The organism is Rhodococcus sp. DMF-1 (assembly GCF_021441945.1).
Classification (GTDB): Bacteria; Actinomycetota; Actinomycetes; order Mycobacteriales; family Mycobacteriaceae; genus Rhodococcus; species Rhodococcus ruber.
Genome location: NZ_CP090442.1, coordinates 2,685,030 through 2,742,700, shown reverse-complemented (window position 1 = coordinate 2,742,700; position 57,671 = coordinate 2,685,030). Strand labels below are relative to the sequence as shown.

Genomic DNA, 57,671 nt, shown 5'->3' with positions numbered 1-57,671 from the left:
CGGCGCCGAGGCCCTGTCCAGCTCCGGCAACCCGCTCGTCGAGGCCCTCGGCGACAGCGGCGCCGCGAAGGTGGTCAACTACATCGGCCTCGCCGGTCTGATCGCGAGCTTCTTCTCGATCATGTACGCGTACTCGCGGCAGACGTTCGCGCTCTCGCGCGCCGGTTACCTCCCGACGAGCCTGTCGCTGACCAACAAGCGCAAGGCGCCGGTGCTGGCGCTGATCGTCCCCGGTGTGATCGGGTTCGCGCTGTCGCTCACGGGGGAGGGCGCGATGCTGCTGAACATGGCCGTCTTCGGTGCCGCGGTGAGCTACGTGCTGATGATGGTCAGCCACATCATGCTGCGGCGGCGCGAGCCGAACATGCCGCGGCCCTACCGCACCCCCGGCGGTGTCGTCACCACCTCCTTCGCGCTGGTCGTCGCGGCCGCTGCCGTCGTGGCCACCTTCCTGGTCGACCCGATCGCCGCCCTGTGGACCCTCGGCGCCTTCGCCGCGTTCATGGCCTACTTCGGGCTCTACAGCCGGCACCGGCTGGTGGCGAACTCGCCCGACGAGGAGTTCGCCGCGCTCGCCGAGGCGGAGGCCGAGCTGAAGTGAGCGTCTACACCCAGCACCTCGCCGGCACCACCTACACCTTCGACGGCCTCGTGGACCTGCTCGCCAAGGCCACCCCGCGCCGCTCCGGCGACGAACTCGCCGGCTGCGCGGCCGAATCCGACGCCGAGCGCGCGGCCGCGCAGTGGGTGCTCGCCGACGTCCCGCTCGACGTGTTCCTCGCCGAGCCGGTGGTGCCCTACGAGACCGACGAGGTCACCCGGCTGATCCTCGACGACCACGACCGCGACGCCTACCGCGCCGTGCAGCACCTGACGGTCGGGGGACTGCGCGACCTGCTCCTCGACACCGTCACGAAGGCCGATGCGGCCGCGACGTTCGCCGCCCTGTCACCCGGCCTGACGCCCGAGATGGTCGCCGCCGTCAGCAAGCTCATGCGCAACCAGGACCTGATCGCGGTGGCCCGCGCGATCGAGGTCACGTCGGCGTTCCGCACCACCGTGGGACTTCCCGGCCGGCTCGGCACCCGGCTGCAGCCCAACCATCCCACCGACGACCCGCGCGGCATCGCCGCCGCGACCCTCGACGGGCTGCTGATGGGGTGCGGCGACGCCGTCATCGGCATCAACCCGGCGACGGATTCGCCCCGGGCCACCGCCGACCTGCTGCACCTGCTCGACGAGATGCGGCTGCGCTTCGACATCCCGGTGCAGTCCTGCGTGCTCTCCCACGTGACGACCACCCTCGGCCTCATCGAGGCCGGCGCCCCGGTGGACCTGGTGTTCCAGTCCATCGCCGGCACCGAGGGCGCCAACGCCGGCTTCGGGGTGAACCTCGCGCTGCTGCGCGAGGCGAACGAGGCCGGTCGCGCCCTGGGGCGCGGCACCGTCGGGGACAACATCATGTACCTCGAGACGGGACAGGGTTCGGCGCTGTCGGCCGGCGCGCATCTCGGCACGGGCGGACGTCCGGTGGATCAGCAGACCCTCGAGACCCGGGCGTACGCCGTCGCCCGCGCGCTCGACCCGCTGCTGATCAACACGGTGGTCGGTTTCATCGGCCCGGAGTACCTCTACGACGGCAAGCAGATCGTCCGGGCGGGCCTCGAGGACCACTTCTGCGGCAAGTTGCTGGGCCTGCCCATGGGTGTGGACGTGTGCTACACCAACCACGCCGAGGCCGACCAGGACGACATGGACACCCTCCTGACGCTGCTCGGGGTTGCCGGCGCCGCGTTCGTCATCGCCGTGCCCGGGGCCGACGACGTCATGCTCGGCTACCAGAGCCTGTCGTTCCACGACGCGCTGTACGTGCGGCGCGCGCTCGGCCTGCGTCCCGCTCCCGAGTTCGAGCGGTGGCTCGCCGGCCTCGGCATGGTCGACGGAGCCGGGCACATCCTGCCGGTGGACGCGGCCGCCTCCCCGCTGCGCGCCCTCGCGGGAGGTGCGGCATGAGCGAGTCCGTCGACCGTGACTTCTGGGCGCCGCTGCGGTCGTCGACGCAGGCCCGCATCGGGCTCGGCCGCGCCGGCGACGGCCTCCCGACCGCGCGGGTGCTCGAGTTCCGGGCCGCGCACGCCGCGGCCCGCGATGCGGTGCACCAGCCCCTCGACGTGCCGGCCCTGGCCGCCGACGTCGAACGTCTCGGACTCGGCGCGCCCGTCGTCGTCGAGAGCCGCGTGCGCGATCGGGGCGAGTACCTGCGCCGCCCGGATCTCGGCCGCGTGCCCGCGGACCTGTCCGCGGTCCCGGCCGTCGGCGCCGACGTCGGGGTGGTCCTCGCCGACGGGCTCTCGCCGCGGGCCCTGACCGAGCACGGCGTCGCCCTGCTCGAGGCGATCGTGGCGGCCCTGCCGCGGCACCTGTCCGTGGCGACGCCGGTGATCGCGACGTCGGCGCGGGTCGCGCTCGGCGACCACATCGGCGCCGCCCTGGGGGTGCGCACCCTGCTGGTCCTGATCGGGGAGCGGCCCGGGCTGTCGGTCGCCGACAGCCTCGGGGTGTACCTGACCCACGAGCCGCGGCCCGGTCGTGCCGACGCCGAACGGAACTGCGTGTCCAACATCCACCCACCCGAAGGGCTGGGGTATGCGGCGGCCGCGTGCGTCGTCGCGGGGCTGGTCGACGGGGCGCGCCGGCTCGGGCGGTCCGGGGTGGACCTGAAGGACACCACGCGGGGCGACCGGCTCGATTCCGCGACGGTGGGGGAGTTGTAGCGGCGAGAACGTGACGCATCCGCGTGGCCGGTTGACATTGCCGCCGCATCCGCCAAATCATGTACTCCGCCCGACCGGGTGACACGTACGGCCCGCGACCGGGCGACGAGGAGAGGACACGATGGCTTTCGCTGGCAATGTCGACGAGCTGGCTCTGCTGCAGACGGTGCGGCTGAAGCAGACCGTCACCGCGGAGGTGATCGCGGCGCATCTCGGGGTGTCCGTCGCGTCCGGCCGGGCGGCGTTCGACGCACTCGTCGCCCAGGGCAAGGCGAAGGAGAGCGGCGACGGCATCTCCCTGACCGACGCGGGTGCTGCGGAGCTGACCGATCAGCTCGACGCGGAGCGCGTCTCGATCGACGAGGATTCCCTCGCGGAGCTGTTCGAACAGTTCGGGCCGCTCGACGACGAGCTCACCGCGCTGCTCGCCGACCCGGAATCCGCCAACTTCCTCGACGAACTGATCGAGCTGGATCGCAAGGCGCAGAATCTCTTCGACGACGTGTCGGCCTTCGTTCCGCGCCTGTCGCGGTACCAGGACCTGTTCGCCGAGGCGCTCGGGAAGATCAAGTCCGGCGCGCTGGCATGGGCCACGGCACCGAACATCGACTCGTACGCGACCGTGTGGCGCGAGATGCGCGCCGAACTCGCCGGCGCCGCCGGTCGCTGACGCGCCGGTCACCGGAACGCGGCGACGAAGCGCCGTTGCCCGGGCGTGTCCACCGCTCGGCGCGAATAGTGCTCGCGCACATAGGCAACCGCGTCGGCGGGCGGCACGCCGTCGAGGATCGCCAGGCAGGCCGGCGCGGTGCCCGTGCGGCCGTGTCCCCCGCCGCAGGCGACTTCGACGCGTTCGGCCACACACCGCTCCCATGCCTCGTGCAGTATCCGGCGCGCGGCCCGGGGATCGGCTGGGAGCCGGAAGTCGGGCCAGCGGATCCATCGGGCCTGCCACGGGACCGTCGGCGGTTTCCGGCCCGAGCGGTAGATCCCGAGTGTGGGGTGCGGGCCGGTCGGCGCCGGCGGACGCCCCGGCCCCGGACGGTCCGGCCCGACGGGAGGGCCAGAACCCCCGGGTGCCCGGTTCCCAGGTCGTCGTCATGGACGGAGCGTAGGCGGCGCGGGCGCGGCCGGTCCGCCCCGGTGGCCGCGCCGGGATGCCCGACGCGCTCCGGTCATTCGTTCGCCGAACTACGTGATACGGCTCACAGCCACCCCCCTTTCGGGGGTAGTGGGGGAGTGAGGCGGATCACTACCTTTCCTTCCATCCCGCGGCGCAGGTCCGCCGCGGCTCGGACGGAAATACGGAGGACAGACGTGACCACAGTGTCGACACCGGGGGCCGAACCCCCCGTGGTACCGGCGGGGCACAAGCCCGCCGCGCCGACCGCTCCTGCCCCGGGCGGCCCCGGCATCCGACGCGTCGCCATCGCCAGCTGCATCGGCACCACCATCGAGTTCTACGACTTCTTCATCTACGGAACCGCCGCAGCCCTGGTCTTCCCGACGGTGTTCTTCCCGGCGCTCGGCGCCACCGCCGGCACGGTCGCCTCGTTCGCGACCTTCGCCGTCGCCTTCATCGCGCGCCCGGTCGGCGCCATGCTGTTCGGGCACTTCGGCGACCGCATCGGCCGCAAGAAGACCCTCGTCTCCACCCTGCTGCTGATGGGCATCTCGACCCTGCTCATCGGGTTGCTACCGGGCGCCGAGACGATCGGCGTCGCCGCCCCGATCATCCTCGTGCTGCTGCGCTTCGCCCAGGGCTTCGCCGTCGGCGGTGAATGGGCCGGCGCGACGCTGCTCACCGCCGAGTACGCGCCACCGGGCAAACGCGGCCTGTATGCGATGTTCCCCCAGCTGGGCCCGGCCATCGCCTTCGCCCTGTCGAGCGGCACCTTCCTGTTCACCGGCCTGGCCCTCGGCGACACCAACGAGGCCTTCCTCGACTACGGTTGGCGAATCCCGTTCCTGCTCAGCATCGTTCTCGTGGCCGTCGGTCTGTACATGCGCCTCGCCATCCAGGAGACCCCGGTGTTCCGGGCCGAGAGCGAAGCCCGCGCCGCCGCCCCGGCCGAGAAGCGCACCCTGCCGTTCCTCGACGCCCTGCGCTACCAGACCAAGGAGATCCTCCTCTCGGCCGGCGCCCTGGCGATCATGTTCGCCTTCTTCTACATGGGCACCGCGTACCTGACCAGCTACGCGACCAAGACCCTCGGCTTCTCCCGGCCGTTCGTCCTGACCGTCGGCATCGTCTCGTCGCTCGTGTTCGGCGCCGCGATCGTGCTCTCCGCGCTCTACTCCGACCGGGTCGGACGCCGTCGCGTCATCATGATCTCGTGCGGCTTCTCCGTCGTGTGGGCGCTGGCGCTGTTCCCGCTGCTCGACACCGGATCGCCGGTCGCGTTCGTCGTCGGCATGATGGTCACCCTGGCCATCTTCGGCATCGCCTACGGCCCGTGCGGCGCACTGCTGCCGGAGATGTTCCACACCCGGTACCGGTACACCGGCGCCGGACTCGGCTACAACCTCGCCGGCGTCCTCGGCGGTGCGATCCCGCCCATGCTGGCCGCGCCCCTGGCCGCGTCCTACGGCGGCATCGCCATCGGCGTCATGCTCTCCGTGCTCGGCGTCCTGAGCTTCGTGTGCACGAAGGCCCTCGTCGAGACCCGGGACCGAGCGCTCTGATCCCGCCGGCGCCCTCCCCGACACCCCGGGGAGGGCGCCTCGTGCTGTCACCACCCCCTCAACTGTCCAGAATCCGAACACCTGCGGCCCCGGATCGGCGAGCATGGTGGACGAGTCCTCGAGACCCCGTCGCTCGTCCCGGGCCGCGCACACTGCAGGAGCACCAATGACCGGTTTCACCACACCCGAACTGCCCAGCTACACCTCGGGGGCGTGGAACACCCCGCTGCTCGGGGACACGATCGGCGACAACTTCGACCGCACCGTCGCCCGGCACGGTGAGCGGGACGCGCTCGTCGACCGCGCCGCCGGCCGGCGCTGGACCTACACCGAGCTCGCCGGCGAGGTCGACGCTCTTGCGTTCGGGCTGCTGCGGGCCGGCATCGGCAAGGGCGACCGGGTGGGCATCTGGGCGCCCAACTGCGCCGAGTGGGTGTTCGTCCAGTACGCCACCGCGAAGATCGGCGCGATCCTGGTCAACATCAACCCGGCCTACCGCTCGCACGAACTGCAGTACGTGCTCACCCAGGCCGGAATCCGCATGCTGGTCGCGGCCCCGAGGTTCAAGACGTCCGACTACGCGGCGATGATCGACGAGGTGCGGGGCAACTGCCCGGATCTCGAACAGGTGGTGCTGCTCGGCTCTCCCGACTGGGACGAGCTCGGCGAGTCCGGCCGCGCCGCACTCGCCGACGACCGCACCCGGCTCGACGCCGCGCAGCGCGACCTGTCGGCCGACGATCCGATCAACATCCAGTACACGTCCGGCACGACCGGATTCCCCAAGGGCGCCACCCTCAGCCACCACAACATCCTCAACAACGGGTTCTTCGTGGGCGAGCTGTGCCACTACACCGAGCAGGACAAGGTGTGCATCCCGGTGCCCTTCTACCACTGCTTCGGCATGGTGATGGGCAATCTGGCCTGCACCAGCCACGGTGCGACGATGGTGATCCCGGGACCGGCCTTCGACCCGGCCCAGACGCTGGCCGCCGTCGCCGAGGAGCGCTGCACCTCCCTCTACGGTGTGCCGACGATGTTCATCGCCGAACTCGCCGACCCCGGCTTCGACGGCTTCGACCTGTCGAGCCTGCGCACCGGCATCATGGCGGGCTCGCCGTGCCCGGTCGAGGTGATGAAGCAGGTCATCGAACGGATGGGCATGGCCGAGGTCTCCATCTGCTACGGCATGACCGAGACCTCCCCGGTGTCGCTGCAGACCCGCAGCGACGACACCATCGACCAGCGGGTGTCCACCGTCGGCCGCGTCGGCCCGCACCTCGAGGTCAAGATCGTCGATCCGGCCACGGGCCTGACCGTCCCGCGCGGCGAGCCGGGCGAACTGTGCACCCGCGGCTACTCGGTGATGCTCGGCTACTGGAACCAGCCCGACAAGACCGCCGACGCCATCGACGCCGCCCGGTGGATGCACACCGGCGACATCGGCGTCATGGACGCCGACGGGTACGTCTCGGTCACCGGCCGCATCAAGGACATGGTCATCCGTGGCGGCGAGAACATCTACCCGCGGGAGATCGAGGAGTTCCTCTACACCCACCCGGACATCCTCGACGCCCAGGTCGTCGGGGTGCCCGACCAGAAGTACGGGGAGGAGCTCATGGTGTGGATCCGGATGCGAGAGGGTGCGGCACCGCTCGACGCGCAGTCGCTGCGCGAGTACTGCACGGGCAAGCTCGCGCACTACAAGATCCCCCGCTACGTGCACGTCGTCGACGAGTTCCCGATGACGGTCACCGGCAAGATCCGCAAGGTCGAGATGCGTGAGATCTCGACGGCCCTGCTCGGGGAGGCCGGACAGGGGTGAACGGTCTGCGGCCGGAGATCGCGCTGTCCTGGAAGCGCTCACAGCTGAGCGGGATAGACCCGGGACGGCTTCCCGAACCGACCCTGCTGGGCCCCTCGGACGCGGCCGGGCGGCTGCTCGACGCCGCCCGGCCGGTACTCGACGAGCTGCGCACCCAGCTCGCCGGCACGGGCTGCTGCATCCTCCTCGTGGACCGCGACTGCCGGATCGTGGCCCGGTTGTTCGACTCGGCACCCATGCAACGGGCCATGGAGGAGATCGGCGTGGTCCCCGGCGCCGCCCTGAGCGAGGACACCTACGGCACCAATGCACTCGGCACCCCGTTCGAGGTGCGGCAGAGCCTCGTGGTGCACGGCGAAGAGCACTACCTCGAGTCCCTCAAGGACTTCAGCTGCTACGGGCATCCCCTCGTGCATCCGGTCACCCGTCGCATCGAAGGCATCCTCGACATCACCGCCGCCGGCAAGACCGCCAATCCGCTGTTCGCGCCGTTCCTCGCCCGGGCGGCCCGCGACATCGAGGCACGGCTGCTCGAGGGCGCCCGCGAGTCCGACCGGCGGGTCGTCGACGCGTTCCAGCGGGCCGCGCAGCAGCGCGGCGTCGCGGTCGCGGCCATGGGCGAGGACATCATGCTCACCAACAAGGCCGCCGTCGAACTGCTCCTGCCCGCCGATCACGCTGCCCTGCGCGCGATCGCGGTCGATCTGCCGGCGGGGGAGTCCCGCACCATGGACTTCGCGCTGTCCGCCGGCGGCAGCACCCGATTGCGGATCGACCGCATCCCGGGCATCGGCAGCGGTGCGTTGTTCCTGCTCGACGCCTCCGGGGCACGCGAACCCGTGCCCCGGAGCGACGTCGCGCAGGATGCGACGACGCGGCTACGGCGGCGGCTCGGGCGGCTGCGCGACGGTGCCGGTGGCGTGGCGATCGTCGGCGAGCCCGGCAGTGGGCGAACCTGGGCGGCAAGGGAACTCGTCCGTGAGGCGGGCACGTTCCTGGATGCCGCCCGGATCGTCGGTGAGGGTGAACGCGAATGGTCGGCCCGGTTGCTCACGGTCGCGGCCGCCGCGACGGACCGCGGCTTCGTGGTCGTCGAACACGTGCACCTGGCGCCGGACCCGGTGCCGGCGCTGCTCTCGTCGATGCTCTCCGACCCGGCCGCACCGCGGCTCGTGCTCACGGCCGACCCCGTCGACGGCATCCGGCCGCCGGTGCGGGAGCTGTTGGCACGCTGCCCCGGTCAGGTCCGGGTCCCGGCCCTGCGGCAACGGATCCGGGAACTCGGTGACCTGGCCGCCGCGCTCGCGCAGGAACTCGGCCGACCGGATCTGCGCCTGGGCCCGAGTGCCCTGACGGCCTTGTCGGAACGTTCGTGGCCCGGCAACCTCGCCGAACTGCGGGCGGTGCTCGCCGCCGTCCCGGTGCGGGAGTCCCCGCTGCCGGTGCGACGGGAGGATCTGCCGGTCGACTACCGGGCGACGAGCCGGGTCTCCCGCCTGGGAGGGCGCGAGCGCGCCGAGCGGGAGGCCATCATCGAGGCGCTGCGTGAGAGCGGCGGCAACAAGGTGCACGCCGCGGCGCAGCTCGGTATCAGCCGCACCACGCTCTACAGCCGGATCCGCGCGCTCGGCATCGCGGGCTGACCGTACCCGCGCGGGTCTCGTCGCTCGTATGCGCATGTGCGCACTGTCCAATCCTTGAACAGTTCCCACAGCCCTGCCCGAAGCAGTATGACCCGTGTCACACTACTTCAGGAGGTTGGGCATGACAGCTGTTGCCGAGCACATCGTCGCTCCGCGGATCCGAGAGTTCCTCTCCGGGACCAGACAGCTCTACATCGGCGGCGAATGGCTCGACGCCGCCTCGGGCCGCGTCTTCGCGACCTACGATCCCGCGACCGGGGACAAGCTCACCGACGTCGCCCACGGCGGCGCCGAGGACGTCGACCGGGCCGTGCGGGCCGCCCGCAAGGCATTCGACGAGGGCCCGTGGCCGACGATGAAGGCCGCCGAGCGGGAGCGCATGATCTGGCGGGTCGGTGATCTGCTCACCGAGCGCGCCGAGGAGTTCGGCCAGCTCGAGGCGCTCGACAACGGCAAGTCCGCCGTGATCGCCGCGGCCGTGGACACGGCGTGGTCGGCGGACATCTTCCGCTATTACGCCGGGTGGGCCACCAAGATCGAGGGCAGCACGGTGAACGTCACGATGCCGTTCGTGCCCGGCGGCGAGTTCCACGCCTACACGCTGCGCGAACCGGTGGGCGTGTGCGGGCTCATCGTGCCCTGGAACTTCCCGCTGCTGATGGCCGCGTTCAAGCTCGCGCCCGCCCTCGCCGCCGGCAATACCGTCATTCTCAAGCCCGCGGAGCAGACGCCGCTCACCGCGCTGCTGCTCGCCGAGATCTTCGAAGAGGCCGGGTTCCCGCCCGGGGTGGTGAACATCGTGCCCGGCTTCGGCGACGCCGGCGCCGCCCTCGCCGCGCACGACGACGTCGACAAGATCGCCTTCACCGGGTCCACCGAGGTGGGCAAGAAGGTCGTCGACGCCGCCAAGGGAAACCTGAAGAAGGTCTCGCTCGAACTCGGCGGCAAGAGCCCGAACATCGTCTTCGCCGACGCCGACTTCGATGCGGCCGTGCAGGGTTCTCTCGATGCGTGGCTGTTCAACCACGGCCAGTGCTGCGTGGCCGGCACCCGGTTGTTCGTCGAGCGTCCCATCTTCGAGAGGTTCACCGAGGCCGTCGCCGAGGCGGCGAGCAAGGTGAAGATCGGACCCGGTCTCGACCCGGCCACCCAGCTCGGCCCGCTGGTCTCCCAGGAGCAGCTGGATCGGGTCACCGGGTACCTGCGCGAGGGTCTGATCGACGGGGCGCGCGCCCTCACCGGTGGAAAGCGCTGGGGCGACAAGGGCTTCTTCGTCGAACCGACCGTGCTGGTGGACGTGCAGCCCGACTTCAGCGTGGTGCGCGAGGAGATCTTCGGTCCGGTCGTCGCCGCCATGCCGTTCGACGCCGACGACGGCATCTCCGCCGCCGCCAACGACTCGATCTACGGACTGGCCGCGGGCATCTGGACGCGAGACCTGTCGAAGGCGCACCGCACCGCGCGGCGGCTCAAGGCCGGTTCGGTGTGGATCAACCAGTACAACGGCTTCGACACCGCCATGCCGTTCGGTGGGTTCAAGCAGTCCGGATGGGGACGTGAGCTCGGTGCGGGAGCGCTGGACCTCTACACCCAGACCAAAGCCGTGAACATCGCCCTCTGACCCGACACACCCGAGGAGAACAACGATGAAGACCAAAGCTGCAGTCCTGCTCGAGACCGGCAAGCCGTTCGAGATCATGGAACTCGACCTCGACGGCCCGGGCCCCGGTGAGGTGCTGATCAAGTACACCGCGGCGGGGCTGTGCCACTCGGACCTGCACCTGACCGACGGGGACCTGCCCCCGCGCTTCCCGATCGTCGGCGGCCACGAGGGCTCCGGCATCATCGAGGAGGTCGGCCCCGGCGTCACCAAGGTCAAGCCCGGGGACCACGTCGTGTGCAGCTTCATCCCGAACTGCGGGACCTGCCGGTACTGCTCGACGGGCCGGCAGAACCTGTGCGACATGGGGGCCACCATCCTCGAGGGCTGCATGCCGGACGGCTCGTTCCGGTTCCACTCCGGCAGCACCGACTTCGGCGCGATGTGCATGCTCGGCACGTTCGCCGAGCGCGCCACCATCTCGCAGCACTCGGTGGTCAAGGTCGACGACTGGCTCCCGCTCGAGACCGCCGTGCTCGTCGGCTGCGGTGTGCCGTCCGGCTGGGGCACCGCGGTGTACGCCGGGGACGTCCGCGCCGGCGACATCGTCGTGATCTACGGCATCGGCGGTCTCGGCATCAACGCCGTCCAGGGTGCCGTGCACGCGGGCGCCAAGTACGTCGTGGTCGTCGACCCGGTGGAGTTCAAGCGCGACACCGCCCTGAAGTTCGGTGCCACGCACGCCTTCGCCACTGCCGCCGAGGCGGCCGAGAAGGTCAACGAGCTGAGCTGGGGCCAGGGCGCCGACGCTGCCCTGATCCTCGTCGGCACCGTCGACGAGGAGGTCGTCTCGGCGGCCACCTCGATCGTCGGCAAGGGCGGCACCGTCGTCATCACCGGCCTGGCCAACCCGGAGAAGCTCACGGTGCACGTGTCCGGAACGGAACTGACCCTGTTCCAGAAGACCATCAAGGGCTCGCTGTTCGGCTCGGCCAACCCGCAGTACGACATCGTGCGGCTGCTGCGCCTGTACGACGCGGGCCAGCTGAAGCTCGACGAGCTGGTCACCCATCGCTACAGCCTGGAGGAGGTCAACCAGGGCTACCAGGACCTGCGCGACGGCAAGAACATCCGCGGGGTCATCCTCCACGACGCCTGATCGCGGGATGCGCCCCGGCGGCCGGCCGGGGCGCATCTGCGGGCCCGCGCAACATTTTGCAGAAGATTTACCGGAATTCTCCCGAAGCGCGCATATTCCGCGCACTCTGTGGCATACCGTCCCCACGGTTCGATGTTCCGAGAGAGGAGCCCGTGATGGGAGAGATCATCGGCACGATCATCTTCGGTGCGGTCATCGGTGTGCTCGCACGGCTGGTGATTCCCGGAAAGCAGGCGATGGGGTGGCTCATCACCATCGTCATCGGCATCGTCGGCGCCCTGATCGGCTACTGGATCTGGGGCATGATCAGCGATCAGGGTGATACGCCCGGCATCGACTGGTGGCGCTGGATCATCAGTATCGCCGTCGCCGCGGTGCTGACCCTGGCCTACACCTCGATGACGAGGGACAAGGTCCGGTAGCAGCAGTGCAGTGCCGGTAACGGCAGCACGATGGGAGCCCCGTCCGGTGATCCGGGCGGGGCTCCGTGCCTGTTCAGGCGTCGGATTCGGGGTCCCCGGCCCGCTCGGCGCCCAGTGCGGCCAGGGTCATGTGGCGCAACACCGCCCGGGTCGCGGCGGGGGAGGACCGGTCGGCGCTGTGCGGGGTCGAGTTGATGAGCCCGAAGGCGGCATGCGCCATGGTCCGTGCGTCGGACTCTCCCAGGGTGGGGTCGAGGCGGCGCAGGGCGCCCACCCACAGTTCGACGTAGCGCCGCTGGGTCTGGCGCACCTCCCGGCGGGCGTCCGCCGGGAGGGATTGCAGCTCCCGGTCCTGCACCCGGATCAGGTCCGGTTCCCCGAGCGCGAAGTCGAGGTGGAAGTCCACCAGGCGGTCGAGCGTGCGCCGGGGATCGTCGGTGTGGTCGACCACGTCGGTGCCGCCGGCCAGCAGGCGACGGCTGATGTCGACCAGCAGCTCGACGAGCAGCGCGTCCTTGTTGGGGAAGTGCCGGTAGACGGCGGGGCCGCTGATGCCCACCGCTGCCCCGAGGTCCTCGAGTCGTACGCCGTTGAACCCGCGCTCGGCGACGAGGCGCGCGGCGGCCTGGAGCAGCTGCCGTCGCCGGTCGGCCTTGGCCCGGCCGCGTGCGGTGAGCAGCTGTTCGTCGGTGTCCGGCTTCAGCTCGGTCATCGGCCGCACCGTTCCTTCCTGACGGGGTCTGGACAACTCAGTTAATCACAGCTAACCTCATTTTCAGTTATCGAGTATTAACTCAGGCGCCCACCCCAAGGCGAGGACTGTACTGTGACAACCCCCCTGACAACCGCTGCGCGGACCTACCGCGAGCAGCACGTCCAGCTGGTCACCGAGCTGCGCGACAAGCTCGCGACCGCCGCTCTCGGCGGCAGCGAGAAGGCCCGGGAACGGCACGTCGCCCGCGGGAAGCTGCTGCCCCGCGAGCGCGTCGACGCCCTGCTCGATCCCGGCAGCGCATTCCTCGAGATCGCGCCGCTGGCCGCGAACGGCATGTACGACGACGAGTGCCCCGGTGCCGGGATGATCGCCGGCATCGGACGGGTGTCCGGCCGCGAATGCGTCATCGTCGCCAACGACGCCACCGTCAAGGGCGGCACCTACTACCCGGTGACGGTGAAGAAGCATCTGCGGGCCCAGGAGATCGCGCTGCAGAACCAGCTGCCGTGCCTGTACCTGGTCGACTCCGGCGGGGCGTTCCTGCCGCGGCAGGACGAGGTGTTCCCCGACCGCGAGCACTTCGGCCGCATCTTCTACAACCAGGCCACCATGAGCGCCAAGGGCATCCCGCAGATCGCCGCGGTCCTCGGCTCGTGCACCGCGGGCGGCGCCTACGTGCCCGCGATGAGCGACGAGGCCGTCATCGTCCGCAACCAGGGCACCATCTTCCTCGGCGGTCCGCCGCTGGTGAAGGCCGCCACCGGCGAGGTCGTCACCGCGGAGGAACTCGGCGGCGGCGACCTGCACTCGAAGGTCTCCGGCGTCACCGACCACCTCGCCGAGGACGACCGCGACGCCCTGAACAAGGTGCGCGCCATCGTCGCCACGTTCGGGCCCCGCACCCCCCGGCCGTGGGACGTCGCGCCGACCTTCGCGCCCGCCGCGGATCCGGCCGAGCTCTACGACGTGGTGCCCACCGACCCGCGCACCCCCTACGACGTGCACGAGGTCATCGAGCGCCTCGTCGACGGCGACCCGACCGGACCCGGTTCGAGCTTCTCCGAATTCAAGGCCGAGTACGGCAAGACCCTGGTCACCGGGTTCGCCCGCATCCACGGCCACCCGGTCGGCATCATCGCCAACAACGGCGTGCTGTTCGGCGAATCCGCCCAGAAGGGCGCCCACTTCATCGAGCTGTGCGACAAGCGCTCGATCCCGCTGCTGTTCCTGCAGAACATCTCCGGCTTCATGGTCGGCCGGGACTACGAGGCCGGCGGCATCGCCAAGCACGGCGCCAAGATGGTCACCGCGGTCGCGTGCGCGCGTGTCCCCAAACTGACCGTCGTCGTCGGCGGCTCCTACGGCGCCGGCAACTACTCGATGTGCGGGCGGGCGTACTCGCCCCGGTTCCTGTGGATGTGGCCCAACGCGCGCATCTCGGTGATGGGCGGCGAGCAGGCCGCCTCCGTGCTGGCGACGGTGCGTTCGGACCAGCTCGACGCGTCCGGCACGCCCTGGACCGCCGAGCAGGAGGAGGCGTTCAAGGCCCCGATCCGCGAACAGTACGAGCACCAGGGCAACCCCTACTACTCGACCGCGCGGCTGTGGGACGACGGCATCATCGATCCCGCCGACACGCGGGAAGTTCTCGGCCTGGCCCTGTCGGCGTGTGCGAACGCGCCCCTCGAGCCGGTTTCCTACGGCGTCTTCCGGATGTGAGGCAGTTGAACATGTTCGATACCACCGGCCCAGCCGGGATGTTCCATACCGTTCTGGTCGCCAACCGCGGGGAGATCGCGGTGCGGGTGATCCGCACGCTGCGGCAGATGGGGATCCGCTCCGTCGCCGTGTACAGCGACGCCGACGCAGGCGCCCGGCACGTGCGGGAGGCCGACACCGCGGTGCGCCTCGGCCCCGCCGCCGCCCGGGAGAGCTACCTCGACATCGCCAAGGTGATCGATGCCGCGCGGCGCACCGGCGCACAGGCGATCCACCCCGGTTACGGCTTCCTGTCCGAGAACTCGGGATTCGCCCAGGCCTGCGCCGACGCCGGGATCGTGTTCCTCGGCCCGCCCGCCAAGGCCATCGAGGTCATGGGCGACAAGATCACCGCCAAGAACGCCGTCGCCGCGTTCGACGTCCCCGTCGTGCCGGGCATCTCCCGGCCCGGCCTGACCGACGACGAACTGATCGCGGCGGCGGGCGACATCGGATACCCGGTGCTGATCAAGCCGTCCGCCGGCGGCGGCGGCAAGGGCATGCGCCTGGTCACCGAATCCGGGCAGCTCGCCGAGGCGCTCGCCTCGGCGCGACGCGAGGCCGCCTCCGCGTTCGGCGACGACACCCTCTTCCTGGAGCGCTTCGTGCAGCGCCCGCGGCACATCGAGGTACAGATCCTCGCCGACACCCACGGCAACGTCGTCCATCTCGGCGAGCGTGAGTGCAGCCTGCAGCGCCGCCACCAGAAGGTGATCGAGGAGGCCCCGTCGCCGCTGCTCGACGAGGCCACCCGCGCCCGGATCGGCGAAGCGGCGTGCAACACCGCCCGCAGCGTCGACTACACCGGCGCCGGCACGGTCGAGTTCATCGTCTCCGCGGACGCGCCGGACGAGTTCTTCTTCATGGAGATGAACACCCGCCTCCAGGTCGAGCACCCCGTCACCGAGATGGTCACCGGACTGGACCTGGTGGAGTGGCAGGTGCGCGTCGCCGCGGGTGAGGCGCTCGGTTTCGCGCAGGACGAGATCACCCTGACCGGGCATGCGATCGAGGCCCGCGTCTACGCCGAAGACCCCGCCCGCGGGTTCCTGCCCACCGGCGGCACCGTGGTCGACGTCGTCGAGCCGGAAGGGTCCGGCGTACGCGTCGACTCCGGTCTCGAGGTGGGCACGGTCGTCGGCAGTGATTACGACCCGATGCTGTCGAAGGTGATCGCGCACGGACCCGACCGGGCCGCCGCGCTGCGCCGTCTCGACCGGGCCCTGGCCGACACCGCGGTCCTCGGGGTGGTCACCAACATCGACTTCGCCCGCTTCCTGCTCGCCGACCCCGACGTGCAGGCCGGGAACCTCGACACCGGACTGCTCGACCGCCGCCTCGGCGACTACGCCGCCCCGGACACCCCCGATGCGGTGCTCGTCGCCGCGGCCGCGCACCGGTGGCTGCGACGCTGGCCCGCCGCGTCGAGCCACGCCCCCGTCGATCCGTGGGACCGGCCCACCGGCTGGCGCGTCGGCGGATCCGCGCCGACCACCGTGCGGCTGCACACCCCCACCCGCACCGACCACGTGCACCTGAACGGCACCCCGGGGGCCGCCACCGCGCGGATCGAGGACGGCCCGGAGCGCGTGCTCACCGCTCGATTCGAAGGGGACCGCCTCGCGGTCACGCTCGACGGGGTGCGCTCGGAGTTCCGCGTCGCCGAGGGCGACGGGCAGCTGTGGCTCGCCGGCGACGGCGGCACCTGGCCGGTGCGTGAGGCGCGCGAGGCGAGCATCCGCGGCGCCGACGCCCACGCCGGTGAGGCCGAGCTGACCAGCCCGATGCCCGGCACCGTCATCGCCGTGCCCGTCGAGGCGGGGGCCGCCGTCACCGCCGGCACGACCGTCGTCGTCGTCGAGGCGATGAAGATGGAGCACGCCCTGACCACGCCGGTCGACGGCACCGTCGAACTTCTCGTCGCCCCCGGGGACCAGGTCAAGGTCGACCAGCTCCTCGCCCGCGTCGTTCCCACCGACACCACCGAAAGCTAGGACACAGCAGATGACCGACTACCTCTCCACCGGACAGCTTCCCGACGACTACCGGGACCTGAAGGACACCGTCGCCGACTTCGCGCGGAGCGTCGTCGCGCCCGTCGCCGCCGAGCACGACGCCAACCACACCTTTCCGTACGAGGTCGTCAAGGGCATGGCCGATCTCGGCCTGTTCGGGTTGCCGTTCCCCGAGGAGTACGGCGGACAGGGCGGCGACTACTTCGCGCTGTGCCTCGCCCTCGAGGAACTCGGCAAGGTCGACCAGTCCGTGGCCATCACCCTCGAGGCCGGCGTCTCGCTCGGCGCCATGCCGATCTACCGCTTCGGCACCGAGGAGCAGAAGCGCAAGTGGCTGCCGCAGCTCGCGGCCGGCCGGGCCCTGGGCGCGTTCGGGCTGACCGAGCCCGGCGCGGGCAGCGACGCCGGCGGCACCAAGACCACCGCCAAACTCGACGGTGATCAGTGGATCATCAACGGCAGCAAGCAGTTCATCACCAACTCCGGCACCGACATCACCGAGATCGTCACCGTCACCGCCGTCACCGGCGAGCGGGACGGCAAGAAGGAGATCTCCACGATCGTCGTGCCCACCGACACCCCGGGCTTCGTGGCCGAGCCCGCCTACAACAAGGTCGGCTGGAACGCCTCGGACACCCACCCGCTGAGCTTCACCGATGTGCGGGTCCCGGCGGAGAACCTGCTCGGGGAGCGGGGCCGTGGCTACGCGAACTTCCTGCGCATCCTCGACGAGGGCCGCATCGCGATCGCCGCCCTGTCCACCGGTGCCGCACAGGGCTGCGTCGACGAGTCGGTCAAGTACGCGAAGGAGCGCGAGGCCTTCGGCCGTCCCATCGGCCGGAACCAGGCGATCGCCTTCAAGATCGCCCGGATGGAGGCACGGGCCCACGCCGCCCGCGCCGCCTACTACGACGCCGCGGCCCTCATGCTGGCCGGCAAGCCGTTCAAGAAGCAGGCTGCCATCGCCAAGCTGGTCGCGTCGGAGGCGGCGATGGACAACGCGCGCGATGCGACGCAGATCCACGGCGGCTACGGCTTCATGAACGAGTACGCCGTCGCGCGGCACTACCGGGACAGCAAGATCCTCGAGATCGGCGAGGGCACGACCGAGGTCCAGCTCATGCTGGTGGCGCGGGAGCTCGGCCTGTGAGCACCCGGGTCACCCAGCGCGGACTGTGGTTCGAGGAGTTCGAGGTCGGCACCGTCTACGAGCACCGCCCCGGCCGCACCGTCACCGAGGCCGACAACGTCGCGTTCACCACGATGACGATGAACACGCAGGCGCTGCACCTCGACGCCGCCTACAGCGAGGGCACCGAATTCGGTGAGCGCCTGGTGAATTCGATGTTCACCCTGTCCACTCTCGTCGGGTTGTCGGTGGCGCAGCTGACGCAGGGCACGATCGTCGCCAACCTCGGGTTCTCGGAGATCAAGTTCCCCGCGCCGGTCCGCCACGGCGACACCCTCTACGCCGAGACACTGGTCACCGACAAGCGTGCGTCCAAGTCCCGTCCCGGGCAGGGGATCGTCACGCTCGAGCACACGGCGCGCAACCAGCGCGGCGACGTCGTCGCGGTCGCGGTGCGCCAGACGCTGGTCCAGTGCCGGCCGGCCGGGGAGGAGCAGGCATGAGGTCCGTGCCCGCCGTCGGCGGCCCGGCGTGGTTGTTCTGTCCGGCGGATCGGCCGGAGCGGTTCGGTAAGGCGGCTGCGACGGCGGACGTGGTGATCCTCGATCTCGAGGACGGGGTGGCGCCGGGGGACAAGGACTATGCCCGCAAGTGCCTGCAGGACACCGCGCTCGATCCCGCTCGCACGGTGGTGCGGGTGAACCCGGCCGGCACCGACGAGCACGACGCCGATCTGAAGGCGCTGGCGGTCACGAGCTACACCCGGGTGATGCTGGCGAAGTGCGAGTCGGCGCAGCAGGTGACGTCGTTGGCGCCGCGGGAGGTGGTGGCGTTGATCGAGTCGCCGTTGGGGGCGTTGAAGGTCGACGAGATCGCGCTGGCCGCGGGCACGGTGGGGTTGATGTGGGGGGCGGAGGATCTCGTGGTGGGGCTGGGTGGGCAGTCCTCGCGCCGGGCCGACGGGACGTATCGGGACGTGGCGCGGCACGTGCGGTCGCAGGCGTTGCTGGCGGCGAAGGCGTACGGGCGGTTCGCCCTGGATTCGGTGTTCCTGGACATCCGGGATCACGACGGGTTGCGGGCGGAGGCGCTCGATGCGGTGGCGGTGGGGTTCGATGCGAAGGTGGCGATCCATCCGGGTCAGGTGGGGGTGATCCGGTCGGCGTATGCGCCGAGCGAGCAGGATGTGGCGTGGGCGCGGCGGGTGCTGGCGGCGGTGCCGGAGGAGCGGGGGGTGTTCCAGTTCGAGGGCCGGATGGTCGATGCGCCGGTGCTGCGGCACGCCGAGCAGATCCTGCACCGCGCCGTCGAGGCCCGCTCGGGTGATCACCGAGGGAGCGCGACGGCATGACCGACACGCAGATCCCGCCCCAGTGGACCCCCACCGAACAGGACGTCGCGAGCGCCCGCCTCACCGCCTTCGCCCGATGGGTCGAACGGCGCCACGGCGTCTCCCTCCCCGACTACCACGCCCTGTGGCGGTGGTCCGTCGACAATCTCGGACCGTTCTGGCAGGACGTGTGGGACTGGTTCGACGTACGGTCGCGCACCGACCCGGGACCCGCGCTGGACGACGCCACGATGCCCGGGGCCGTCTGGTTCCCGGGGGCGCGCCTGAACTATGCGGAGCACGCCCTGCGGCACGCGCGCGACGACCGCCCCGCGATCGTGCACGTCGGTGAGGACGGGAAACGCACCGAGCTGAGCTGGGCCGAACTCGCCAGGCAGACGGCCGCGCTGGCCGCCACCCTGCGCGAGCACGGCGTCGGTGTCGGCGACCGCGTCGTCGGCTACCTGCCGAACATTCCCGAGGCCGTGGTCGCGCTGCTCGCCACCGCAAGCATCGGCGCCGTGTGGGCGGCCTGCGGTCAGGACTACTCGGCGCCCGCGGCCCTGGACCGGCTCGGGCAACTCGACCCCACCGCCCTGATCACCGCCGACGGTTACCGGTTCGCCGGCCGCACCCACCCCCGCGCCGAGGCGGTCGCCCGGTTGCGGGAGCAGCTGCCCTCGCTGGCGCTGACCGTCGTGGTGCCCCGGCTCGCAGACCCGCATCAGGACCTCGAAGGTGCGCTCACCTGGGAGGCGGCCACCGTCGGGGAACACCCGCTGAGCCCCGAGCCGGTGCCGTTCGACCATCCGCTGTGGGTCGTGTTCTCGTCCGGGACCACCGGTCTGCCGAAGGGCATCGTGCACGGGCACGGCGGTGTCCTGCTCGAGCATCTGAAGGCGGTGTCGCTGCACACGGACCTCGGATCCGACGACACCTTCTTCTGGTACACGAGCCCGAGCTGGATGATGTGGAACTTCCAGGCGGCCGGGCTGCTCGTCGGGGCGACGATCGTCTGCTACGACGGCAGCCCGTCGCACCCGCGGGTCGACCGGTTGTGGGAGATCGCCGCACAGGAACGGGTCACCGTCCTGGGCACCAGCCCGGGGTACGTGCTGGCCTGCATCAAGGCGGGCGTCGTGCCCCGGCGGGACCACGACCTGTCCGCGCTGCGCGCGATCGGCGTCACCGGGTCGACGCTGCCGGCGCCGTCGTCGCGGTGGCTGGCCGACAACGTCGGCGAGCACGTGCCCGTCATGTCCATCACCGGCGGCACGGATGTCGTCTCCGCGTTCGTCGGCGCCGTGCGCACCGTGCCGGTGTGGCCGGGTGAGCTGTCGGTGCCGTATCTCGGCGTCGCGCTCGATGCGTTCGACGAGCAGGGCCGCCCGGTCCGCGGCGACGTGGGGGAACTCGTGGTGACCGCCCCGATGCCGTCGATGCCGGTCCGCTTCTGGAACGACCCGGACGGGCACCGCTACCGCGAGGCGTACTTCTCGGTCTATCCCGGGGTGTGGCGGCACGGCGACTGGATCACGATCACCGGGCGCGGGACGGTCGTGATGCACGGACGTTCCGACTCGACGCTCAACCGGCACGGTGTCCGGATGGGCAGCGCCGACATCTACCAGGCCGTCGAGAAGCTCCCCGAGGTCCTCGAAGCGCTCGTCATCGGAGCCGAGCAGCCCGACGGCGGCTACTGGATGCCGCTGTTCGTGGTGCTCGCCGACGGCGTCACCCTCGACGACGCGCTGCGCGAGAAGATCCGCACCGTGATCCGCGAACAGGCCTCACCGCGACATGTGCCCGACGACATCGTCGCCGCACCCGGTGTCCCGCACACCCGCACCGGCAAGAAGCTCGAGGTGCCGATCAAGCGGCTGTTCCAGGGGGCCGACGCGGCCCGCACCGTCGACCGCAGCGCGGTCGACGCACCGGAGTTGCTCGACTGGTATGCGCAGCAGCGGCAGGCGCGGTGACCCGCGCCACCGCCGCCCGGGAGCGATGAGGATCACCTGACTGGACATTTGTCCTGTTCGGGTGGTCCGATGGCCGCATGACGCTCGCCATCGACATCTTCCTCATCCTGCACTTCATCGGCCTCGCCGGCATCATCGGCTCCTGGCTCGCCGTGATCAAGGAACCGCGCGTGGTGGCCGGCATGCTGCACGGCGCGATCCTGCAGGTGGTGACCGGACTCGCGCTGGTCGGGCTCAACGAGGCGGACGGCGCCGACCTGAACCACATGAAGATCGGTGTCAAGCTCGTCGTCGCCGTCGTCATCCTCGTACTCGCGATCGTCGGTCTGAAGAAGGAGCGGCAGAACCCGGGCTCGACCGCAGCCCTGGCACACGCGGCCGGTGCGCTCGGTGTCCTCAACGTCGTCATCGCCGTGCTCTGGTGACCGCTCCGACACCGCGGCGGCAAAGATGAAGCCGACCTTACCGACCCTGTAGATTGGTCCGGTGCGCAAGTCAGGCGGCCGGAAGGCGACCGGCGAGTAACCTGCTCGGGCAGCTCCGCGCCGACAGGCGGGGTGATCGTTGTCCCGGCGGGTCTCGCGGCGTTCGCGCCGTTGTCCGCCGTGTAACGCTCCTCCCCTGAACAGCAGATATACCTGAGCACGGTGCTCGCCCGGGTCACCGGGCGCGACGGTCGGGCCTGCGTCCGACGGTGAGAGAGAGGTTGGGGTTTGGACTCGCTGGGTGTCGGCGGATCGGGTGCGACGAACACGAACGCGGCGAACGTGCCGGACGGTGCCTTCCCCCTCTCTCCGGCACAGCTCGGGATGTGGTTCGCGCAACACGTCGACCCGTCGGTGCCCGCGAACATCGCCCAGTACGTCGAGCTCGTCGGCGACCTCGACCGTGGCCTCCTGCTCGAGGCCAGCGCGCGTGCCGCGCTCGAGATGGGCTCCGGTTTCCTCCGGTTCCTCGAGGTCGACGCGCAGCCGTACCAGCTCGTCGATCCGACCCTCGACGCCTCCATCGGATACGTGGACCTGCGGGACGCGGACGATCCGCGCGAGGCCGCGATGGAGTGGATGCGCGCCGACCGCAGCACCCCGGTCGACGTGCTCAAGGACCGGCTGATCTCGGCCACCGTCCTGCAGATCGGCGAGCGCCGCTACTTCTGGTACAACCGCGTCCACCACCTCGCGCTCGACGGTTTCGGCGCCGCGACCTTCATGACCCGGATCGCGGAGCTCTACACCGCCGCCGTGGAGGGCGCCGAACCCAGCCCCAACAAGGCGTCGGACGTGCGCACCGTGTACGAGGCCGAGATCGCGTACCGGAACTCACCGCGGTTCGACACCGACCGCGAGTACTGGTCGACGATCGTCGACGGCATCGACGAACCCACCAGCCTGGCCGGCCGCCCCGCACCGCCGGCCCCCGTCAGCCGGATCGACAGCGCCGCGCTCGGCGCCCGCGTCGAGGAGCTCGTCGACCATTTCACCGAACGCGAGAACACCAGCCTCGCCACCGCGGTGATCGCCGCCTTCGCCGCCTACATGGCCCAGATGACCGGCCGCACCGACGTCGTGCTCAGCCTGCCCGTCGCCGCGCGGACCACCGCGGTACTGCGCCGGTCCGGCAGCATGGTCTCCAACGTGGTGCCGTTGCGCCTCGAGGTGGCCGCCGGCACCACCGTGCGACAGCTCGTCGCGTCGGCCACCGCCGCCGTCTCGGGAGCGCTGCGGCACCAGCGGTACCGCCACGAGGACATCGTCCGCGACGCCGGGAGTGCGGCCGGCGGCCGCTCCACGTTCTTCGGCCCGTGGGTCAACATCATGCTGTTCGACAACGAGGTCCGCCTCGGCGACATGGTCGGACGGATCAACATCCTGTCCACCGGTCTCATCGAGGACCTCGGGGTCAACGTCTACAAGAGCGGTGGCACGCGCACCCACATCGACTTCGAGTCCAACCCCAACCTGTACGGCGTGCAGGAGTCCCGGGCGCACCACGCCCGGTTCGTGGAGTTCTTCGACCGATTCGTCGCGGCCGATCCCGATCGGCGGGTATGGGACCTGCCCCTCGGAACCGGCGCCGAGACCGCCCGGGTGCTCACCGAGTGGAATCGCACCGAGCACCCCGTCGACCACCGCACGCTGCTCGCGGAGTTCGAGGAGCAGGTGGCACGCACACCCGACGCCACGGCCCTCGTGTACGAGGGCGAAAGCCTGACGTACGCGGAATTCGACGCCCGCGTGAACGCGCTCGCGCGGCTGCTCGTCGCGCGCGGCGTCGGACCGGAGTCCCTGGTCGGACTGTCGGTGCGGCGTTCGCTCGAACTGCTCGTCGGCATGTACGCGATCCTCGAGGCCGGCGGCGCCTGGGTGCCGATCGACCCGGATCACCCCGCGGACCGGACCGCCTACATTCTCGACACCGCCCGGCCCGTCTGCGTGGTCACGACCGCGCGTGACCGGGTGGATCTGCCCGCCGGCCTCGATGTGGTCGAGATCGACCGCATCGATCTCACCGGACTGGACACGCGCCCGCTCACCGACGCCGACCGGCTCGGGCCGGTACGCCTCGACAGCACCGCCTACGTCATCTTCACCTCGGGCTCCACCGGGCGTCCCAAGGGTGTCGCGGTCACGCACCGGGCGATCGACAACCAGATCCGGTGGATGAACGACCAGTACGCGCTGTCGGCGTCCGACGTGTACCTGCAGAAGACCGCGACGACGTTCGACGTGTCGCTGTGGGGCTTCTTCATGCCACTGCGTGTGGGGGCGACCCTGGTGATCGCCACCCCCGACGGCCACCGCGACCCGATGTACGTGGCCGACCGGATCGCCGAACACGGGGTCACCGTCACCGACTTCGTGCCGTCGATGCTCACGGTGTTCGTCGCCAATGCCCGGCCCGGCTCGTGCGACACGCTGCGTCACGTGTTCGTGATCGGTGAGGCGCTGCCGGCCGAGACGGCGGCCGCGTTCGCCCAGCTGTGCCCCGCGCAGCTGCACAACCTCTACGGACCCACCGAGGCCGCGGTCTCGATCACCTACCATCGCGCCACGGCCGAGGACGTGACCACCGTCCCGATCGGCGTCCCCCAGTGGAACAGCCGCGTCTACGTCCTCGACCACCGGCTGCGGCCCGTGCCGCCCGGCAGGCCCGGCGAACTGTACCTCGCCGGGGTCCAGCTCGCGCGCGGCTACCTGCGCCGCCCCGACCTCACCGCCGACCGGTTCCTCGCCGATCCGTTCGGTGCCCCGGGCGACCGGATGTACCGCACCGGCGACCTCGTGTTGTGGTGCCTCGGCGCGGACGGTGCCGGATACCTCGACTACATCGGCCGGACCGACTTCCAGGTCAAGTTCCGGGGTCAGCGCATCGAGCTGGGCGAGATCGAGGCGGTCCTGCTCGCCGCCCCGGAGGTCTCGCAGGCCGTCGTGCTCGTGGTGCCGACGGCGACCGGCGACCAGCTCGTCGGCTACCTCGTCGCCGCCCCCGGCCACGCGATCGACACCGAGGCGCTGACCGAGGCGCTGGGCCGGGCGCTGCCGTCGTACATGGTTCCGGCGTCGCTGATGGTGCTCGACGCGTTCCCGCTCAACACCAGCGGCAAGCTCGACCGCAAGGCCCTGCCCGAGCCGGTGTTCAACAGCGCCCGCATATTCCGGGCGCCGCGCACCGCCGCCGAACGGGTCGTGGCCGAGACGTTCTCCGAGGTCCTGGGAGTCGCCGAGGTCGGCCTCGACGACGATTTCTTCGAACTCGGCGGCAACTCGCTCGTCGCCACCCAGCTCGTGTCCCGGATCGGCTCCGCCATGGACACCCAGGTTCCGGTGCGGGTGCTGTTCGAGTCGTCCACCGTCGTGGGCCTCGCGGCCCGGGTGGCACGACAGTCCGGATCGGGTGCCCGCCGGCCGCTCGTCGCGGGCCCGCGGCCGGACGTGCTGCCCCTCTCGACGGCGCAGCAGCGGATCTGGTTTCTCAACCGATTCGACGCCGGCACCGCCGCCTACAACCTGCCCTTCACGGTGCGGCTGACCGGTCCGCTCGATCCGGCCGCCCTCGACGCCGCCTTCGGCGACGTCGTCTCCCGGCACGAGACGCTGCGGACCGTCTACCCGGCCGTCGACGGGGAACCGCAACAGGTGATCCTGCCGGTCGAACACGTCGACAGCCGGGTCCCCGTGCTCGACATCACCGCGTCCGAGCTGCACGACCGGGTCGTGGCCCTGGCACAGCGCGGGTTCGACGTCGCCGTCGACGTGCCGTTCCGGATCGCGCTGTACCGGCTGGCGGACGACGAGTTCGTCCTGGCGATGGTGTTGCACCACATCGCCGCCGACGGGTCGTCCTTCGAGCCGCTCGTGCGCGACATCGTTGCCGCATACGCGGCGCGGGCGGCCGGCTCCGAACCCGGCTGGTCCGCGCTCCCGGTGCAGTACGCCGACTACGCGCTGTGGCAGCGCGACGTGCTCGGTCTCGAATCCGACCCGAACTCGATCTCCGCGCAGCAGATCGCCTACTGGACTCGGGAACTCGACGGCATCCCGGATCAGCTCGACCTGCCCGCGGATCGTCCCCGCCCGGCGGTCGCCACCTACCGCGGCGACAAGCGCCGGTTCGTGATCTCGGCCGAGACCCACCGTGGTCTCGTCGAGGTCGCCCGCTCGCACCACGCGTCGCTGTTCATGGTGATGCACTCCGCGTACGCCGTCCTCCTGTCGAGACTGAGCGGATCCGACGACATCGCCGTCGGCAGTGTCGTCGCCGGCCGTGGTGATCGTCTGCTCGACGACCTGATCGGCATGTTCGTCAACACGCTGGTGCTGCGTACCCGGGTCGATCCGGGTGCGCGCTTCGAGGAACTCCTCGACCGGGTCCGCGACTCCGATCTGAGCGCCTTCTCCAATGCGGACGTCCCGTTCGAGCGGCTCGTGGAGGTCCTCAAGCCGCCCCGGTCCACGGCTCGGCACCCGTTGTTCCAGGCTGCGCTGGCGGTGGAATCTCCTGGAACGCGCGACATTTCGTTCTCCGGGGTGCGCGCCACCGCGGCCGAGTTCGACGTGCCGATCGCGAAGTTCGACCTGCAGCTGTGGCTCGTCGAGCGGACCGACGACGAGGGGCGCCCGGCCGGCGTCAATGCCGTGTTCGAGTACGCGACCGACCTGTTCGACACCGACACCGTCGACGTCTTCGGGCAGCGTTTCGTGCGGATCCTCGAAGCGATCGTCGCCGATGCGGCCACGCCCGTCGGTGACATCGACCTCCTCGCGCCCGAGGAGGAGGCCCGGCTCGTCTCGGTCCGCGGCCCCGAACTCCATCGTGCGGAGCGACCGCTCGTCGAACTGCTCACGGCTGGAGTGGATCTCGCGCCCGATACGATCGCCGTCCGATGCGGCGAGTCGGCCCTGACGTACCGGGAGCTCGACGAGTGGTCCAACCGCCTCGCCCGCGTCCTCGTCGACAGCGGTGTCGGACCCGAGACGATTGTGGCCCTGGCCTTCCCGCGCTCCGCGGAGATGGTGCACTGCGTGTGGGCCGTCGCCAAGACCGGCGCCGCGTACGTGCCGATCGATCCCGCCCACCCGGTCGAACGCATCCGGCACATCGTCCGGGACTCCGGCGCCGTCCTCGGTCTGACCACCGCCGCGCACCTGCCGGAGCTGCCGGCGGATTTCGACTGGAACGCCCTCGACGCCGACGAGACCCGCGCGGCGATCGAACGGGCCTCGGCCGCGCCGCTCGGCGACGCCGACCGGCTCGCGCCGCTGCGCCTCGACCACGTCGCGTACATGATCTACACCTCGGGGTCGACGGGCCTGCCGAAGGGCGTCGCCGTGACCCACCACGGGCTCGCCGCGCTCGTGCAGGAGAGCGTCGAACTGTACGGCGTCACCGAGCGGTCACGGGTGTTGCACGTGTGCGCGCCCAGCTTCGACCCGTCGGTGCTCGAGTGGCTGATGGCCGGCTCCTCCGGCGCCGAACTCGTCGTGACACCCGCGAACGTGCTGGGTGGCACCGAACTGCACGACCTGATCGAGACGTACGGGGTGACCCATGCCGTCATCACCCCCGCCGTGCTCGGATCGGTCGACCCCCGCGATCTCGACACGCTGCGCGTCCTCAACGTCGGCGGCGACGTCTCCACCGCCGATCTGGTCGCCCGCTGGTCGCCCGGCCGCCGCTACTTCAACGCGTACGGCCCGACCGAAACCACGATCGTCACCACCCGCGGCGAACTGCACCCGGGCGAGCCCATCACCATCGGCACCCCCGTGGCCGGGGTCGGTGCCCTCGTGCTCGACGCGCGGCTGCACCCCGTTCCGGTCGGCGTGTCCGGGGAGCTGTACCTGACCGGGGACGCGCTCGCGCGTGGCTACCACCGGCGGCCCGCACTGACGGCGGACCGTTTCGTCGCCTCCCCGTTCGGCGCGCCGGGCGAGCGCATGTACCGCACCGGCGACGTCGTACGGTGGGACGACGAGGGCCGGCTGGTGTACGCCGGGCGGACCGACTTCCAGGTCAAGGTCCGCGGCTACCGTATCGAACTGGGGGAGATCGACGCCGCCTACCTCTCGCACCCCGCCGTCGACTTCGCCACCACGATCGGGCACGAAATGCCCTCGGGGCAGACCACTCTGGTCACCTACGTCCACGGCGAGGCGGGACTCGACAGCGAGGAGCTCACCGGGTACGTCGCCGGATTCCTGCCGTCCTACATGGTTCCCTCGGTCTGCGTCGTCCTCGACGCCGTCCCCCTCACCCCGAACGGCAAGGTGGACCGCAAGGCACTGCCCGAGCCGGTGTTCGAGGCGCGGGCCTTCCGCGCCCCCACCACGCCGATCGAGGAGATCGTCGCGGGCACATTCGAGAGCGTCCTCGGCATCGACCGGGTCGGGCTGGACGACGACTTCTTCGAGCTCGGTGGCAACTCGCTCGTCGCGACCCAGCTCGTGTCCAGGCTCGGTGCGGCCCTCGACACCCAGGTGCCCGTGCGTCTGCTGTTCGAGGCGTCGACCGTCGTCGCGCTGGCCGCGCGGGTCGAACACCGTGCCGGCGCCGGCCGCCGCATCCCGCTCGTGGCCCAGCCGCGCCCCGACCGGATCCCGCTGTCCCTGGCCCAACAGCGCATGTGGTTCCTGAACCGGTTCGAGCCCGAATCGGCCACCTACAACCTGCCCTTCGCGCTGCGACTGTCCGGTGAACTCGACATCACCGCGCTGCAGGTCGCCATCATGGACGTCATCGACCGGCACGAGTCGCTCCGAACCGTCTACCCCGAGGGGCCCGACGGGCCGATGCAGGTCGTCACGGACGCTGCCACGGCGGTGCCCAACCTGACGCCGACGTCGATCACGGAAGAGAACCTGCAGCAGGAGATCTCGGCGCTCGCGTCCACCGGGTTCGACGTGACCCGCGAGGTGCCCGTGCGGGCCCACCTGTTCGAGATCGACCCGACCGAGCACGTGCTGGCGATCGTCATGCACCACATCTCCGCCGACGGCTGGTCGATGGGACCGGTCGCACGCGACGTCATGGCCGCCTACGCCGCGCGCATCGAGTGGGAGCGTCCCGCGTGGCCGCCGCTGCCGGTGCAGTACGCGGACTACACACTGTGGCAGCACGAACTTCTCGGCTCCGAGAGCGACCCGGAGTCGCTGATCGCCGACCAGCTCGCCTACTGGCGCACCACCCTCGCCGGGCTGCCCGACCAGCTCGACCTGCCGTCGGACCGGCCGCGGCCGGCACGGCAGTCGTTCCGCGGCGGCACCGAGCGGTTCGTCGTGTCCGCCGAGGTCCATTCCGCGCTCGACGACGTCGCGCGCCGGCACGGCACCACGCTGTTCATGGTGGTGCACGCGGCGCTGTCGGTGCTGCTGGCGCGGTTGTCGGGGACCGACGACATCGCCGTCGGCACCCCGGTGGCCGGTCGCGGCGAGCAGGAACTCGACAACGTGGTCGGCATGTTCGTCAACACCCTGGTGCTGCGGACCCAGGTGGACCCGGACCAGCCGTTCACCGAGCAGCTCGCCCGCGCCCGGGAGGCCGCGCTCGGTGCGTTCGCGCACGCGGACGTGCCGTTCGAGCGGCTGGTGGAGGTGCTCAATCCCGCCCGGTCGACGGCGCGGCACCCGCTGTTCCAGGTCATGCTGGCCTTCCAGAATCTCGGGTCGACCCACGTGGAGCTGCCCCGGCTCGTCCTGGAGACACAAGCCATCGACACCTCGGTGGCCAAGTTCGACCTGCAGCTGACGCTGTCCGAGTCCACGGACGACGACGGCGGAGCCGACGGGCTCGTCGCCGAGATCACCTATGCGACGGATCTGTTCGATGCGTCGACGGTGGCGGGGTTCGCGGCGCGGTTCGTGCGGGTGCTCGAGGAGGTGGTGGCCGATCCGTCGGTGGCGGTGGGGGATCTGGAGATCCTCGAGCCGGGGGAGCGGTCGCGGGTGCTCGAGGTGTGGAACGACACGGGGCATGCGGTGCCGGCGGTGACGTTGGTGGGGTTGTTCGAGGAGCAGGTGCGGCGGTCGCCGCAGGCGCCGGCGGTGACGTTCGACGGTGTGTCGCTGACGTACGGGGAGTTCGCCGGGCGGGTGCGGCGGTTGGCGCGGCATCTGGTGTCGGTGGGGGTGGGGCCGGAGTCGCTGGTGGGGTTGGCGATGCGCCGGTCGATCGATCTGCTGGTGGGGATGTATGCGGTGGTGGAGGCCGGGGGCGGGTATGTGCCGCTGGATCCGGATCAGCCGGCCGAGCGCAACGGGTACATCCTCGAGGTGGCGGCGCCGGTGGTGGTGTTGACCACGACGCGGGACGGGTTCGTGGTGCCGGGGGAGAGCTCTGTCCGCACTCTGGTGCTCGACGAGTTGGATGTGTCGGGGTACTCGGGTGCGCCGGTGTCCGATGCGGAGCGGCGGGCGCCGTTGCGGGGGTCGAACACGGCGTATGTGATCTTCACGTCGGGGTCGACGGGGCGGCCGAAGGGGGTGGCGGTCTCGCATGCGGCGATCGTCAATCGTCTGGTGTGGATGCAGGGGCGGTACGGGCTGACCGGCGCGGATGTGGTGTTGCAGAAGACGCCGTTCACGTTCGATGTGTCGGTGTGGGAGTTCTTCTGGCCGTTGCAGGTGGGGGCGCGGTTGGTGGTCGCGGCCCCGGACGGGCACCGCGACCCGGGGTATCTCGCGGCGGTCATGCGCGCCGAGTCGGTGACCGTCGCGCACTTCGTGCCGTCGATGCTCGCCGTGTTCGTCGCCGAGTCCGCGGTCGGCGGGATCTCGTCGCTGCGGTACGTGTTCGCGTCCGGTGAGGCCCTCGCCGCCGCGGTCGCCGCCCGGGTGCGGTCGGTGCTGCCGGCGGTGGTTGTGCACAACCTGTACGGGCCGACCGAGGCCGCGGTGGATGTGACGTTCCACGAGGTGACCGACGCGGATGTGGTGTCGGTGCCGATCGGTGCGCCGGTGTGGAACACGGGTGTGTTCGTGCTCGACGGGCGGTTGCATCCGGTGCCGGTGGGGGTGCCGGGTGAGTTGTATCTGGCGGGTGTGCAGCTCGCGCGCGGGTACGTCGGCCGGTCGGATCTGACCGCGGATCGGTTCGTGGCGAACCCGTTCGGGGCGGCGGGGGAGCGGTTGTACCGCACCGGTGATCTGGTGACGTGGACCGCCGGTGGGGAGCTCGAGTACCTGGGCCGCACGGACTTCCAGGTCAAGCTGCGTGGTCTGCGCATCGAACTCGGCGAGATCGAGGCGGCGCTGCTGGAGGTTCCTGCGGTGGCGCAGGCGGTCGTGCTGGTCCGCGCCGAGCAGCTGGTGGCGTACGTGGTCACGACCGCCGGTGCCGTGTTCGACGAGGACGAGGCCCGGTCGGCGGTGGGGCACGTGCTGCCGTCGTACATGGTGCCGTCGGCGTTCGTGGTGCTCGCGGAGTTGCCGCTGAACGCGTCGGGCAAGCTGGACCGGAAGGCGTTGCCGGAGCCGGTGTTCGAGGTCAAGGCGTTTCGTGCCGCGACGACTCCGGTGGAGGAGATCGTGGCGAGTGTGTTCGCCGAGGTGCTCGGTCTCGAGCGGGTCGGTCTCGACGACGACTTCTTCGCGCTCGGCGGCAACTCGCTGATCGCCACGCAGGTGGTCTCGCGGATCGGGGCGGCGCTCGACGCGTCGGTGCCGCTGCGGGTGCTGTTCGAGAATTCGACCGTCGAGGCGTTGGCCGCCCGGATCGACGGTCACGACGGTCCGGCGCGACGTGCCCCGCTGGTTCCGCAACCCCGGCCCGAGCGGGTGCCGCTGTCGCTCGCCCAGCAGCGCATGTGGTTCCTCAACCGGTTCGATCCCGATTCGACGGCGAACAACATTCCCGTGGCCGTCCGCATGTCCGGCCGGCTCGACGTCCCGGCGCTCGAGGAAGCGGTGTGCGACGTCCTCGCCCGCCACGAATCCCTGCGCACCGTCTACCCCGACCTCGACGGGTACGGCTACCAGAAGGTGCTCGCGCCCTCCGAGGCCCGCGTCCCGCTCGAGGCCGTGCGCATCGACCCGGCGCAGCTGCCCGACGAACTGCGGACGCTGGCGGCCACGCACTTCGACGTGTCCACCGACGTCCCGATCGTCGTGCGGTTGCTGTGCCTGAGCCCCGAGGAGCACGTGCTCGTCGCGGTCATGCACCACATCGCCGGCGACGGCTTCTCGATGGGTCCCCTCACCCGCGACATCATGGTCGCCTACGCGGCCCGGTCGCTCGGCAACGAACCCGCCTGGGAGCCGCTCGAGATCCAGTACGCCGACTACACCCTGTGGCAGCGCGACGTGCTCGGCTCCGAGGACGATCCGGACTCGCTCGTCACCCGTCAGCTCGAATACTGGAAGCAGACGCTCGACGGCCTGCCGGACGGCCTCGACCTGCCGACCGACCGTCCACGGCCCGCGGTGGCGACGAATCGTGGTGCGACACACAGGCTCACACTCGACGAGTCGCTGCACGCTGCGCTCGGCCGGCTCGCCGGCGAACAGCGCGCGACGGTGTTCATGGTGGTTCACGCCGCCCTGGCGCTGCTGCTGGCCCGTCTCGGCACCTCCCGGGACATCGCCGTCGGCACCCCGGTGGCCGGCCGGGGGGAACGCTCGCTCGACAACCTGATCGGCATGTTCGTCAACACCCTGGTGCTGCGCACCGAGGTGGACACTGCCGACACCTTCGCCGAACTGCTCGCCCGGGTGCGCGAAGTCGACCTCGGGGCGTTCGCGCACGCCGAGGTGCCGTTCGAGCGCCTGGTGGACGTGCTCGCGCCGGAACGCACTCAGGCCCGGACCCCGTTGTTCCAGGTCATGCTGGCGTTCCAGAACATCGGCGACGTGGCCCTGGAACTACCGGGACTGTCGGTGGCGCAACTGCCGCTCGACGGCGGCGTGGCGAAGTTCGACCTCATGGTCACGATCCTCGAGGGTCAGGCGGCCGGCACCGACGCGGGTGCTCTCGCCGTCGAGATCTCCTACGCCACCGACCTGTTCGACGCCTCGACGATCGCCGCCGTGGGCGACCGGTTCGTCCGGCTGCTGCGGCTGGTGACCGAACGACCCGACGTGCCGGTCGGCGACCTGCCGATGCTGCCGGGGGCGGAACTCGGTGCGGTCGAGCAGCTTTCGCACGGCCCCCGTCGAGCGCTCGATTCCGACGCCACCCTGGTCGATCTCCTCGCCCGGCAGGCGGCCTGCACGCCCGACGCCGTGGCTGTGGAGTCGGCCGAGTCGACGTGGACGTACCGCGGGTTCGGCTCCCGTGTCAACGCCCTGGCGCGGTATCTCGTCGCGCACGGCGCGGGACCGGACACCGTCGTCGCGGTGGCCGCGAGCCGCTCCACGGAGATGCTCGTGGCGATCCACGCCGTCCTGGCCGCGGGGGCCGCCTACGTCCCGCTCGACCCGGACCAGCCGGCCGACCGGATCGCGTACGTCCTCGAATCCGCTTCGCCCGTAATGGTTCTCGCTCGCACCGGATCTGACCGTCTGCCGGGCGCGGGCACGGTGCCGATCGTGGCGCTCGACGAGGCCGACACCGCACCGTACGGCGACGCGCCCCTGACCGACGCCGACCGGCTCGCACCGCTGCGCCCGGATCATCTTGCGTACGTGCTCTACACGTCCGGTTCCACCGGCCGGCCGAAGGGTGTGGCCGTGCCGCACGCCGCCGTGGTCAACCAGCTGCTGTGGATGCAGGACCAGTTCGGCCCGGGCGCCGGCGACGTCCTGCTGCTCAAGACCCCCGCCACCTTCGACGCCTCGGTCTGGGAGATCTTCCTGCCGCCGCTCGTGGGCGCCCGGATCGTGGTCGGCGCACCCGACCTGCACCGCGACCCCGCCGCGATGGCGGCAGCGATCGCCCGGCACGCCGTCACCCTGGCCCAGTTCGTGCCCGCCGTCCTCGACGCCGTGCTCGAACACCTCGACCGGGCGACCGCCGCGTCCCTGACCCAGGTCTTCTGCGGCGGCGAGAGCCTCCCGGCCGACACCGTCGCCCGGCTGCACGCACTGAGCGATGCACCCGTCCACAACCTGTACGGCCCGACCGAGACGACGATCCAGACCGTCCACCGGACGGCCGGACCCGGCGACACCGCAACGGTTCCGATCGGTACCCCGGTCTGGAACACCGGCGCGCTCGTGCTCGACGAACGGCTGCACCCCGTGCCGCTCGGCGTCGCCGGCGAGCTCTACCTCACCGGTCCCCAGCTGGCGCGGGGCTATCACGGCCGCCCGGATCTGACGGCCGAGCGATTCGTCGCCGACCCCTGGTCCAGCGGCGAGCGGATGTACCGCACCGGCGACCTGGTGCGGTGGACCGCCGCGGGCGAGCTCGACTACCTGGGCCGCACGGACCTGCAGGTCAAGTTGCGCGGCCTGCGTATCGAACTCGGCGAGGTCGAGTCGCAGCTGACCGCCCTCGACGAGGTGCGCCAGGCCGTCGCCGTGGTGCGCGAGGACCCGCGCTTCGGATCGCAACTGGTCGGCTACGTCGTTCCCGAGCCGGGCGTCGCGTTCGACCCCGCCCGGGCGAAGGACGCGCTGGCCACCACGCTGCCGTCCTACATGGTGCCGTCGGCCTTCGTCGCCCTGGAGGCGTTCCCGCTGAACGCCAGCGGCAAGATCGACCGGCGCGCTCTGCCGGCCCCGACCTTCGAAGCACGCACCTTCACCGCGCCGCGGACCCCGGTCGAGGAGATCGTCGCGGGCGTCTTCGCCCAGGTACTGGGTGTGCCGCGGGTCGGCCGCGACGACGACTTCTTCGATCTCGGCGGCAACTCCCTCGTCGCGACGCAGGTCGCGGCCCGCCTCAGCGACGCGCTCGACGCGTCGATCCCGGTGCGGGCACTGTTCGACGCCCCGACCGTCGAGGCTCTCGCGGTGCGGGCCGAGCAGGAGGCCGGCGCGGGTCGCCGCACCCCGCTGGCCCCGTACGAGCGGCCCGAGCGCATCCCACTGTCGCCGGCGCAGCAGCGCATGTGGTTCCTCAACCGATTCGACCCCGGGTCGGCGGTGAACAACGTCCCGATCGGCGTGCGTTTCACCGGCGCCCTCGACGTGCCCGCCCTGCGCGGGGCGATCCGGGACCTGACCGAGCGCCACGAGGTGCTGCGCACCATCTACCCCGACGTGGACGGCACCGGCTACCAGCAGATCCTGCCGGAATCCCCGGTGCGGCTCGAGGTCGAGCAGATCGACGCGCAGGCTCTGCCGGACCGTGCCCGCGAACTCGTCACGCGCGGGTTCGACGTCACCACCGAGGTGCCCTTCCGTGCGGTGGTCTTCGAGCTGAGCCGAACCGAGCACGTGCTGCTGTTCGTCGCCCATCACATCGCCACGGACGGGTTCTCCCTGCGTCCGCTCGCCCGCGACGTGATGGTCGCCTACGCGGCCCGCACCCGCGGCGAGCTGCCCGGCTGGGCACCGCTCGAGATCCAGTACGCGGACTACGCCCTGTGGCAGCGCGACGTGCTCGGCTCCGAGGACGAGCCGGGATCCGTGGCCGCCGAACAGGTGCAATTCTGGAAGCGCACGCTCGCCGGGCTGCCCGACCAGCTGGACCTGCCGTCCGATCGGGCCCGTCCCGAGCGGGCCTCCGGACACGGCCGCACCAGCCGCTTCCACGTCGACGAGGCGCTCCACGACCGTCTGCAGAACCTTGCGCACGAGAAGAACACGTCGCTGTTCATGGTCGTGCACGCGGCGCTCGCGGTGCTGCTGGCCCGGTTGTCCGCCACCGAGGACATCGCGATCGGCACCCCGGTCGCCGGCCGCGGCGAGGCCGCCCTCGACGACCTGGTCGGCATGTTCGTCAACACCCTCGTCCTGCGCACGGACGTGCAGGGCGGGCAGTCCTTCGCGGAACTGCTCAGCGCGGTGCGCGAGAGCGACCTCGACGCGTTCGCCCACGCGGACGTGCCGTTCGAACGGCTGGTGGAGATCCTCGACCCGGAGCGCTCCCAGGCCCGGCACCCGCTGTTCCAGGTGGTGCTGACCTTCCAGAACATCGGACAGGCCGAGTTCGAACTCGACGGTCTCGCGCTCGAGGCTCTCGACTACGACCCGCCCACGGCGAAATTCGACCTGCAGTTCACCTTCTCGGAGCAGGTGGCCGAGGACGGTTCGGCGGCCGGCATCGCCGCCGCCGTCACCTACGCCACCGACCTGTTCGACGAGCTGCGCGTCGCCGCCTTCGCCGAGCAGCTGCTGCGGATCCTGCGGGCCGTGGCGGCGGATCCGTCGGTGGCGGTCGGCGACATCGAGATCGTCGACGAGTTCGAACGTGAACTCGTGGTCTCCCGGTGGAACTCGCTCGGCGACGACGTCGCCCCGGCGGACGTGACGCTGGTGGACATGTTCGAGGCGCGGGTCGCCGCCGCACCCGGCGACACCGCGGTGCGGTTCGGCGACGAGGCACTGACCTACGCGGAGTTCGCGTCCCGGGCGCGGCGACTGGCCCGGCATCTGATCTCGGTGGGCGTGGGCCCCGAGTCGCTCGTGGCGGTCGCGCTGCCGCGGTCGCCGGATCTGGTGGTCGCCCTCGTCGCGGTGCTCGAGGCCGGCGGCGGGTATCTGCCGGTGGACCCGAACTACCCGGCCGACCGGATCGAGTTCATGCTCACCGACGCCGCACCGGCCGCGGTGCTCACCGCCTCCGGCACCGGGATCGAGGTGCCCACCGCGGTGCCGGTGGTCGAGCTCGACACCGTCGACCTCTCGGGGACGGACGACGCGCCGATCCGCGACGAGGAGCGCACCGCGCCGCTGGGCGCCGCGAACCTCGCGTACGTCATCTACACTTCGGGGTCCACGGGCCGGCCGAAGGGCGTGCTGATCCCGCACCGGAACGTGGTGCGGCTCATGGTGAACACCGAGTCGGTCTACGGGTTCGGCCCGTCGGATGTGTGGACGATGTTCCACTCGTACGCGTTCGACTTCTCGGTGTGGGAACTGTGGGGCCCCCTGCTGTACGGCGGCACCCTGGTGGTCGTGGACTGGTTCACCTCGCGCTCGCCCGAGGCGTTCCGCGAGTTGCTCGTGCGCGAACGGGTGACGGTGCTCAATCAGACACCGTCGGCGTTCTACCAGCTCGCCGAGGCCGACCGCACGGCCGGTGGCACGGAGGGCGACCTCGCTCTGCGGTACGTGATCTTCGGCGGTGAGGCCCTCGAGCCGCGCCGGCTGGCGGGCTGGTTCACCCGGCACGGGGACACCTCCCCGCGGCTGGTGAACATGTACGGCATCACCGAGACCACGGTGCACGTGTCGTACCGGGAGATCGGTGCGGAGCTGGCCGAGGCCGGTTCCGCGAGCATCGTGGGCGTGCCGATCGCGGGCCTGCGGGTCTACGTCCTCGACACCCGCCTCAACCCGGTTCCGGTGGGCGTGGCCGGTGAGATGTACGTCGGCGGCGGCCAGCTGGCCCGCGGCTACCTGGGCCGCCCGGACCTGTCCGCGGCCCGGTTCGTGGCCGACCCGTTCTCCGCCGACGGTGGATTGCTGTATCGCACCGGCGATGTCGCGCGCTGGGCGGTCTCGGGGGACCTCGAGTACCTCGGCCGCGCGGACGACCAGGTCAAGATCCGCGGCTTCCGGATCGAGCTCGGCGAGGTCGAGTCGGCCGTGCTGGCCCAGCCGACGGTCGGGCAGGCCGCGGTGATCGTGCGCGAGGACGCCCCCGGCGCGGCGCGCATCGTCGCGTACGTGGTGCCCGCCGACGGCGCGACCGTCGACGTCGAGGAACTGCGCGCCGGGGCGGGTGCGCTGGTGCCGGAGTACATGGTGCCGTCGGCGTTCGTGGTGATCGACGCGATCCCGTTGACCGTCAACGGCAAGCTCGACCGCCGGGCGCTGCCGGAACCGGTGTTCGAGACCCGGGTCTTCCGGGCGCCGTCGACGCCGGTCGAGGAGATCGTCGCGGGCACGTTCGCCGAGGTGCTCGGCGTCGAGCGGGTGGGCGCGGACGACGACTTCTTCGAGCTCGGCGGCAACTCGCTGATCGCGACGCAGGTCGTGTCACGGCTCGGGGCGGCGCTCGACACGCAGGTCCCGGTGCGGACGCTGTTCGAGGCCTCGACCGTCGCCGCGCTCGCGGCGCGGGTCGAGCAGGACGCCACCGGCGGCGCCCGGGTGCCGCTGACCGCGCGCACGCGTCCCGAACGCATCCCACTGTCGCCGGCGCAGCAGCGCATGTGGTTCCTCAACCGCTTCGACCCCGAGTCGACGGCGTACAACATCCCGATGGCCCTGCGCCTGACCGGCGACCTCGACGTCGACGCGCTGCGCGCCGCCGTCGCCGACCTGGTGGCCCGCCACGAGACCCTGCGGACCGTGTACCCGGAGACGAATTCCGGTCCGGTACAGGATATCCGGCCCGCCACCGCGGTCCCGGTCGACCTCGACCCGATCGACGTCCCGGCGGCCGAGCTGGAACCGCGCCTGCGCGAACTCGCCTCGACCGGCTTCGACGTCACCCGCGAGATCCCGCTGCGGATCGCGCTGCTGCGTCTCGCACCCACCGAGTACGTCCTGGTCACCGTGGTGCATCACATCGCCGCGGACGGCTCGTCGATGGTGCCGATGGTGCGCGACGTGATGACCGCGTACGCCGCCCGTTCCGCCGGCACCGAGCCGGCGTGGGCACCGCTCGAGCTGCAGTACGCGGACTACGCGCTGTGGCAGCGGGAGCTGCTCGGATCCGAGGACGATCCCGAGTCGCTCGCCGCCCGCCAGCTCGACCACTGGCGGACCGCGCTGGCCGATCTGCCGGATCAGCTGGACCTGCCCACGGACCGGCCGCGGCCCGTGCAGCAGTCGTTCCGCGGCGACCGGGTCGAGTTCGTCGTGGACGCGGACGTGCACGCCGCGTTGCGCGACCTCGCGCGCGCCCGCAACGCGACCGTGTTCATGGCGATGCATGCCGCGTTCGCGGCACTGCTCGCGCGCCTGTCCGGATCCGACGACATCGCGGTGGGCACGCCCATCGCGGGCCGCGGCGAGGCCGCCGTCGAGAACCTGATCGGCATGTTCGTCAACACGCTGGTCTTCCGCCTCTCCGTCGACGGAAACCGGTCGTTCGACGAACTGCTCGGGGCGGCACGGGAAACCGACCTGCAGGCGTTCGCACACGCGGACGTGCCCTTCGAGCGGCTCGTGGAGGTGCTCAACCCGGCCCGCTCCACCGCGCGGCACCCGCTGTTCCAGGTGGGCTTCTCGTTCCAGAACCAGCAGCGCACCGAACTGGAACTGGCGGGCCTGACCGTCGCCCCGATCGACCTCGAGGGCGGCACGTCGCAGTTCGACCTGCACCTGATCGTCAGCGACCGGTACGACGAGCAGGGCGCCCCGGCCGGGATGGACGCGATCCTGACCTTCGCCACCGACCTGTTCGACGAGTGCACCGCGCGTGCTGTGGCCGAGCGTTTCCGGCAGTTGCTCCGTGCACTGGTGCAGGCGCCGGACGTGCCGGTGGGCGAGCACCCCGTGCTCCTCGCGCGCGAAGAGCACGACGTCCTGGCGGCGTGGAACGACACCGCCCACGAGACCGGCGCGGCCGCAACGCTCGTCGACCTGTTCGACGAGCAGGTACGCCGGGACCCCGGCGCGGTCGCACTGGTGTACGAGGGTGCCGCCGTCACGTACGGCGAGTTCGACGCCCGCGTCAACCGTCTCGCCCGGCACCTGATCGCCCAGGGCGTGGGGCCGGAGGACCGGGTCGCGCTGATCGTGCGGCGTTCGCCGGAACTCGTCGTCGGCATGTACGCGATCGCCAAGGCCGGCGGTGCGTACGTGCCCCTCGACCCGGACCAGCCGGCCGAGCGCAACGCCTACATCCTCGACACCGCGGCGCCCACGTGCGTGGTCACGGTCGCGGCGGATCGGATCGACGTGCCCGGCGTGCCGGTCGTCGAACTCGACCGCGTGGACCTCTCCGGTCTGCCGGACGCGCCGGTGACCGCGGCCGAACGTCGCGCGCCGCTGCGTGCGGCGAACACCGCGTACGTGATCTTCACGTCCGGATCGACCGGCCGGCCCAAGGGTGTGGCGGTTCCGCACGCCGCCGTGGTCAACCAGATGGTCTGGAAGCGGGACGCGTTCGATCTCGGACCGGACGACGCGGTGCTGCTCAAGACCGTCGCCACGTTCGACCTGTCGGTGTGGGAGTTCTGGTCGGCGCTCACCTCCGGCTCGCGTCTGGTGATCGCGACCGCCGACGGGCACCGCGATCCCGACTACCTGCTGCGGTTGCTGCGCGACGAGCGCGTCACCACTCTGCATGTGGTGCCGTCGATGCTGTCGATGCTCACGACCGCCGCGGGTGGGGAGGTCGCGTCGTCGCTGCGGCGCGTGCTCGCCATCGGCGAGGCGCTGCCGGCGGCCACCGCGCGGCAGTTCCGGGCGGACAACGCGGCGGCCCTGTTCAACCTGTACGGGCCGACCGAGGCCGCGGTGTCCGTCACCGTGCACGAGACGAGCGACGCCGACACCACGGTCGTGCCGATCGGTGTGCCCGAGTGGAACAGCCGCGTGTACGTGCTCGACGCGCGCCTGCGCCCGGTGCCGATCGGGGTGGCCGGCGAGCTGTACCTGGCCGGCGCGCAGCTGGCGCGCGGCTACCACGGTCGTCCCGACCTGACCGCCGACCGGTTCGTCGCCGACCCGTTCGGCGGCGGCCGGATGTACCGCACCGGCGACATCGTGCACTGGAACCGTGACGGCGAGCTGGTCTACCGCGACCGCGCCGACTTCCAGGTCAAGGTGCGCGGCTACCGCATCGAACTCGGGGAGATCGAATCGGTGCTGCGCGCCCGCGACGGGGTGCGCGACGTCGCCGTCCTCGTGCGCACCGACCCGCACGTCGGCGACCGGCTGGTGGCCTACGTGGTCCCGGCCGTCGGAGCCGACGCTGCCGGAGCGGACGCTGCCGGATTCGATGCGGCCGAGACGAAGACGGCACTGGCGCAGGCCCTTCCGTCGTACATGGTGCCGTCGGCGTTCGTCGTCCTCGAGGCGCTCCCGCTGAACACCAACGGCAAGCTCGACCGCCGGGCGCTGCCCGAGCCGGAGTTCGAGACCGGGCAGTTCCGGGCCCCCACCACCCCGGTGGAGGAGATCGTCGCCCGGATCCTCGCCGAGGTTCTCGGCATCGAACGCGCCGGCCTCGACGACGACTTCTTCGAACTCGGCGGCAACTCCCTGCTCGCGACGCAGCTGGCCTCCCGGCTCGGTGTCGCGCTCGACACCCGGGTGTCGGTGCGGACCGTGTTCGAGGCGTCGACCGTCGCGGCGCTGGCCGGCCGGATCCAGCCGTCCGTCGGCCGCGGTGCCCGGCCACCGCTGGTACCGCAGCCGAGGCCCGACCGGATTCCGCTGTCGCTCGCGCAGCAACGGATGTGGACCCTCAACCAGGTGGATCCCGGGTCCGGGGTCTACAACATCCCCGTCGCGGTGCGGCTGCGCGGCTCCCTCGACACCGAGGCCCTGCGCTCGGCGGTCGCCGACGTGATCGCCCGGCACGAGGTGCTGCGCACGGTGTACCCGGACACGGAGGACGGCCCGGTCCAGGTGGTGCTCCCGACGGCGCAGGCGCTGCCGGACCTGGCCCCGGTGCCGGTGTCGGAGAACGAGATCGTCGACCGGCTCACCGACGTCCTCGGTGCGGGCTTCGACGTGACGGCACCGACCCCGCCGGTGCGGGCACGGTTGTTCCGCGTCGCCGACGACGAGCACGTGCTCGCTCTGGTGGCGCACCACATCAGCGCCGACGGCTACTCGATGCGGCCCCTCGTGCGCGACGTGATGGTCGCCTACGCCGCCCGCGCCGAGGCGCAGATGCCCGGCTGGGCGGAGCTGCCGGTCCAGTACGCCGACTACACGCTGTGGCAGCAGCGGGTGCTCGGCAGCCCGGACGACCCCGACAGCGAGCTGTCCCGCCAGCTCGGGTACTGGACCGACGAGCTGACCGGCAGTCCCGAGCTGCTCGCGCTGCCGACGGATCGGCCGCGGCCGGCGCGGCAGTCCACCGAGGGCGACTCGGTGACGTTCACCATCGGGGAGGCGCTCGCGCAGCGCATCGAGAAGACCGCCCGCGAGCACAACGCGACGGTGTTCATGGTCGTGCACGCCGCCCTCGCGGTGCTCCTGTCGCGTCTGGCGTCCGCCGAGGACGTCGCGGTCGGAACTCCGACCGCCGGCCGCGCCGAGGAAGTGCTCGACGACCTGGTGGGCATGTTCGTCAACACGCTGGTGCTGCGCACCCGCGTGGCCGGCGGGGACACCTTCGCCGATCTGCTCGCCCAGGCGAAGGAGAAGGACCTCGCGGCGTTCGGCAACGCCGACGTGCCGTTCGAGCGGCTCGTCGACGCCGTCGGCCGCAGGCGGTCGAGCTCGTACACGCCGCTGTTCCAGGTGATGCTCACGTTCCAGAACATCGAGACCGGCACGCTGGAACTGCCCGGAATGGCGGTCACCCCGCTCGAGGCGGGCACCCACCAGGCGAAGTTCGACCTGCAGTGCACCTTCGTCGAGCAGTTCGCGCCCGGCGGCGGCCTCGGCGGCCTCGAGGTGATCTTCACCTACGCGACCGCGCTGTTCGACCGGGAGACGGTCGAGCTGTTCGCCGAGCGGTTCACCCGCATCCTCGAGGCGGTGACGTCGGATCCGCAGATCCGGTTGCGGGCGATCGACATCCTCACCGAGGCCGAACGGGCCCGGCTGGCCGCGCCGCGCAAGCCGCGGACGGTGGCGGACCTGCCGGATCTGGTCGCCGCCGCCGCCGAGGCCGCCCCCGACGCGGTGGCGCTCAGCCACGAGGGCCGGGACGTCACCTTCGGGGAGTTCGCGCAGAAGCTGGCCGCGACGGCCACCGCGACGGGCGGGGCGCTGACCGCGGAGGCGCTCGTGCCTGTGGTGTTGAACACCCTCATCCCCGGCGTCCTGCCCGCGCTGGGTGCCGACGGGTTCGCCGAACTGGTCCGATCCGTGCTCGCCGCGGCCGACGAGATCACCGGTGGGGGGCTCTGACCTGGGCGCTTCGTTTGCTGTCGGTCCGACCGGGATAATCGAACATCGACTGTCGTCCGACCCCGTGGGCACCGGGTGCCACGGGGTCGGACGGAGCGCGCACGACAGTGCGCGACACGCAGAGGTATCGGAGGATGAAGTAGATGGCTGAAGGCACGTCGGGCAAGCAGGCGCTGACGATCGCAGACCTGCCCCGGTTGCTGGCCGGAGTCGTGGACCGCGAGCCCGACCGCGTCGCCCTCGCCCACGGTGACACGCAGCTGACCTACAGCCGGCTCCAGCAGGAGATCGCCACCCTCGACGCCGCGATGGGAGGCGTGCTCGGGATCGAGGCGCTGGTCCCCGTCGTGCTGTCCAACCTCGCGCCCGGGCTCCTCGCCGACGGTGGGCTGCCCGCCGTGCTCGACGGTCTCCTCGCCGACGCCGCCGCCGTCCTCGGTGACGCCGCCGTGGCCCCCGCCGGACCCGACCTCGGCACCCTCGTGGGCCGGTTCGACGCGCAGGTCGCGGCGACCCCCGACGCGGTCGCCCTCGAATTCGACGGCGAGACCCTGACCTACGCGGAGTTCGACGCCCGCGTCAACCGGCTCGCGCGGCACCTGATCGGGCTCGGCGTGGGCCCGGACACCCGCGTCGGCCTGTCGATGCGGCGATCCTTCGACCTGCTCGTCGGCATGTACGCCGTCGTCAAGGCCGGCGGCGCCTACGTGCCGCTGGATCCGGACCACCCCGCGGACCGCATCGCCTACGTCCTCGACATCGCCGAACCGGTCGCGGTGGTCACCACCGCCCGGGACCGCGTGGACCTGCCGGCCTCGGTACCCGTGGTCCTCGTCGACACCCTCGACCTCGCGGCCGTGTCCGCGGACCCGGTGCGCGACGACGAACGGCTCGGCTCCCTGACCGCGGACGATCTCGCGTACGTCATCTTCACCTCGGGCTCCACCGGCCGTCCGAAGGGCGTCGCCGTCGAGCACCGGGCCATCGTCGCCAACATCGCCTGGCGGCAGGCCGAGTACGGGCTGCGCGGCGACGACGTCGTGCTGCAGAAGACGCCCTTCACGTTCGACGTGTCGGTGTGGGAGTTCTTCTGGCCGCTGCAGGTGGGCGCGCGACTGTCGATCGCGCTGCCCGACGGTCACCGCGACCCCGCCTACCTGGCGCAGACCATGATCGAGCGCCGGGTCACCGTCGCCCACTTCGTCCCCTCCATGCTCGCGGTCTACCTCGCCGAGCCGACCGCCGCGGCCGTCACCTCGCTGCGGTACGTCTTCGCCTCGGGTGAGGCGCTGCCCGCGCAGACCGTCGCCCGGTTCCACGCGATCTCCACGGCCGGGCTGCACAACCTGTACGGCCCGACCGAGGCCGCGGTCGACGTCACCTACTACGAGACCCACGGCGACGACACCGTCGTCCCCATCGGTGCGGCCGTGGCCGACACCGATCTCTACGTGCTCGACGAGGGATTGCGGCCCGTTCCGCAGGGGGTCGAGGGAGAGCTGTACCTCGCGGGCATCCAGCTCGCACGCGGCTACCTGCGCCGGCCCGACCTGACGGCGGACCGCTTCGTCGCCGATCCGTTCGGTGCGCCGGGCGATCGCATGTACCGCACCGGTGACCTGGTCAAATGGAACACCGACGGTCTGATCGAGTACGTCGGGCGCACCGACTTCCAGGTCAAGCTGCGCGGCCTGCGCATCGAGCTCGGCGAGATCGAATCCGCCCTGCTCGACCACCCCGGGGTCCGGCAGGCGGTCGTCGTCGTGCACTCCGACGAGACGCTCGGCGATCACCTCGTCGGTTACCTCGTCACCGACGGTGAACCGGTCGACCGCACCGAGCTGGCTGCGGCCGTGCGCCGGCGGTTGCCGGACTACATGGTGCCGTCGCTGTTCGTGGAACTGACGGAGTTTCCCCTCAACGCGTCGGGCAAGCTCGACCGCGGAGCGCTGCCCGAGCCCGACTTCAGCGTTCTGGCAACCGAATACCGCGCACCGAGCACCCCCACCGAGGAAACGGTCGTCGCGGCGTTCGAGAGTGTGCTCGGCGTCGAGCGGCTCGGCGTCGACGACGACTTCTTCGCCCTGGGCGGCAACTCACTGAGCGCCACGCGCGTGGTGGCGCGGATCAACGCCGACCACAAGGTCCGCATCGACGTACGGGAGTTCTTCGACGCCCCGACCGCCGCGCAGCTCGCCACGCTCGTCGACGCGGCGATGGCCGCCGGCGACTCCCACCGGCCCCCGCTGGTGCCGCAGGTGCGGCCGGAACGGGTGCCGTTGTCGCTGGCGCAGCGGCGGATGTGGTTCCTCAACCGCCTCGATCCCGGCTCGGCGGTCAACAACATCACGGTCGTCCTGAGACTGTCCGGGGCGCTCGACGTCGACGCGCTCGGGGCGGCCGTGGCGGACGTGGTGACCCGGCACGAGGTGCTGCGCACCGTCTACCCCGAGACGGAGGGCGTCGGCTACCAGCAGGTGCTGCCCACCTCTGACGTGAACCCGGCGCTCACGCCGTCGGCGGTGAGCGAGTCCGAGATCGTGCCGACGGTCGCGGAGATCGTCTCGGCCGGATTCGACGTCACCACCGAGGTGCCCGTTCGCGTACGTCTGCTGCGGGTGTCGGACACCGAGCACGTGCTGGTGCTCGTGGTGCACCACATCGCCGCGGACGGATTCTCGATGGGTCCGCTCACGCGGGACGTCATGGTCGCCTACGACGCCCGGACCCGGCACGAGGCACCGGCGTGGGAGCCGTTGACCGTCCAGTACGCCGACTACGCCATCTGGCAGCGACAGGCCCTCGGCTCGGAGGACGACCCGCAGTCGGTCGTCACCCAGCAGATCGAGTACTGGACACGTCGGCTCGACGGCGTACCCGAGCGACTGGACCTGCCCACGGATCGGCCGCGGCCGGCGGTCGCCGGCAACCGTGCCGCGGTGCATGCCTTCACCGTCGGCGAATCGGTGCACCGGGGTCTCGTCCGGCTGGCACACGAGACCCGGACGACGCCGTTCATGGTGGTGCACGCCGCCCTGGCGGCGGTCCTCAGCCGCCTGTCGGGCTCGGCGGACGTCACCATCGGCACTCCGATCGCCGGTCGCGGCGAGCAGGAACTCGACGACCTGATCGGCATGTTCGTCAACACCCTCGTGCTGCGCACCGAGGTCGAGCCGGGGGAGCCCTTCACCCGGTTGCTGGCGCGCGTGCGCGAGTCCGACCTCGCCGCCTTCGGTCACGCGGACGTCCCGTTCGAACGGCTCGTGGAGGTACTCGATCCGGTCCGGTCGCAGTCCCATCACCCGCTGTTCCAGGTGATGCTCGCCTTCCAGAATCTCGAACAGACCAGCCTCGAACTGGGTGAGCTCGCGATCAGTCCCGTGACCGCGAACCGCGAACAGTCGCAGTACGATCTGTCGTTCATCTTCGCCGACACCGTGGACGAGAACGGCGAACCCGGTGGTCTCGCCTGCGACCTGCTCTACGCCACCGACCTGTTCGACGAGCCGACCGTCGCGACCCTCGTGCGCCGGTTGCTGCGGGTGCTCGAGACCGTCGCCACCGACCCGGCACGGGCCGTGGGCGACATGGCCCTCCTTTCGGCACCGGAGCGACAGGCACTGACGTCCGTGCACGGTGCCGCCGCGGAGGCCGGCGGCACCCTCGCCGAGATCCTCGCCCTCGCCGCGCGTCGCGACCCGGCGGCCGTGGCCCTGCGGTTCGACGGCCGGTCGGTGTCGTACGGGGATCTGGACGCGACGTCGTCGCGTCTGGCCCGGATGCTGATCTCCCGTGGTGTGGGACCGGAAGACCGCGTGGCCGTGGCCGTGCCCCGGTCGATCGAGTCCGTCACGGCGTTGTGGGCGGTGGTCAAGGCCGGTGCCGCGTTCGTCCCCGTGGACCCGACGTACCCGACCGAGCGGATCGCCTACATGCTCTCCGATTCCGGCGCGGTGCTCGGGATCGCCACAGCCGGAACCTTCGCTACGCTACCGGATTCCGTTCCGTGGCTCGTGCTCGAGGAAGCGATCGAGGCCGGCGCGGGACTGCCGGCGGGACCGGTGGCCGACGCCGAACGCGTGCGCTCCCTGCTTCCCGCACACCCGGCGTACGTCATCTACACCTCCGGCACGACGGGCACGCCGAAGGGCGTCGTGGTCGCGCATGCCGGAGTGGTGAACTTCTGCGCCGAACAGGTGGAGCGGTACGCGGTCACCGCCGACTCCCGCACGTTGCACTTCGCGTCGCCGAGCTTCGACGCCTCGGTGCTCGAACTGCTGCTGGCGTTCGGTGCGGGCGCGACGATGGTCGTCGCGCCGACCTCGGTGTACGGCGGCGCCGAGCTCGCCGGTCTGCTGGCCGGGGAGGCGGTCACCCATGCCTTCGTGACCCCCGCGGCCCTCGGCTCGGTGGATCCCGAGGGCCTCGACTGCGTCCGCGTGGTGATCACGGGCGGCGAGGCGTGCTCCCCGGGCCTGGTGGCACGCTGGGCGACGATCCTGCCCGACGGATCGCGCCGCGCGTTCTTCAACGCCTACGGTCCCACCGAGTCGACGGTGGCCTCGAACATCAGTGACGCCCTGCTACCCGGCGAACCGGTGGTGATGGGCGGCCCCGTCCGCGGAATGCGGGTACTCGTTCTCGACGACCGGTTGCAGCCGGTGCCCGTGGGTGTTCCGGGCGAGCTGTACCTGGCGGGAATTCAGGTGGCCCGTGGGTATCTGGGCCGGGCCGGGCTGACCGCCGAGCGATTCGTGGCCGATCCGTACGCCACCGACGGCAGCCGGATGTACCGGACCGGTGACGTGGTGCGGTGGTCCGGTTCCCCCGGGGACGAGACGACCGGGGTGGTCGAGTACGTCGGCCGGGCCGACGACCAGGTGAAGATCCGCGGTTTCCGGATCGAACTCGGTGAGGTCGAAGCGGCTCTCGCGCGGTGCGCCGGCGTCGCCCAAGCGGTTGCGACGGTGCGCCGGGACGGGCAGCGGGGTGAGCAGCTCGTCGGCTACGTCGTTCCCGAGCCTGGCACCGAACTCGACGGCGCCGCCGTGAGGGACTCCGTGGCACAGTTCCTGACGAGCTACATGGTGCCGCACGCGGTCGTGGTCCTGAACTCGATCCCGCTGACGCCCGGCGGCAAGCTCGACCGGCGTGCACTGCCGGAACCGGAGCAGGAAGCCCGGGTCTTCCGGGCTCCGACGACCCCGGTCGAGGAGATCGTCGCGCGGGTCTTCGCCGACGTCCTCGGCGTGGAACGGGTCGGTCTGGACGACGACTTCTTCGAACTGGGCGGCAACTCGCTGGTCGCCACGCAGGTGATCTCCCGGCTCGCCGCCGCGCTCGGCACGGCGGTTCCGGTGCGGACCCTGTTCGAGGCTTCGGCGGTCGCCTCGCTCGCGGCCCGTCTCGAGCAGGCCGACTCCGCCGGCAGCCGGGTGCCGTTGGTGGCACGCCCGCGGCCCGAGCGGGTTCCGCTCTCGTTGGCGCAGCGCCGCATGTGGTTCCTGAACCGATTCGAACCGGACTCCGCGGTGAACAACATCCCGCTGGCCATCCGGTTGTCCGGGTTGCTGGACCGGCACGCCCTGCAGGTGGCGGTCGCCGATGTGCTCGCCCGGCACGAATCCCTGCGGACGGTGTATCCGGACGCCGACGGCGTGGCGTACCAGCAGGTGTTGCCGACCTCGCGGGTGATTCCGGATCTGTCGCCGATTCCGGCCTCGGAGAACGAACTGATCGCCGAGGTCCTGACGATGGCTTCGGCCGGGTTCGACGTGTCGACGCAGGTGCCGTTCCGGGCGCGGTTGTTCGAGGTGTCCGCAACCGAGCATGTTCTCGTCCTCGTCGTGCACCACATCGCGGCCGACGGCTTCTCCATGGGGCCGCTCACCCGTGACGTGGTGGTGGCGTACTCGGCACGGGCCACCGGCGGTGAACCGGAGTGGGAGCCCCTGCCGGTGCAGTACGCCGACTACGCGTTGTGGCAGCGGGAGATCCTCGGCTCGGAGGACGACCCGGACTCGGTCATCGCGAGTCAGGAAGCGTACTGGAGCGGCGCGCTCGCCGGACTGCCCGATCAGCTCGACCTGCCGTCCGACCGTCCCCGGCCGGCGTCTGCTTCCAACGCGGGTGCGGTGCACGAGTTCTCGCTCGGACCGGAACTCCATGCCGCGATCGGACGGGTCGCACGTGAGCGCAACGCCACCCCGTTCATGGTGGTGCACGCGGCGCTGTCGGTGCTGCTGGCGCGGTTGTCGGGGACCGACGACATCGCCGTCGGCACCCCGGTGGCCGGTCGCGGCGAGCAGGAACTCGACGACCTCGTCGGCATGTTCGTCAACACCCTGGTGCTGCGGACCCGGGTCGAGGGTGGGGAGTCCTTCGAGGACCTGCTCGCGCGGGTGCGCGGCACCGACCTCGACGCGTTCGCGCACGCGGACGTGCCGTTCGAGCGGCTGGTGGAGGTGCTCAATCCCGCCCGGTCGACGGCGCGGCACCCGCTGTTCCAGGTCATGTTGTCCTTCCAGAACCAGGCGACGGGAGCCCTCGAGCTGCCGGGCCTGACCGTCTCGGGCCTCGACTTCGACGCCGCGACCGCCCGGTTCGACCTGCAGTTCTCTCTCGCCGAAACGGCCTCCGAGACAGCCGATTCCGTCGGGTACGCGGTCGGGATCACCTATGCGACGGATCTGTTCGATGCGTCGACGGTGGCGGGGTTCGCGGCGCGGTTCGTGCGGGTGCTCGAGGAGGTGGTGGCCGATCCGTCGGTGGCGGTGGGGGATCTGGAGATCCTCGAGCCGGGGGAGCGGTCGCGGGTGCTCGAGGTGTGGAACGACACGGGGCATGCGGTGCCGGCGGTGACGTTGGTGGGGTTGTTCGAGGAGCAGGTGCGGCGGTCGCCGGAGGCGCCGGCGGTGACGTTCGACGGTGTGTCGCTGACGTACGGGGAGTTCGCCGGGCGGGTGCGGCGGTTGGCGCGGCATCTGGTGTCGGTGGGGGTGGGGCCGGAGTCGCTGGTGGGGTTGGCGATGCGCCGGTCGGTGGATCTGCTGGTGGGGATGTATGCGGTGGTGGAGGCCGGGGGCGGGTATGTGCCGCTGGATCCGGATCAGCCGGCCGAGCGCAACGGGTACATCCTCGAGGTGGCGGCGCCGGTGGTGGTGTTGACCACGACGCGGGACGGGTTCGTGGTGCCGGGGGAGAGCTCTGTCCGCACTCTGGTGCTCGACGAGTTGGATGTGTCGGGGTACTCGGGTGCGCCGGTGTCCGATGCGGAGCGGCGGGCGCCGCTGCGGGGGTCGAACACGGCGTATGTGATCTTCACGTCGGGGTCGACGGGGCGGCCGAAGGGGGTGGCGGTCTCGCATGCGGCGATCGTCAATCGTCTGGTGTGGATGCAGGGGCGGTACGGGCTGACCGGCGCGGATGTGGTGTTGCAGAAGACGCCGTTCACGTTCGATGTGTCGGTGTGGGAGTTCTTCTGGCCGTTGCAGGTGGGGGCGCGGTTGGTGGTCGCGGCCCCGGACGGGCACCGCGACCCCGCCTACCTTGCTGCGCTGATGGCCGAGCAGTCCGTCTCGGTGGTCCACTTCGTGCCCTCCATGCTCGCCGTGTTCGTCGCCGAGCCGACCGTGGCCGACCTGCCTTCGCTCCGCTACGTCTTCGCCTCGGGTGAGGCACTGCCGGGCGCCGTCGCGGCGCGCCTGCGGACGCTGGTCCCGGGGGCGGCGGTGCACAACCTGTACGGGCCGACCGAGGCCGCGGTGGATGTGACGTTCCACGAGGTGACCGACGCGGATGTGGTGTCGGTGCCGATCGGTGCGCCGGTGTGGAACACGGGTGTGTTCGTGCTCGACGGGCGGTTGCATCCGGTGCCGGTGGGGGTGCCGGGTGAGTTGTATCTGGCGGGTGTGCAGCTCGCGCGCGGGTACGTCGGCCGGTCGGATCTGACCGCGGATCGGTTCGTGGCGAACCCGTTCGGGGCGGCGGGGGAGCGGTTGTACCGCACCGGTGATCTGGTGACGTGGACCGCCGGCGGGGAGCTCGAGTACCTGGGCCGCACGGACTTCCAGGTCAAGCTGCGTGGTCTGCGCATCGAACTCGGCGAGATCGAAGCCGCCCTCGTCGAACACACCGAGGCGGCCCAGGCGGTCGCGCTGGTCCGTGCCGAGCAGCTGGTGGCGTACGTCGTCCCGGCGGCCGGAGCGTTCGACGACGCCTTCGCTCGTCGCACCCTCGAGGCGCACCTCCCGTCGTACATGGTGCCGTCGGCGTTCGTGGTGCTCGCGGAGTTGCCGCTCAACGCGTCGGGCAAGCTGGACCGGAAGGCGTTGCCGGAGCCGGTGTTCGAGGTCAAGGCGTTTCGTGCCGCGACGACTCCGGTGGAGGAGATCGTGGCGAGTGTGTTCGCCGAGGTGCTCGGTCTCGAGCGGGTCGGTCTCGACGACGACTTCTTCGCGCTCGGCGGCAACTCGCTGATCGCCACGCAGGTGGTCTCGCGGATCGGGGCGGCGCTCGACGCGTCGGTGCCGCTGCGGGTGCTGTTCGAGACCTCCACCGTCGAGGCGTTCGCCGCGGAGGTCGGCCGCCAGATCGGTACCGGTGCCCGGCGCCCGCTCGAGGCGGCACCGCGTCCCGAGCGGGTGCCGCTGTCGCTCGCCCAGCAGAGGTACTGGTTCCTCAACCAGTTCGACACCTCCTCCGCGGTGGACAACATTCCCTTCGCGGTGCGACTCCAGGGCGAGCTGGATCTCGCCGCGATGCAGGCGGCGGTGCGCGACGTGATCGGCCGGCACGAGATGCTGCGCACCTACTACCCGGATCCCGACGGCGGACCGCACCAGATCGTGCTCCCCGTGGACGATGCGCTGCCCGATCTGACGCCGTACGACGTCACCGAGGACAACCTCACCGAGGAAATCGTCGCGTTCATGTCCACGACCTTCGACGTGACACGTCAGGTGCCGGTGGCCTCGCGGATCTTCCGGATCACCGACACCGATTACGTCCTGGCGTTCGTCGTGCATCACGTCTCCGCGGACGGCGCCTCGATGGCACCCCTCGCCCGCGACGCCACCATCGCCTACGAGGCCCGGTCCCGCGGGGAGACCCCGGGGTGGGAGCCGCTGCCCGTCCAGTACGCGGACTACGCGTTGTGGCAGCGCGACGTCATCGGTTCGGAGGACGATCCCGACTCCGTCGCCGCGCAGCAGATCGAGTACTGGAAGCGGACCCTGGCCGGTCTGCCCGACCAGATCGATCTCCCCGCCGACCGCCCACGACCTCCGCGTCAGAGCTTCCGTGGCGACTCGCTGCACTTCACCGTCGACGCCGAGTTGCACCGGGGTCTGCAGGATCTGGCACGCCGCCACAACGCCACGCTGTTCATGGTGGTGCACGCCGCCCTGGCGACCCTGATGGGACGGCTGTCGGGTACCGAGGACGTCGCGATCGGTACGCCGATCGCGGGCCGCGGCGAGCGGGTGCTCGACGACCTGATCGGCATGTTCGTCAACACGCTGGTCTTCCGCACCCGCGTGCAGTCCGATGTCGCATTCGACGAGTTCCTGGCTCAGGTCCGGGAGACGGACCTCGGTGCGTTCGCGCACGCCGACGTGCCGTTCGAGCGCCTCGTGGAGGTGCTCAATCCCGTGCGGTCGACGGCCCGGAACCCGCTGTTCCAGGTGGGCCTGTCCTTCCAGAACCTCGCACAGACGAAGTTGGAACTGCCGGGGCTGACCGTCTCCCCGACCAACTTCGAGCTCGAGCTCGCCAAGACCGACCTGCAGCTGACCGTCTTCGACCGCTACGACGAGGACGGGACGCCGGCTCGTATCGACGCGACGTTCACGTGTGCGACGGATCTGTTCGACAAGGGCACCGTGGCCGGTTTCGCGGAGCGGTTCGTGCGGGTGCTCGAGGCGGTCGTGGCGGATCCGTCGGTGGCGCTGGGGGATATCGAGATTCTCGACGGGGCCGAGCGGGTGCGGGTGCTCGAGGCGTGGAACGAGACCGGTCACGAGGTGGATGCGTCGGCGACGTTGGTGGATCTGTTCGACGAGCAGGTGCGGCGGGCCCCGCAGGCGCCGGCGTTGGTGTTCGAGGGGCAGGCGCTGAGTTACGGCGAGTTCGATGCGCGGGTCAATCGCCTTGCCCGGCACCTGATTTCTGTCGGGGTGGGGCCGGAGTCGACGGTGGCGCTGGCGATGCGCCGGTCGGTGGAGTTGCTGGTGGGGATGTACGCGGTGGCCAAGGCCGGTGGTGCGTATGTGCCGCTGGATCCGGATCAGCCGGCCGAGCGGACCGGGTACGTCCTCGAGGTGGCGGCGCCGGTGGTGGTGCTGACCACCGGGCGCGACGGGTTCGAGGTGCCGGGGGAGGGGTCTGTCCGCACTCTGGCGATCGATACCGCGGATCTGTCGGCGTTGTCGGGTGCTCCGGTGGCCGATGCGGAGCGGCGGGCGCCGTTGCGGGCGTCGAACACGGCGTATGTGATCTTCACGTCGGGGTCGACGGGTCGGCCGAAGGGTGTGGCGGTGCCGCACGGGGCGGTCGTGAACCAGTTGGTGTGGAAGCGGGCGGAGTATGCGCTCGGTGCCGACGATGCGGTGCTGCTGAAGACGGCGGCGACGTTCGATCTGTCGGTGTGGGAGTTCTGGTCGGCGCTGGTCTGTGGTGGCCGGGTGGTGATCGCGGCGCCGGACGGGCACCGCGACCCGGGTTATCTGAACACCCTGATGGCCGAGCAGTCCGTGACGACGCTGCACGTGGTGCCCTCGATGCTCGAGGCGCTGCTCGTCGAGACCGGCGGAAGCCTGGCGAACTCGCTGCGGCAGGTGCTCGCGATCGGTGAGGCGTTGCCGGCGGCGACGGCGGGTCGGTTCCTGGCGCACAACGCGGCCCGGTTGGACAATCTGTACGGTCCGACGGAGGCGGCGGTGTCGGTGACCTTCCACGAGGTCGACGACGCCGCGGGTGTGTCGGTGCCGATCGGTGTGCCGGAATGGAACTCGCGGGTGTTCGTGCTCGACGGGCGGCTGCGGCCGGTGCCGGTGGGGGTGCCGGGTGAGTTGTACCTGGCGGGTGCGCAGCTGGCCCGCGGTTATCACGGGCGGGCGGATCTGACGGCGGAGCGGTTCGTCGCGTCCCCGTTCGGTGCCGGTGAGCGGCTCTACCGCACCGGTGACCTGGTGCGGTGGGATGCGGCGGGCCGGCTGGAGTACGTGGGCCGCACGGACTTCCAGGTCAAGGTGCGTGGTTTCCGGATCGAGCTCGGCGAGATCGAGGCCGCGCTGCGCGGACTCGGCAGCATCCGGGACGTGGCGGTGATCGCGCGCGACGACGACCGCGGCGGCGCGCAGCTCGTGGCCTACGTCGTTCCGGCCGGAAGTGCGGAAATCGATGCGGCACAACTCAAGTCGTCCCTGGCGCAGCAGTTGCCGTCGTACATGGTGCCGGCGGCGTTCGTGGTGCTCGAGGCGCTGCCGCTGAACGTCAACGGCAAGCTCGACCGCAAGGCTCTGCCCGCGCCGGTGTTCGAGGCGCGGGAGTTCCGGGCTCCGACCACCGTCACGGAGGAGGCGGTGGCGCGGGTGTTCGCCGAGGTCCTCGGTCTCGAGCAGGTCGGTCTCGACGACGACTTCTTCGCCCTCGGCGGCAACTCGCTGCTCGCCACCCAGGTCGCCTCCCGGCTCGGTGCCGCTCTCGACGTCCGGGTGCCGATCCGCGCGCTGTTCGAGTCGCCCACCGTCGAAGCCCTCGCGGTGTCCGTCCAGCATCAGAGTGCCGACGCACGGCGCCCGCTCGAGGCGCGGCCGCGTCCCGAGCGCATCCCGCTCTCGCTCGCGCAGCAGCGCATGTGGTTCCTCAACCGCTTCGACACGGACACCGCCGCGTACAACGTGCCGATGGCGATCCGGCTGACCGGGACGCTCGACGTCGCGGCGCTGCAGGCGGCGGTCGGAGACCTCGTCGCCCGGCACGAGATCCTGCGCACCTACTACCCGGAGACGGCCGACGGCCCGATCCAGGTCGTCGTGCCCGCCGCCCAGGCCGAACAGGACCTCACCCCGGTCCCCGTCGCCGAAAACGAGATCCTTGCGGCCGTCCACGAACTCGGGTCCACCACCTTCGACGTCACCACCGAGGTGCCGTTGCGGTTGCGGATGTTCCGGCTTGCCGACAACGACCACGTGCTCGCGCTGGTCGTCCACCACATCTCGGCCGACGGTTCGTCGGCGGGTCCGCTCACCCGGGATCTGATGCAGGCCTACATCGCGCGCTCGCAGGGCGAGTTCCCGGCGTGGGCACCGCTGCCGGTGCAGTACGCGGACTACGCGCTGTGGCAGCGGGAGGTCCTCGGCTCCGAGGACGATCCCGAGTCGATCGCGGCGAAGCAGGTGGCGTACTGGAAGAAGGCCCTGGCCGGTCTGCCCGACCAGCTGGACCTGCCCACCGACCGGCCGCGTCCGGCCGTGCAGTCCTTCGCCGGCGCCCGGACCGGGTTCGCCGTCGACCCCGAACTGCACGCCCGCCTGATCGAGCTCGCGCGTCGCAGCAACACGACGCTGTTCATGGTGATGCACACCGCCCTCGCGGTGTTCCTCGCACGGATGTCCGACACCGACGACATCGCGATCGGCACGCCCATCGCGGGCCGTGACGAGCGGGCCCTCGACGACCTCATCGGCATGTTCGTCAACACCCTGGTCTTCCGGACGCAGGTTCGTCCGGATGCGGCGTTCGAGGAACTGCTGGCGCAGGCGCGCGAGGCCGACCTGGGCGCATTCGCCAATGCCGACGTGCCGTTCGAGCGGCTCGTGGAGGTCCTCAACCCCGTCCGCTCGACCGCGCGGCACCCGCTGTTCCAGGTGGGCCTGTCGTTCCAGAACGTCGCTCAGTCCCGCCTCGAGCTGCCCGGTCTGACCATCGCGAACGTCGATGCGGACATGGAGATCTCGCAGTTCGATCTGCATCTGATCGTCACCGACCGGCACGCCGAGGACGGCGCCGCGGCCGGCGTGACCGGCTTCTTCACCTACGCCACGGACCTGTTCGACGAGTCCACGGTGGCCGGATTCGCCCGGCGCTTCCTGTGGTTGCTCGAGTCCGTGGTGGCGGACCCGGCGCTGCCGGTGGGCGACGTGCCGCTGCTCGACGACACCGAGCGGCTCCGGGTGCTCGAGGGCTGGAACGACACCGGTCACGCCGTCGACACCTCGGCGACCCTCGCCGACCTGTTCGACGCGCAGGTGCACCGCACCCCCGACGCCCCCGCCCTGTTCTTCGCGGGCGAGACGCTCACCTACGGCGAGTTCGACGCCCGCGTCAACCGGCTCGCCCGGCACCTGATCTCGACGGGGGTCGGTCCCGAATCGACGGTCGCCCTGGCGATGCGCCGATCGACCGAGCTGCTCGTCGGCATGTATGCCGTCACCAAGGCCGGTGGCGTGTACGTGCCGCTCGACCCGGACCAGCCGGCCGAGCGGACCGGATACATCCTCGATGCCGCGGCACCGGTGGTGGTACTGACCACCGAGCGGGACGCGTTCGAGCTACCGGGGGACAGCTCTGTCCCGCACCTGGCGATCGACACGGCCGACCTGGCGCACTACACCGGTAACCCGGTCACCGACGCCGAGCGGCGGGCGCCGCTGCGGGCGTCGAACACCGCGTACGTGATCTTCACCTCGGGGTCGACGGGCCGGCCGAAGGGGGTGGCGGTCCCGCACGCGGCGATCGTGAACCAGTTGCTGTGGAAGCGCGAGCACTTCGGGCTCGGGTCGCAGGACGCGGCGCTGCTCAAGACCGCGGCGACGTTCGACCTGTCGGTGTGGGAATTCTGGTCGGCGCTGGTCTCCGGTGGCCGCCTGGTGATCGCCACGCCGGACGGCCACCGCGATCCCGGCTACCTGAACACCCTGATGGCCGAGCAGGCGGTCACCACCCTGCACGTGGTGCCGTCGATGCTCGAGGCGCTGCTCGTCGACTCCGACGGGGTGCTGCCCAGGTCTCTGCGCCGGGTGCTCGCGATCGGTGAGGCGCTGCCGGCGGCGACGGCGCAGCGATTCCTGCAGCACAACACCGCGCAGCTGGTCAATCTCTACGGCCCGACCGAGGCCGCGGTGTCGATCACCGCGGGCGAGGTGGCCGATGTCTCCGGGGCCTCGGTGTCGATCGGCGTGCCGGAATGGAACTCGCGGGTCTACGTGCTCGACGGGCGTCTGCACCCGGTGCCGGTCGGGGTGTCCGGCGAGCTGTATCTCGCCGGTGCGCAGTTGGCACGCGGCTACCACGGCCGTGCGGATCTGACGGCGGAACGGTTCGTCGCCTCGCCGTTCGGCGACGGCGACCGGCTCTACCGCACCGGCGACCTCGTCCGATGGGACTCGGCCGGGCGCCTGGAGTACCTCGGCCGCAGCGACTTCCAGGTCAAGGTGCGCGGATTCCGGATCGAGCTCGGCGAGATCGAAGCCGCGCTGCGCGGTGCCGACGACGTGCGCGACGTCGCGGTGATCGCCCGGGAGGACGATCGGACGGGCACGCAGCTCGTGGCGTACCTGGTGCCGGAGGCGGGCGCGGTGCTCGACCTCGCGCACGTGAAGTCCGGGCTCGCCGGGGCGTTGCCGTCGTACATGGTGCCGGCGGCGTTCGTGGTGCTCGAGGCGCTGCCGCTGAACGTCAACGGCAAGCTCGATCGCCGGGCGCTGCCGGAGCCGGTGTTCGAAGCGCGCGAGTTCCGCGCTCCGAGCACCCCCGTCGAGGAGATCGTCGCGGGCGTGTTCGCCGACGTGCTCGGTCTCACCCGGGTCGGTGTCGACGACGACTTCTTCGAGCTCGGCGGCAACTCGCTGCTCGCCACGCAGGTCGTCTCCCGCATCGGCGCCGCGCTCGACGCGAAGATCCCGGTCCGGGCCGTCTTCGAGGCGACCACGGCCGGGGCGCTCGCCGTCGCGGTCGAGCAGCACGCCGGCGGTGGCGGGCGTCCGCCGCTGGTGCCGCAGCCGCGGCCGGGCCGGGTGCCGCTGTCGCTGGCCCAGCAGCGCATGTGGTTCCTCAACCGGTTCGACACCGAATCGGCGGCGAACAACATCCCGGTCGCCGTCCGG

The 57,671-nt window shown here is 71.0% G+C and carries 20 protein-coding genes and 1 pseudogene (2 of these 21 cut by a window edge); 19 read left to right on the top strand and 2 right to left on the bottom strand.

From position 1 onward, the window contains the following. The 4 genes from eat to LZP97_RS12350 form a co-directional block, all read left to right on the top strand. Window positions 1–601 carry the 3' end of an ethanolamine permease gene (gene eat, locus LZP97_RS12365; protein WP_010591926.1) on the top strand. The gene continues 854 nt to the left of window position 1, outside the view, so 601 of the gene's 1,455 nt are visible here — the last part of the coding sequence; the start codon falls outside the window, past its left edge; it ends in the stop codon at window positions 599–601. Next, window positions 598–2,013 (top strand): ethanolamine ammonia-lyase subunit EutB, encoded by a 1,416-nt coding sequence (locus tag LZP97_RS12360; protein ID WP_017679979.1) that lies wholly within the window; start codon window positions 598–600, stop codon window positions 2,011–2,013. Before eat ends, LZP97_RS12360 begins: the two co-directional genes overlap by 4 nt. Further along, a complete protein-coding gene (gene eutC, locus LZP97_RS12355; RefSeq protein WP_010591923.1) occupies window positions 2,010–2,774 on the top strand; it encodes an ethanolamine ammonia-lyase subunit EutC in 765 nt (254 codons plus the stop codon). Before LZP97_RS12360 ends, eutC begins: the two co-directional genes overlap by 4 nt. A gap of 121 nt (window positions 2,775–2,895) precedes the next feature. Further along, complete coding sequence (locus LZP97_RS12350) at window positions 2,896–3,444, top strand: hypothetical protein (protein ID WP_010591922.1); 549 nt, start codon at window positions 2,896–2,898, stop codon at window positions 3,442–3,444. An 8-nt stretch (window positions 3,445–3,452) separates the two neighbouring features. Here LZP97_RS12350 and LZP97_RS12345 read toward each other — a convergent pair. Next, window positions 3,453–3,876 (bottom strand): annotated as a pseudogene (locus LZP97_RS12345) (protein-tyrosine phosphatase family protein). 215 nt (window positions 3,877–4,091) lie between these two features. Between LZP97_RS12345 and LZP97_RS12340 the strand changes: the two are divergent. The 6 genes from LZP97_RS12340 (at window position 4,092) to LZP97_RS12315 (ending at window position 12,108) form a co-directional block, all read left to right on the top strand. Beyond that, window positions 4,092–5,459, top strand: a complete 1,368-nt coding sequence (locus tag LZP97_RS12340) for an MFS transporter (RefSeq protein ID WP_371851035.1) — start codon at window positions 4,092–4,094, stop codon at window positions 5,457–5,459. Between the two features lie 166 nt (window positions 5,460–5,625). Next, window positions 5,626–7,284, top strand: a complete 1,659-nt coding sequence (locus LZP97_RS12335; RefSeq protein WP_040272215.1) for an AMP-binding protein — start codon at window positions 5,626–5,628, stop codon at window positions 7,282–7,284. After that, on the top strand, window positions 7,281–8,927 hold the full coding sequence (locus tag LZP97_RS12330) for a sigma-54-dependent Fis family transcriptional regulator (RefSeq protein ID WP_010591918.1): 1,647 nt from the start codon (window positions 7,281–7,283) through the stop codon (window positions 8,925–8,927). Before LZP97_RS12335 ends, LZP97_RS12330 begins: the two co-directional genes overlap by 4 nt. Window positions 8,928–9,048: 121 nt before the next feature. Next, window positions 9,049–10,548: an aldehyde dehydrogenase family protein gene (locus LZP97_RS12325; protein WP_040272217.1), complete on the top strand. Its 1,500-nt coding sequence runs from the start codon at window positions 9,049–9,051 to the stop codon at window positions 10,546–10,548. A 25-nt stretch (window positions 10,549–10,573) separates the two neighbouring features. Beyond that, window positions 10,574–11,686: an NDMA-dependent alcohol dehydrogenase gene (locus LZP97_RS12320; protein ID WP_040272221.1), complete on the top strand. Its 1,113-nt coding sequence runs from the start codon at window positions 10,574–10,576 to the stop codon at window positions 11,684–11,686. Between the two features lie 155 nt (window positions 11,687–11,841). Further along, on the top strand, window positions 11,842–12,108 hold the full coding sequence (locus tag LZP97_RS12315) for a GlsB/YeaQ/YmgE family stress response membrane protein (RefSeq protein ID WP_010591915.1): 267 nt from the start codon (window positions 11,842–11,844) through the stop codon (window positions 12,106–12,108). 73 nt (window positions 12,109–12,181) lie between these two features. Here the strand turns inward: LZP97_RS12315 and LZP97_RS12310 are convergent, their stop codons facing one another. Further along, the gene (locus tag LZP97_RS12310; RefSeq protein ID WP_010591914.1) at window positions 12,182–12,820 is read right to left on the bottom strand and encodes an SACE_7040 family transcriptional regulator; all 639 of its coding nucleotides are present in this window, start codon (window positions 12,818–12,820) and stop codon (window positions 12,182–12,184) included. A 114-nt stretch (window positions 12,821–12,934) separates the two neighbouring features. Between LZP97_RS12310 and LZP97_RS12305 the strand changes: the two genes are divergently transcribed. From LZP97_RS12305 to LZP97_RS12265, 9 genes are all read left to right on the top strand, one after another. Beyond that, window positions 12,935–14,542 (top strand): carboxyl transferase domain-containing protein, encoded by a 1,608-nt coding sequence (locus LZP97_RS12305; protein ID WP_010591913.1) that lies wholly within the window; start codon window positions 12,935–12,937, stop codon window positions 14,540–14,542. A gap of 11 nt (window positions 14,543–14,553) precedes the next feature. Then, complete coding sequence (locus LZP97_RS12300; RefSeq protein WP_010591912.1) at window positions 14,554–16,575, top strand: acetyl/propionyl/methylcrotonyl-CoA carboxylase subunit alpha; 2,022 nt, start codon at window positions 14,554–14,556, stop codon at window positions 16,573–16,575. A 10-nt stretch (window positions 16,576–16,585) separates the two neighbouring features. Beyond that, window positions 16,586–17,746, top strand: a complete 1,161-nt coding sequence (locus tag LZP97_RS12295) for an acyl-CoA dehydrogenase family protein (protein WP_010591911.1) — start codon at window positions 16,586–16,588, stop codon at window positions 17,744–17,746. Further along, window positions 17,743–18,228, top strand: a complete 486-nt coding sequence (locus LZP97_RS12290) for a MaoC family dehydratase (protein WP_040272224.1) — start codon at window positions 17,743–17,745, stop codon at window positions 18,226–18,228. The genes LZP97_RS12295 and LZP97_RS12290 overlap by 4 nt, the downstream gene beginning before the upstream one ends. Then, a complete protein-coding gene (locus tag LZP97_RS12285) occupies window positions 18,225–19,076 on the top strand; it encodes an HpcH/HpaI aldolase/citrate lyase family protein (protein WP_234575033.1) in 852 nt (283 codons plus the stop codon). The genes LZP97_RS12290 and LZP97_RS12285 overlap by 4 nt, the downstream gene beginning before the upstream one ends. Further along, on the top strand, window positions 19,073–21,034 hold the full coding sequence (locus LZP97_RS12280) for an acetoacetate--CoA ligase (RefSeq protein ID WP_040272228.1): 1,962 nt from the start codon (window positions 19,073–19,075) through the stop codon (window positions 21,032–21,034). Before LZP97_RS12285 ends, LZP97_RS12280 begins: the two co-directional genes overlap by 4 nt. A gap of 77 nt (window positions 21,035–21,111) precedes the next feature. Beyond that, window positions 21,112–21,459, top strand: coding sequence for a hypothetical protein (locus LZP97_RS12275; protein WP_017682323.1), 348 nt, complete (start codon window positions 21,112–21,114; stop codon window positions 21,457–21,459). 288 nt (window positions 21,460–21,747) lie between these two features. Further along, complete coding sequence (locus LZP97_RS12270) at window positions 21,748–42,564, top strand: non-ribosomal peptide synthase/polyketide synthase (protein WP_048773496.1); 20,817 nt, start codon at window positions 21,748–21,750, stop codon at window positions 42,562–42,564. Between the two features lie 143 nt (window positions 42,565–42,707). Further along, window positions 42,708–57,671, top strand: partial view of a non-ribosomal peptide synthase/polyketide synthase gene (locus LZP97_RS12265; RefSeq protein ID WP_234575031.1) — the 5' portion only. Its footprint extends 14,583 nt past the window's final position; 14,964 of the gene's 29,547 nt are visible here — the first part of the coding sequence; the start codon lies at window positions 42,708–42,710; its stop codon lies off the right edge, out of view.

What these genes read in the sequence shown, in the direction of transcription:
- eutC (WP_010591923.1), top strand. Translation starts at nt 2,010, where the DNA reads ATGAGCGAGTCCGTCGACCGTGACTTCTGGGCGCCGCTGCGGTCGTCG.
- LZP97_RS12350 (WP_010591922.1), top strand. Translation starts at nt 2,896, where the DNA reads ATGGCTTTCGCTGGCAATGTCGACGAGCTGGCTCTGCTGCAGACGGTG.
- LZP97_RS12335 (WP_040272215.1), top strand. Translation starts at nt 5,626, where the DNA reads ATGACCGGTTTCACCACACCCGAACTGCCCAGCTACACCTCGGGGGCG.
- LZP97_RS12325 (WP_040272217.1), top strand. Translation starts at nt 9,049, where the DNA reads ATGACAGCTGTTGCCGAGCACATCGTCGCTCCGCGGATCCGAGAGTTC.
- LZP97_RS12320 (WP_040272221.1), top strand. Translation starts at nt 10,574, where the DNA reads ATGAAGACCAAAGCTGCAGTCCTGCTCGAGACCGGCAAGCCGTTCGAG.
- LZP97_RS12315 (WP_010591915.1), top strand. Translation starts at nt 11,842, where the DNA reads ATGGGAGAGATCATCGGCACGATCATCTTCGGTGCGGTCATCGGTGTG.
- LZP97_RS12310 (WP_010591914.1), bottom strand. Translation starts at nt 12,820, where the DNA reads ATGACCGAGCTGAAGCCGGACACCGACGAACAGCTGCTCACCGCACGC.
- LZP97_RS12300 (WP_010591912.1), top strand. Translation starts at nt 14,554, where the DNA reads ATGTTCGATACCACCGGCCCAGCCGGGATGTTCCATACCGTTCTGGTC.
- LZP97_RS12295 (WP_010591911.1), top strand. Translation starts at nt 16,586, where the DNA reads ATGACCGACTACCTCTCCACCGGACAGCTTCCCGACGACTACCGGGAC.
- LZP97_RS12285 (WP_234575033.1), top strand. Translation starts at nt 18,225, where the DNA reads ATGAGGTCCGTGCCCGCCGTCGGCGGCCCGGCGTGGTTGTTCTGTCCG.
- LZP97_RS12280 (WP_040272228.1), top strand. Translation starts at nt 19,073, where the DNA reads ATGACCGACACGCAGATCCCGCCCCAGTGGACCCCCACCGAACAGGAC.
- LZP97_RS12275 (WP_017682323.1), top strand. Translation starts at nt 21,112, where the DNA reads ATGACGCTCGCCATCGACATCTTCCTCATCCTGCACTTCATCGGCCTC.